The 43689-nt window shown below is 54.7% G+C and carries 36 protein-coding genes, 1 tRNA gene, 1 rRNA gene and 1 pseudogene; 21 read left to right on the forward strand and 18 right to left on the reverse strand.

Features of this window, described 5'->3' with window-relative positions; translation table 11 throughout:
* From BUA49_RS17120 to BUA49_RS17140, 5 genes are all read right to left on the reverse strand, one after another.
* Nucleotides 1-179 (reverse strand): 16S ribosomal RNA (locus BUA49_RS17120); the annotation flags it as partial.
* A 462-nt stretch (nucleotides 180-641) separates the two neighbouring features.
* Nucleotides 642-1838: a formate-dependent phosphoribosylglycinamide formyltransferase gene (purT, locus tag BUA49_RS17125; RefSeq protein ID WP_072799796.1), complete on the reverse strand. Its 1197-nt coding sequence runs from the start codon at nucleotides 1836-1838 to the stop codon at nucleotides 642-644.
* A gap of 51 nt (nucleotides 1839-1889) precedes the next feature.
* Nucleotides 1890-2072, reverse strand: coding sequence for a DUF1289 domain-containing protein (locus BUA49_RS17130; protein WP_072799798.1), 183 nt, complete (start codon nucleotides 2070-2072; stop codon nucleotides 1890-1892).
* A 12-nt stretch (nucleotides 2073-2084) separates the two neighbouring features.
* A complete protein-coding gene (locus BUA49_RS17135; RefSeq protein ID WP_072799799.1) occupies nucleotides 2085-2612 on the reverse strand; it encodes a gamma carbonic anhydrase family protein in 528 nt (175 codons plus the stop codon).
* Nucleotides 2613-2625: 13 nt separating this feature from the next.
* Nucleotides 2626-3207 carry an NUDIX hydrolase gene (locus BUA49_RS17140; protein ID WP_072799801.1) on the reverse strand — a complete coding sequence of 194 codons (582 nt, stop codon included), beginning with the start codon at nucleotides 3205-3207 and terminating at the stop codon, nucleotides 2626-2628.
* Between the two features lie 95 nt (nucleotides 3208-3302).
* On the opposite strand from BUA49_RS17140, the gene BUA49_RS17145 reads away from it, so the two are divergent.
* Nucleotides 3303-3866 (forward strand): NUDIX hydrolase, encoded by a 564-nt coding sequence (locus BUA49_RS17145; protein WP_072799803.1) that lies wholly within the window; start codon nucleotides 3303-3305, stop codon nucleotides 3864-3866.
* On the opposite strand, the gene BUA49_RS17150 is transcribed toward BUA49_RS17145, so the two are convergent.
* Nucleotides 3861-4172, reverse strand: a complete 312-nt coding sequence (locus BUA49_RS17150) for a Nif3-like dinuclear metal center hexameric protein (RefSeq protein ID WP_072799805.1) — start codon at nucleotides 4170-4172, stop codon at nucleotides 3861-3863. The two genes, BUA49_RS17145 and BUA49_RS17150, sit on opposite strands and share 6 nt — an antisense overlap.
* 415 nt (nucleotides 4173-4587) lie before the next feature.
* Nucleotides 4588-8493 (reverse strand): phosphoribosylformylglycinamidine synthase, encoded by a 3906-nt coding sequence (gene purL / locus BUA49_RS17155; protein ID WP_072799807.1) that lies wholly within the window; start codon nucleotides 8491-8493, stop codon nucleotides 4588-4590.
* Between the two features lie 194 nt (nucleotides 8494-8687).
* On the opposite strand from purL, the gene mltF reads away from it, so the two are divergent.
* Complete coding sequence (gene mltF / locus BUA49_RS17160; RefSeq protein WP_084063620.1) at nucleotides 8688-10298, forward strand: membrane-bound lytic murein transglycosylase MltF; 1611 nt, start codon at nucleotides 8688-8690, stop codon at nucleotides 10296-10298.
* A gap of 3 nt (nucleotides 10299-10301) precedes the next feature.
* Here mltF and BUA49_RS17165 read toward each other — a convergent pair whose 3' ends face one another.
* The gene (locus BUA49_RS17165) at nucleotides 10302-10787 is read right to left on the reverse strand and encodes a regulatory protein RecX (RefSeq protein WP_072799808.1); all 486 of its coding nucleotides are present in this window, start codon (nucleotides 10785-10787) and stop codon (nucleotides 10302-10304) included.
* 212 nt (nucleotides 10788-10999) lie between these two features.
* Between BUA49_RS17165 and BUA49_RS17170 the strand changes: the two genes are divergently transcribed.
* A complete protein-coding gene (locus BUA49_RS17170) occupies nucleotides 11000-13465 on the forward strand; it encodes a DUF349 domain-containing protein (RefSeq protein WP_072799810.1) in 2466 nt (821 codons plus the stop codon).
* 12 nt (nucleotides 13466-13477) lie between these two features.
* On the opposite strand, the gene BUA49_RS17175 is transcribed toward BUA49_RS17170, so the two are convergent.
* Nucleotides 13478-13741: a late competence development ComFB family protein gene (locus tag BUA49_RS17175; RefSeq protein WP_072799812.1), complete on the reverse strand. Its 264-nt coding sequence runs from the start codon at nucleotides 13739-13741 to the stop codon at nucleotides 13478-13480.
* Between the two features lie 211 nt (nucleotides 13742-13952).
* Here BUA49_RS17175 and BUA49_RS17180 point away from each other — a divergent pair, with 211 nt between their 5' ends.
* The 4 genes from BUA49_RS17180 (at nucleotide 13953) to BUA49_RS17195 (ending at nucleotide 20571) form a co-directional block, all read left to right on the forward strand.
* Entirely contained in the window at nucleotides 13953-15161 is a 1209-nt protein-coding gene (locus BUA49_RS17180; protein ID WP_072799814.1) for an acetyl-CoA C-acetyltransferase, read from the forward strand.
* 34 nt (nucleotides 15162-15195) lie between these two features.
* Nucleotides 15196-17346 carry a 3-hydroxyacyl-CoA dehydrogenase NAD-binding domain-containing protein gene (locus BUA49_RS17185; protein ID WP_072799816.1) on the forward strand — a complete coding sequence of 717 codons (2151 nt, stop codon included), beginning with the start codon at nucleotides 15196-15198 and terminating at the stop codon, nucleotides 17344-17346.
* 265 nt (nucleotides 17347-17611) lie between these two features.
* Nucleotides 17612-19783, forward strand: coding sequence for a carboxy terminal-processing peptidase (locus BUA49_RS17190; RefSeq protein WP_072799818.1), 2172 nt, complete (start codon nucleotides 17612-17614; stop codon nucleotides 19781-19783).
* Nucleotides 19783-20571, forward strand: coding sequence for a helix-turn-helix domain-containing protein (locus BUA49_RS17195; protein WP_072799819.1), 789 nt, complete (start codon nucleotides 19783-19785; stop codon nucleotides 20569-20571). The genes BUA49_RS17190 and BUA49_RS17195 overlap by 1 nt, the downstream gene beginning before the upstream one ends.
* On the opposite strand, the gene mtnA is transcribed toward BUA49_RS17195, so the two are convergent.
* Nucleotides 20560-21657 carry an S-methyl-5-thioribose-1-phosphate isomerase gene (gene mtnA, locus BUA49_RS17200; RefSeq protein WP_072799821.1) on the reverse strand — a complete coding sequence of 366 codons (1098 nt, stop codon included), beginning with the start codon at nucleotides 21655-21657 and terminating at the stop codon, nucleotides 20560-20562. The genes BUA49_RS17195 and mtnA overlap by 12 nt on opposite strands.
* 138 nt (nucleotides 21658-21795) lie before the next feature.
* Between mtnA and BUA49_RS17205 the strand changes: the two genes are divergently transcribed.
* The 8 genes from BUA49_RS17205 to rdgC are packed head-to-tail and all read left to right on the forward strand — an operon-like array spanning nucleotide 21796 to nucleotide 27555.
* Nucleotides 21796-23136, forward strand: coding sequence for a TRZ/ATZ family hydrolase (locus BUA49_RS17205; RefSeq protein WP_072799823.1), 1341 nt, complete (start codon nucleotides 21796-21798; stop codon nucleotides 23134-23136).
* 35 nt (nucleotides 23137-23171) lie between these two features.
* The gene (gene ubiG / locus BUA49_RS17210; RefSeq protein ID WP_072799824.1) at nucleotides 23172-23888 is read left to right on the forward strand and encodes a bifunctional 2-polyprenyl-6-hydroxyphenol methylase/3-demethylubiquinol 3-O-methyltransferase UbiG; all 717 of its coding nucleotides are present in this window, start codon (nucleotides 23172-23174) and stop codon (nucleotides 23886-23888) included.
* Nucleotides 23878-24540 carry an HAD family hydrolase gene (locus BUA49_RS17215; RefSeq protein WP_072799826.1) on the forward strand — a complete coding sequence of 221 codons (663 nt, stop codon included), beginning with the start codon at nucleotides 23878-23880 and terminating at the stop codon, nucleotides 24538-24540. The genes ubiG and BUA49_RS17215 overlap by 11 nt, the downstream gene beginning before the upstream one ends.
* A gap of 57 nt (nucleotides 24541-24597) precedes the next feature.
* Nucleotides 24598-25347: a YciK family oxidoreductase gene (locus tag BUA49_RS17220; protein WP_072799828.1), complete on the forward strand. Its 750-nt coding sequence runs from the start codon at nucleotides 24598-24600 to the stop codon at nucleotides 25345-25347.
* Nucleotides 25347-25580: a glutaredoxin family protein gene (locus tag BUA49_RS17225; RefSeq protein WP_072799830.1), complete on the forward strand. Its 234-nt coding sequence runs from the start codon at nucleotides 25347-25349 to the stop codon at nucleotides 25578-25580. The genes BUA49_RS17220 and BUA49_RS17225 overlap by 1 nt, the downstream gene beginning before the upstream one ends.
* Nucleotides 25581-25593: 13 nt before the next feature.
* Nucleotides 25594-26364 carry a peroxide stress protein YaaA gene (yaaA, locus tag BUA49_RS17230; RefSeq protein WP_072799832.1) on the forward strand — a complete coding sequence of 257 codons (771 nt, stop codon included), beginning with the start codon at nucleotides 25594-25596 and terminating at the stop codon, nucleotides 26362-26364.
* A gap of 24 nt (nucleotides 26365-26388) precedes the next feature.
* Nucleotides 26389-26592, forward strand: a complete 204-nt coding sequence (locus BUA49_RS17235; protein ID WP_072799834.1) for a DUF2788 domain-containing protein — start codon at nucleotides 26389-26391, stop codon at nucleotides 26590-26592.
* A gap of 36 nt (nucleotides 26593-26628) precedes the next feature.
* Nucleotides 26629-27555, forward strand: coding sequence for a recombination-associated protein RdgC (gene rdgC / locus BUA49_RS17240; RefSeq protein ID WP_072799836.1), 927 nt, complete (start codon nucleotides 26629-26631; stop codon nucleotides 27553-27555).
* A 45-nt stretch (nucleotides 27556-27600) separates the two neighbouring features.
* Here rdgC and BUA49_RS17245 read toward each other — a convergent pair whose 3' ends face one another.
* Entirely contained in the window at nucleotides 27601-30345 is a 2745-nt protein-coding gene (locus tag BUA49_RS17245) for a bifunctional acetate--CoA ligase family protein/GNAT family N-acetyltransferase (RefSeq protein WP_072799838.1), read from the reverse strand.
* A 155-nt stretch (nucleotides 30346-30500) separates the two neighbouring features.
* Here BUA49_RS17245 and BUA49_RS17250 point away from each other — a divergent pair, with 155 nt between their 5' ends.
* On the forward strand, nucleotides 30501-31427 hold the full coding sequence (locus BUA49_RS17250) for a histone deacetylase family protein (protein WP_072799840.1): 927 nt from the start codon (nucleotides 30501-30503) through the stop codon (nucleotides 31425-31427).
* A 27-nt stretch (nucleotides 31428-31454) separates the two neighbouring features.
* On the opposite strand, the gene BUA49_RS17255 is transcribed toward BUA49_RS17250, so the two are convergent.
* Nucleotides 31455-32372 (reverse strand): flagellar protein MotY, encoded by a 918-nt coding sequence (locus tag BUA49_RS17255; RefSeq protein WP_072799842.1) that lies wholly within the window; start codon nucleotides 32370-32372, stop codon nucleotides 31455-31457.
* Nucleotides 32373-32615: 243 nt separating this feature from the next.
* On the opposite strand from BUA49_RS17255, the gene pyrC reads away from it, so the two are divergent.
* Together pyrC and rnt are read left to right on the forward strand one after the other, a co-directional pair.
* The gene (gene pyrC, locus BUA49_RS17260) at nucleotides 32616-33647 is read left to right on the forward strand and encodes a dihydroorotase (RefSeq protein ID WP_072799844.1); all 1032 of its coding nucleotides are present in this window, start codon (nucleotides 32616-32618) and stop codon (nucleotides 33645-33647) included.
* Between the two features lie 43 nt (nucleotides 33648-33690).
* The gene (rnt, locus tag BUA49_RS17265) at nucleotides 33691-34347 is read left to right on the forward strand and encodes a ribonuclease T (protein ID WP_072799846.1); all 657 of its coding nucleotides are present in this window, start codon (nucleotides 33691-33693) and stop codon (nucleotides 34345-34347) included.
* Between the two features lie 83 nt (nucleotides 34348-34430).
* On the opposite strand, the gene BUA49_RS17270 is transcribed toward rnt, so the two are convergent.
* Entirely contained in the window at nucleotides 34431-36416 is a 1986-nt protein-coding gene (locus BUA49_RS17270) for an SDR family oxidoreductase (protein ID WP_072799847.1), read from the reverse strand.
* 372 nt (nucleotides 36417-36788) lie between these two features.
* On the opposite strand from BUA49_RS17270, the gene BUA49_RS17275 reads away from it, so the two are divergent.
* Together BUA49_RS17275 and BUA49_RS17280 are read left to right on the forward strand one after the other, a co-directional pair.
* Nucleotides 36789-37088, forward strand: a complete 300-nt coding sequence (locus tag BUA49_RS17275) for a hypothetical protein (RefSeq protein ID WP_072799849.1) — start codon at nucleotides 36789-36791, stop codon at nucleotides 37086-37088.
* 80 nt (nucleotides 37089-37168) lie between these two features.
* Complete coding sequence (locus BUA49_RS17280; RefSeq protein ID WP_072799851.1) at nucleotides 37169-40021, forward strand: insulinase family protein; 2853 nt, start codon at nucleotides 37169-37171, stop codon at nucleotides 40019-40021.
* Nucleotides 40022-40030: 9 nt separating this feature from the next.
* Here BUA49_RS17280 and BUA49_RS17285 read toward each other — a convergent pair whose 3' ends face one another.
* Both BUA49_RS17285 and BUA49_RS17290 read right to left on the reverse strand, forming a co-directional pair.
* Nucleotides 40031-40672, reverse strand: a complete 642-nt coding sequence (locus BUA49_RS17285; RefSeq protein ID WP_072799852.1) for a TIGR04282 family arsenosugar biosynthesis glycosyltransferase — start codon at nucleotides 40670-40672, stop codon at nucleotides 40031-40033.
* Nucleotides 40659-41366, reverse strand: coding sequence for a TIGR04283 family arsenosugar biosynthesis glycosyltransferase (locus tag BUA49_RS17290; protein ID WP_072799854.1), 708 nt, complete (start codon nucleotides 41364-41366; stop codon nucleotides 40659-40661). Before BUA49_RS17290 ends, BUA49_RS17285 begins: the two co-directional genes overlap by 14 nt.
* 86 nt (nucleotides 41367-41452) lie before the next feature.
* Between BUA49_RS17290 and BUA49_RS17295 the strand changes: the two genes are divergently transcribed.
* A tRNA-Arg gene (locus BUA49_RS17295) sits at nucleotides 41453-41529 on the forward strand.
* Nucleotides 41530-41730: 201 nt separating this feature from the next.
* Here the strand turns inward: BUA49_RS17295 and BUA49_RS17300 are convergent.
* The 3 genes and pseudogenes from BUA49_RS17300 to BUA49_RS17835 form a co-directional block, all read right to left on the reverse strand.
* Nucleotides 41731-41964, reverse strand: a complete 234-nt coding sequence (locus BUA49_RS17300) for a hypothetical protein (protein WP_139248813.1) — start codon at nucleotides 41962-41964, stop codon at nucleotides 41731-41733.
* A 35-nt stretch (nucleotides 41965-41999) separates the two neighbouring features.
* Complete coding sequence (locus BUA49_RS17305) at nucleotides 42000-42701, reverse strand: hypothetical protein (protein WP_072799857.1); 702 nt, start codon at nucleotides 42699-42701, stop codon at nucleotides 42000-42002.
* Nucleotides 42702-42711: 10 nt separating this feature from the next.
* A pseudogene (locus tag BUA49_RS17835) lies at nucleotides 42712-43689 on the reverse strand (hypothetical protein); the annotation flags it as partial.

Below are 43689 nucleotides of genomic sequence, written 5' to 3' on the forward strand. Positions count from 1 at the left end.
TATGCGGTATTAATCCGAGTTTCCCCGGGCTATCCCCCACTACTGGGCAGATTCCTAAGCATTACTCACCCGTCCGCCGCTCGACGCCTGGTAGCAAGCTACCATCGTTTCCGCTCGACTTGCATGTGTTAAGCCTGCCGCCAGCGTTCAATCTGAGCCATGATCAAACTCTTCAGTTTAAATCATACAAGATCCGAAGATCTCAATTCTTGCTCAAGACAAAACTCAATGTTCGACGAGTCGCTTGCCTTGGTATTTCTTGTCGAAATACTCCAGCCAGCGCCCACACGAATTACTTGGTTAATTTGTTAAAGAGCGTTTGAGCCGTGGCTCAATCAAGGAGACGAATTATACATCTTTTCGCCATCCCGTCAACCGTTTTTTTCGAGTTGCTTCAGAAGCTTCGCTTCTAAAACCACCGATACTGACCGGCTGACGCTTGCTTGTTTCGAGGTGTGCATTCTACATCGAATCTAAACCCTGTCAACTGTTATCTCGAAGAAAGATTAAAACGTTTTCTTCAGTACTTTCAAACAGTTAACCCTTTCAAAACACCTCGCTATTCCGATATGTCCCTCAAGCGAGAGGCGCATTCTACAGAGCTGAGCGAAGGTGTCAACGGGGGTCTTGGAACTTTTTACCTATAGATGAACATTAATCGCTGCAACCGCTGCTACAGCCTTGCTTTTAGCTTGTTCGATTGTAACGCCCTTAGCCAGTGCAACCCCCATCCGGCGGCGACCCGAAAGCTCCGGCTTACCAAACAGCCTTAGCTGCACATCCTGCTCGGAAAGCGCCACTTCCAGTCCGGAAAAGGCTACTTCCGAGGAATCACCTTCAGGCAGGATAACAGCAGAAGCCGACGGCCCCAGCTGCCGGATTGCCGGAATCGGTAAACCCAAAATTGCACGCGCGTGCAAAGCAAACTCCGACAGATCCTGAGACACGAGCGTTACAAGTCCGGTGTCATGCGGCCTTGGGGACACTTCCGAGAAGTAGACATCATCACCATGGATGAACAGCTCTACTCCATATACCCCATAACCACCGAGGTTTTCTGTGATTTTCAAAGCAACTTCGCGAGACCTCTCCAGCGCTTTGGCGCTCATGGGTTGCGGCTGCCAGGATTCGCGATAGTCACCGCCTTCCTGACGATGACCGATAGGTTCGCAAAAACTGACTCCGCCAGAGTGCCTTACGGTCAGTAAGGTTATTTCATAATCAAATGTCACAAAACCTTCAACGATGACCCGGCCTTTGCCCGCACGACCACCCGTCTGAGCATACTCCCAGGCTGCATCAATCTGACCCTCATCGGTAACCGTGCTCTGTCCTTTACCGGAAGAGCTCATCACCGGTTTAACAACAACAGGTAATCCAATGGTAGTGACCGCATCAACGAACAGTTCTTTTGTATCAACAAACCGGTAAGGTGAGGCGCTAAGCCCCAGCTCCTCTGCGGCAAGGCGCCGTATCCCTTCTCTGTTCATTGTAAGGTCAACTGCCCTGGCTGAAGGAATAACCCTGTAACCCTCTTGCTCAAGCTTGACCAGTTCGGCAGTCGCGATTGCTTCTATTTCCGGGACAATGAGATCCGGTTCTTCCAGTTCAATAATGTTACGCAGTGCCTTTGCATCCAGCATATCAATCACGTGACTGCGGTGGGCAACCTGCATGGCAGGCGCATTGGCATATCGATCTGCGGCGATTACTTCAACCCCAAATCTCTGCAGCTCAATGGCAACCTCTTTGCCGAGCTCCCCCGAACCACACAACAGCACTTTATAGGCATTCGCTTTAAGCGGTGTACCCAGCGTTACCTTGCCAACATTATTCAAACTATATCCTCCGGCGGACGTCTGATCCTCATCAGAGATCTTCGCGTCTGGTTAAAGTGCAATCTCCTGCTCCCGCTCAGCAACTTTTACAAGCACTGCTTTACGTTCACAGTTGTTCATTGAGCTCCAATGCAAAATTTCATCACTGGTGCGCTGGCATCCTATGCAGACATCACGCTCATCGAGAGCACATATACTCACGCAGGGCGAGCGGACTTTATCCTCTATAGCCATAACGAATCTTTCTCAGTCTTTTACGGGCTTCAGGCTTTTCACATAGCGGCTTGCGTTGTGCACGTAATGTGCTGCACTCAGTTCAAGCATCTTCTGCTGCTGCTCCGTCAGCTCCCGCTTAACTTTACCCGGCGCCCCCATTACCAGTGAACCATCAGGAACAATCATTCCTTCGGGAATAAGGGTGTTCGCTCCGATCAGGCAGTGCTTTCCGATTTTCGCACCATTCAGGACAACTGCATTAATACCAATCAGTGAATAGTCTCCCACTTCACAGCCATGCAGCATGGCTTTATGACCAACAGTGACACCTTTGCCTAACGTCAGTGGCATACCCGGATCGGTGTGCAGAACTGAACCGTCCTGAATGTTTGTCTCAGGCCCAATAGTAATAAGGTCATTGTCTCCACGGATCACAACGTTGAACCAGACACTGCTTTTGTCGTGAAGCGCAACGTTACCGATCACAGTTGCGTTGTCTGCGACAAACTGGCTGTCGCCATGTAGCTCGGGAGCACAGCCTTCAAGATCATAAAGCATTGAGTTTTCCTTGTTATGTTCGGGGTTCAAGCAAATCTATGCCGGTATCGTACACAGCATTTAAAAAATCGACCAGAACCACCGCCGACAACCCCCATATCTGATAGCGCTCCCAACGGTAGCAAGGCACATGAATGGTGTGGTTCTGAAAGTGCAACGCATCTGTGCGCTCACGACGGTCTTCAAGAAAGAACGAAAGCGGAACACGGAACACGCTTTCGATCTCATCCGGGTTTGGATCCAGCGGATGACCCTCAGGCACAACACCAACGTATGGAGATACAAGAATCCCGTAACGTGACATCACTTGGCTCAGCGGCGCGATGATCTCAACCTGATCGGGTGGCAGGCCGATTTCCTCGTGAGTCTCCCTCAGCGCGGTCGCAGCCAGTGATGCATCTCCAGGATCGCGCCTCCCGCCCGGGTAGGCAACCTGCCCACGATGGGTGCTCAGATTTGCCGAGCGCAACGTAAATATCATTTCCGGATTGCCAGGGTCATCCGTAACCGGCACGAGAATACCCGCCTCGGGATAGTCCAGATCAAGCTTCCGGGGTGCATAGCCTGTTAAGCGCTGAACAAGTAAATCACGCAAATCGGAACTCCTGGCAAATCCGGTGTTGAATGAGACAGCGACAGCTAGGATCATTAAACTGAACGCTCTACCAATTCAAGTATACGGGGAAAACCATGAAGTACTGCAGCACATGCGGCCATCCGGTTAAACAACGCATCCCCGAAGGGGACAACCGTCACCGCTATGTGTGCGTTAACTGCAGCACAATACACTATCAGAACCCGCGCATCGTTGCGGGCACGGTGCCCGTATGGGACGGGCGGATTCTGCTTTGCCGCCGTGCAATTGAGCCACGCTATGGGTACTGGACTCTTCCTGCAGGGTATATGGAGAACTCCGAAACCACCGTTGAAGCCGCTGAGCGTGAAACCCTGGAAGAGGCCCTGGCCGAAGTTAATATTGAGGGGCTATATTCCATTATTGATGTTCCCCACATAAACCAGGTGCACATGTTCTTCCGGGCAACTCTCAAAGACGGACGCTTTGGTGCGGGCGAAGAGTCCCTTGAAAGCCGCCTGTTTGCTCTGGACGAGATTCCCTGGGAGGACATCTCCTTCCCTACAGTGCGAAAAACTCTGGAACTATTTCTGGAGGATCTGAAAAAGGACTCCTTCGGCGTTCACATAAGTGACATCCGGCACCCTATGGCTGCCACCCGAAGCAAGGACGACCTATAATATCTCCATCCGATAAATCTCGTAAGCAGGCTCCTCATAAGGATGAGCCTGCTTGAGTGAAGCAACTGCCTGCTTGATCAGATCACCCCTGCACACAAGTTCAACCTTGAACTCCTCCACAACTTCCAGTGCACCAGCTTCCCCCAGAAAAGGGTTGCTACCCTCAAGCGGCCTGAACTGTCCCTGCCCACGACATTGCCACGCGCAAGAATCATAATCACCCATACCACCAGCACCAACATCGAAGAGCGCCTGCTTGGTTTTCTCGAGATGCGTTTCGGGGACGAAATAGCATATTTTGTACATGAGACTCTTCTCCAAAGAGGATATTTTTTGTACAGATTAATAGCTTAGGTACTTACCCACAGATTCTGTGGATAACTCTGGGGAAAGTTTTGGGGAACCCCTCTCTAAACCCCGTATTTACTGCCTTCACGTTAAATTGGCGACAAATTCACCTGATAAATTAAATCGTTATATATTAATGAGTTACAGGACACTTGAAAAAAATGAACCCCGCCGCGCTGTATTGTTCACAGAATACACAGAGGACTGCTAAAAATGTGCATAAAAATACTGAGTCAAGGAGTATTTTTCCAATGTGATGACTTTTTTCGCTTGTAAAACTCTAAAAACCCCGAACGGCAGACACAAAAAAACCGACTCCAGAAAGCTACCCTGCCGGGGCTCGCCAAAGCCGGTTTTTAAGCTCCGGGCTCTATCAGCCGAACCAGCCCCTGGCATTCCGGAACATGCGAATCCAGGAGCCATCTTCCTGCCAGTCGTTCGGACGCCACGAGTGCTGGACAGCGCGGAATACGCGCTCAGGATGAGGCATCATTATTGTAATGCGACCATCCCGGGTAGTAGCACCTGCAATGCCATCTTGCGAGCCGTTAGGGTTGTAAGGATAACGAACCGTTGCCTGGCCCCTGTTATCCACGAAGCGCAGAGCTACTCGCTCGCCCTCTGCCAGATCAGCAGCAGACGCGCTACCTGAGAACTCTACCCTACCCTCGCCATGAGCAACGGCTATTGGCATGCGCGAACCTGCCATGCCTTCCAGGAAAGCAGACGGTGACGGCATTACTTCAACCATCGCCAACCGCGCCTCGAACTGCTCTGACTGGTTGCGGACAAAGCGTGGCCACCCTTCACTACCCGGAATCAGCTCGTGCAAATTGGAGAGCATCTGGCAACCATTGCACACACCGAGCGCAAGAGTGTCCTGACGGTTAAAAAAGGCTGCAAACTGGTCACGAACACGGTCGTTGAACAGAATGGATTTCGCCCAACCTTCACCGGCGCCCAGCACATCCCCGTAAGAGAATCCGCCACAGGCCACTAGGCTGTTGAAAGCCTCCAGACTCACCCGCCCTGAAAGCAGGTCGCTCATATGCACGTCGACAGATGCAAAACCGGCCCGGTCAAATGCCGCTGCCATCTCAACCTGTCCGTTAACACCCTGCTCACGCAGAACCGCAACCTTCGGACGCGCACCTTTATTGATGTACGGCGCTGCAATGTCTTCATTCACATCGTAAGAGAGCTTTGCGTGAAGCCCCGGATCGTCTGTATCCAGCAAGTTGTCAAACTCTTCGAGAGCACAGTCAGCATTGTCCCTGAGAGACTGGACACGATAGCTGGTCTCAGACCACAGGCGCTGCAGTTCCGTTCGCGAGTCATCTACAACCGTTGCACCCTCAAACATCAACCGCAGTCGATCCAAATCATTCAATGTACCAATGACACTGATATGATCGCCCAGACCGGCCCCTGAAAACTGCTGCAGAACAAAGTCAGTATCTTTCCGGCGTACCTGAATGACCGCGCCCAGTTCCTCATTGAACAGCTCTCTGGCAAACTGACTACGCTTATCCGCCAGACCATCCAGCTTGACGTCTACACCGGTACGACCAGCGAAGCACATCTCCGCCAGCGTCACAAACAGGCCGCCATCCGAGCGGTCGTGATAGGCAAGAAGCTTGTCGTCGGCGTTCAGGCCCTGGATGACAGCGAAAAATGCTTTTAGATCCTCTGGATCATCGAGATCCGGTGCCACAGCGCCAACCTGACGATAGACCTGGGCCAGAGCCGACCCACCCAGGCGATTCTGCCCTGCGGCCAGATCAATAAGGATCAGATCGGTTTCGCCCGAATCCTTTATCAGCTGTGGTGTCAGGGTGCGCGAAACGTCGGTAACCGGAGCAAAACCACTGATAATCAACGACAGCGGTGCAGTAACGCTCTTCTGTTCACCGTTATCCTCTTCCCACATCGTCTTCATGGACATGGAATCCTTGCCCACGGGAATGGTAATCCCGAGCGCCGGGCACAGCTCCATACCAACGGCACGCACTGTTTCGTATAGTTTTTCGTCCTCACCCGGATGGCCGGCAGCGGACATCCAGTTAGCCGACAGGCGAATATCGGAAAGTTTACCAATGGCGGCAGCCGCCAGGTTGGTAATCGCCTCACCCACTGCCATCCGGCCAGATGCAGGCGCATCAATGGTTGCGATCGGCGTACGCTCCCCCATAGCCATCGCTTCACCGGCCAGCACATCAAAGGAACTTGAAGTAACCGCAACATCACTGACCGGCACCTGCCATGGGCCAACCATCTGATCACGGACAACAAGCCCGGTAATTGTGCGGTCACCAATGGTTATCAGGAAGCTCTTGGAACCGACCGAAGGAAGCCTGAGCACTCTGCGGATCGCGTCGTTCAGATCAACCTTTGTAGAGTCAAATACCGGCTTGGTAAAGGATGTTTTGCTGATACTCCGGTGCATGCGTGGCGGCTTGCCAAAGAGCACATCCATCGGCAGGTCAACGGGCTTGTCGTTAAAATAGGAATCGCTCAGCTCAAGGTGATGAGCTTCAGTTGCCTCACCGATCACAGCATAGGGGCAACGTTCCCGACGGCAAAGCGCATCAAAAAGCTCCAGGTTTTTGGGAGCAACCGCTATAACGTAGCGTTCCTGGGACTCATTGCACCAAATTTCCAATGGGGACATGCCTGGTTCATCGCTGGGAATATCCCGCAACTCGAACTTTCCGCCACGGCCACCATCCTTGACCAGTTCCGGCATGGCGTTAGAAAGTCCGCCAGCGCCAACATCGTGGATGAAACACATGGGGTTTTTTTCACCCATCTGCCAGCAGCGGTCAATCACTTCCTGACACCGGCGCTCCATCTCCGGGTTTTCCCGCTGCACGGATGCAAAATCGAGATTCTCGTTGCTGGCGCCGGAATCCATGGAAGAAGCCGCCCCACCTCCAAGGCCGATAAGCATGGAGGGCCCACCCAGCACGATAAGTTTGGCGCCTACCGGTATATTGCCCTTTTCCACGTGCTCTTCACGGATATTTCCGAGGCCGCCAGCAATCATGATGGGTTTGTGATAGCCACGGACTTCGTCACCAACCGGGCCGGCAACCTTCTCTTCAAATGTCCGGAAATAGCCAGTGAGATTGGGTCGGCCGAACTCGTTATTAAATGCCGCGCCACCAATCGGCCCTTCAATCATGATATCCAGAGCGGAAGCGATCCGATCGGGCTTGCCGTAGTTGATTTCCCAGGGCTGAGGGTCTTCTGGCAGGTTGAGGTTGGAGACCGTAAAGCCTGAAAGCCCTGCCTTCGGCTTGGAACCGCGACCGGTTGCGCCTTCATCGCGAATCTCACCGCCAGACCCGGTTGCCGCGCCTTCTGCTGGTGCAATCGCAGTCGGGTGGTTGTGCGTCTCCACCTTCATAAGAATGTGGATGTCTTCCTGATTGTAACCGTATACGCCGGTTACCGGATCCGGGAAGAAACGGCCGCCGCGGCTGCCCCGGATAACCGAGGCGTTATCCTTGTATGCAGACAACACGCCTTCACTGTTCATCTCGAAGGTGTTCCGGATCATCGCAAACAGGGACTTTTCCTGTCCCTCACCATCAATGTCCCAGGAGGCGTTGAATATCTTGTGACGACAGTGCTCGGAGTTTGCCTGGGCAAACATCATCAGCTCAACGTCGGTCGGATCCCGCTCAAGACCGATAAACGATTTCACCAGATAATCGATCTCATCATCTGCCAGCGCAAGGCCCAGGCGCCTGTTTGCATCAACCAGCGCCTTCTGGCCACCAGCCAGCACTGAAACCCGCTCAAGGAGACGCGGCTCGTCATGACTGAACAGCAACTGAGCACCGCCCATTTCGTGGAAGACTTTCTGAGTCATGCGATCGTGCAGCAGCGCGGCAACCCTCTCGCGCTGATCCAGGCCAAGCTTCTTACTCGACTTTATAAAAAAAGCTGTGCCGCGCTCAATGCGCTGAATCTGGCGCAAACCGCAATTACGGGCAATATCGGTTGCCTTGCTAGACCAGGGAGACAGGGTTCCCGGGCGAGGCACAACGAGGAACAGCACGCCATCTGGCTCTTCACCCGGCACGCTGGGGCCGTATGTCAGGAGTCGGTCAAGGATGGCCTGTTCGGAATCAGAAAGTGTGCCCTCCAGATCCACAAAGTGCATGAATTCGGCATAAACATGCTCAACCTCAGGCACGATGGCGTGAATTCTGGCGTACAGCTTATGGGAGCGGAATGGCGAAAGCGCGGGAGCGCCGCGAAGTTCAAGCATGATATCAACCTGTATCGCGCGAAACGGGGAAGTCCGGGTGCATTCTGAGAAGGCGCACATCATACTTGAAAGCGGTGCCGGGATACAGCGCCGGAAACGTTATTCCCCACGTGTACAATTGACATTGTTTTGCATAGTTATTGATCAACTTTATTGACCCCCCCTCCAGCAGCAGGGATCATTAGGGAGTGGACATGGAGATCACGCCCGAAAAGACACCGGATGCCGCCAGCCAGTTCCGCGCGCATCCCGATGATCCAGCGGTAACGGAGAACAGGGACTTGCCCAGAATTCTGACTGCACACAATGCAGCGACGGCCTATACATCACTCCTCGTCTGCACCTTGGCCCTGCTGATCCTCTCCGGGTGCAGCCAGCCAAGTACGTTGCAAGAAATCCGTAACGAGGGTGTGCTACACGTTATTACCCGTGTTGCGCCCTCTATTTACTATGAGGGGCGCGAGGGGCCAACCGGTTATGACTACGAGTTGGCCAAGCGCTTCGCCGCAGAGCTCGGCGTTGAATTACGGCTCCGGGTTGGCGAAGACAACACGGAAGTACTGTCCGTGCTTTCCCGAGACTTTGCACACATCGGGCTGGCTGGCCTTTCTGAGCAACCGCTGTTCGAAAACCATTACAAGACACTGACTACCGGAATCGAGGCCCAGTCGATCGTTGTTTACAATCGTGATGTAGAACGCCCCGAGTCACTTACGGACCTCGTCGGCCAAACCCTGCACCTGGTGTCCGACAGCAATCATGAGTATCAACTGCAGGCTCTTACAGGCAAAACCCCGGATATCTTCTGGCAGGTGCATCCAGGCCTGGATGCCGCCGGCATTCTTGCCCGCGTGGAAACTGGCGAACTCTCTTACGCTGTTGTCTCTTCCAATGAACTTGAACTCAACCACGTATTTTTCCCTCAGGTAAAGCAGGGGTTCGCTCTTGGCGACGCCAAAGAGTTGGCATGGCTATTCCCGGCAAGCCAGGACGACTCGCTGGTCAGCGCCGCAAAAGCATTTTTTGAAAAAATGCGCGAAGACGGCACCATAGCGCAACTTTCAGAACGCTTTTACGGCCACTTGGATCATTTGAACTATGTGGGCGCACGCACTTTCATGCACCACGTCGAAAATCGGCTACCCAGTTACAAAACTCTGTTCCAGGACAACGCCTCTATTTTCAATATGGACTGGCGACTGCTCGCCGCCATTGGCTATCAAGAGTCACACTGGCGCCCCAATGCGGTCTCGCCAACCGGCGTTCGTGGGCTGATGATGCTGACGCGCAACACAGCGAACTACATCGGCATCAACAACCGACTGGACGCGGAAGAGAGCATTCAGGGAGGGGCCAAGTATTTCCGTATGGTTCACGAGAAAATTCCAGAGCGCATCGCCGAGCCCGATCGCACCTGGTTTGCTCTGGCCTCATATAATGTGGGATATGGACATCTGGAAGATGCCCGCAGGCTTACCGAAAGTGCCGGCAAAGATCCTGACCGCTGGATGGATGTGAAGGAGTTTCTGCCATTGCTGGCGCAGAAAGAATGGTACAAAAAGACTCGCTTCGGTTATGCCCGGGGCCACGAACCCGTTCTCTACGTGCAGAATATTCGCCGTTACTATGACGTGCTCGCACGGATGATGAAGCCCACAGAAGACATAGCTGCCACCACAGAATCATCGTTTGTCGGTTTGGAACAGGGTCGTAAAGGAAGCTCCCCCGGAGGACTATCCGAAGACGGGGCTGACATGCGGGCCAGCCTGCCCCCGGAACTTGGAACGATACCGCCAACGCTCTGACACTCAGATGTCAGGATCGGCTGGTTTACTGACCTCAAGCGCCCGCTCCACCTGGCTTGCAGTGAACCCCCTGCGAGTAAGGAAGCGGGCCTGACGCACCTTTTCGTCCCAGTCATCACTCAGGTCAGACAGACCGAAACGTTTTTTTCTCAGCACAAGCGCATTGCGGATCCAGTCTGCATCAGCAAGCTCATCAAGGCAGTCCGGAGTCTGATGAATACCGCGCTGCTGCAGCTCTGCCAGCACTCTCAGGGGGCCATAACCCAAATCAATACGCTGGCGTGAGTAGACATCCGCAAAGCGGTTGTCATCCAGCCAGCCCGCGCTCTCATAATCATCCAGAACCATCGAGATAACCGAGCTATCAAGCTTGCGCTGCCGTAATTTCAGCGTCAGCTCCTGACGGCTGTGTTCCCGGCGGGCAAGCAGCCTCAACGCCACCGAGCGTGCCTTGTACTCCTGATCGTCACTATTTTCCTGTTTTGCCATTCAGCCCTTCCCGCAAACGCTCACAAAAAGCTAGACTAGCCCCGATTTAATGCCGCCGGCGCTGATTCCTGAATCCCCCGACGGCAGTGTCCGGCTTTCTGATGACGGTGACGACGAGACCGCTACGTCAACCGGTTACAGAACGCCGATGGCCGGTGCCGGCTTACTTTGCCCGACACCGTAGACTGGTTTCAATCCCAAAGGACATCTTCATGGCTGCATTCCTCCAGAAACTGTTTAAATCCCGCAAACCCACAGCACCAGACCGCAAAACAGCTTCCCGGGCGCAACCGGATGCTGTGCCGGCGGAGGATAAGCGTGCAGACCTAAGGGATGAGCAACTTCAGGCACTGCAAGCGGCCCCGACTCAGGAAGTTGCTGCGAGCCTGGCGATTGATGGTTTAACAGCGGATATTCGGCTCAGAGCCGCCGAACAGCTTCAGGGCGCCGAACTTCTTCAGCGCGTTCAAAAACAGGCAAAAGGCCGTGACAAAGGTGTATACCAATTGGTGCGGCAGAAGCTGCAGGTCATTCGGGAGGAGCTGACTCGCCAGGAAGCTGTTTCCGGAACCATTGCTACACTGATCAGCAATGCCCGCGACCAGGCAAAAAGCGACGACACTAAGCTCTATGGGGCTCGTCTGGACACGCTTCTGAACCAATGGGCGGCGGTAGAGTCCAGTGCAACGCCGGATCAGCTCAGTGAGTTCCTGCAGTCGGTGCACCGCTGCCGGGAACGGGTAGTTGACATGCAGGCAGCCCGGGTAGAAGAAAAGCGGCAGCGTGAACAACAGCTCCAGCGGGATGAAACTCTGGCTCTTATGGCCCAGACCCTTGAAGATCTCCGCCATCAGCCTGCTGAAGAACTCGCCTCCCTCGCCTCGCTGGACGCTCTTCAGAAAACTCAGGAAAATCGATGGCTGGAAGCAACCCGCGATACTCAAGTTGAAAAACAGCAGCAAAAAGCCTACGAGGCTTCAATGATGGCATTGCGTAACTATATTTCCGCAATCCGCCATATCACCCAGGCAAAAGAGTCACTGTTAGCCCTTTCTGCCGCCCTTGAGCTGGAAGAAGCTAACCCTGAAGACCGGGAGCGTGCTTTGATCCTGCTGAAAGAGATCAACTGGCCTCAAGGCTTCCCTGCGCCGGCTTTACTGGAACCTGCGCGCAAGCTGGCCGGAAAACCCAAGGCTCCGATTAAAGCGAATGATGACCTGAAACAGCAGCAGGCCTCGGCAGATAGCCTGAAAATAACGCTGGATCAACTGGAAGACGCTCTTGAGGCTAAACAGCTAAAAGAGTCCAGGCAACTTCTGAAAACCGCACAGCAGTATTTCAAAGCGCTCGATCATCGCCACAGCAAGAGCTTTCAGGCACGCATGCAGCTGCTTACCGCGCAACTCAGAGAGCTGACTGACTGGCAGGGATTTGCGACCGAACCCAAGCAGATAGCGCTTTGTGAACAGATGGAGCATCTGGCAGAGCAACCCATTGAGCCAGAAGCGAAGTCCGAGCGCATAAAAGAGCTGCAGCAGGAGTGGCGGGACCTGGGTGGATCTTCAGACCGCACTCTGTGGTCGCGCTTCAAACAGGCATCTGACAAAGCCTATGAACCCTGCAAGACCTATTTTAAGGCCAAGTCTGGCCTGAAGAAGGCGAACCTGGCTCAGCGCAAAGCAATTTGCGCTGAGTTGGAGCATTTCGTTAACAGCGCAGACTGGAACACAATCGACTGGAAAGCTGTCGACCACATTTTGCAAACCGCCCGCCAGGAATGGAAATCTGCCTGGCCCATAGAATTCCGGGACAACCGCCAGGTACAGAAGCAATTTGACGAACTCCTAAAAAAGCTCGAAGCACCCATTGATCAGGAGCATCAGAAAAACGAAGCCTTGAAGCGGGCAATCGTCGAACAAGCACAGGCTTTGACTGAACACCAACCTCTTCAAGAGGCCATGAACAAGGCCAAAGCGCTGCAGTCAGACTGGAAAGCCGTCGGAATCACCCGCCACAGGGAAGACCGCAAGCTTTGGCAGGCATTCCGCAAAGCCTGTGATGAAATTTTTGCGCGCAGGGACACTGAACGATCAGAGCAGCAGCAGGCTACAAAAGAAGCTGACACGGCAGCGGAGGCATTACTGCAACAGGTTGCCAGTGTGAATTTCGATCAGAACGCGCAGGCGCTGGAGCAGACGGCTACCGCACTTCGCAGCCTCGATGCTGCCCAAGTATCTGCGGTGGTAAAAGAACGGATCCAGAGAGAAAAACAAAGACTAAGCCAAGCTGTTTCGGCACAAAAGCTCAAAGCGGGCATCTCTGAATGGCAAACACTTGTGCTTGTCCGCACGGAGGGCGAAGCGCCTGCGGGAGGTACTTTCCCAGACAAATGGACCGCACTCGCAGAAAGCGTAGGCGAACTGAGCGATCAAGAACTGGTCATTCGCGCAGAGATCCTGGCCGGCGTGCCGTCACCGGAAGCAGACCAGCAAAAACGCATGGTGATTCAGGTTCAGCGCCTGGCAGAAGGAATGGGCTCGGCCGAAAAATCTGACGACGCCCTCCAGAGCATTGAAGCTCTGGTCGCCAGCTGGTGTATTCAGTCGGCTGGTCAGCCTGCCGATCCGTCTCTGGCAAGCCGTTTGAATAGCGCTTTGGACAACCTGATCACAAACTGAGCATTCGGAGCCTCACTCCCTCTTATGCTCTCTGACAAACTCCCTGGCACCTTGAACGGCAGCCAGGGATTTGTCTTTCATACCCCTGAGCTCTTCATCCGCCAGATAAAACATCATATCAATGGTGTGCCTGTAATATCTGGAAGGTAGCCGGTTCAGAGCGACGCACATTACGTCGGTCAGGAAGTCTGCGGTATCCCCCGGCTCTCTCGTCGCATCAATAGCATCCACGACCAGCCGTTCGTAAAAGTTATCGATCGCATCTCTGAAAGACATGATTTTGTGCCTCCGCAATCCGCTTGAGAACGTCTGGGAAATCCTTGCTGCTATTTATAAACATAGAAGCCGCGACCTCGTCTGTCATGGTCTCTGAGCAATTTCGCCAATCCGATTGGCAGGCCGAGTCATTACCCACAGTGCTATCAAAGGGCTATGGTGATGCTTCTGGTAAGTAAACCACAAAGCAACAATCATCAAAGGAAAAGCAATGACCACCGAGGCGTATATCTTCGACGCGGTCCGCACTCCCAGAGGGCGTGGAAAAAAAGACGGCTCACTGCACAGTGTCAAACCCATTACACTGCTAACCACTGTGCTCAATGCGCTGCAGCAGAGAAACAATCTGGATACCGCTCAGGTAGACGATATAGTACTTGGTTGCGTCACCGCCGTTGGCGACCAGGGCGCCGACATTGCCAAAACTGCCGCCCTCGCTGCCGACTGGGACGAGAAAGTATCAGGCGTCACTCTTAACCGGTTCTGCGCTTCAGGTCTGGAGGCCGTTAACCTGGCCGCTATGAAAGTGCGCTCAGGCTGGGAAGATATGGTCGTTGCCGGCGGCGTGGAGTCCATGTCCCGAATACCTATGGGTTCTGATGGCGGTGCCTGGGCCATGGATCCGCAAACCAACCTGCATACTGGCTTCATGCCTCAGGGTATTGGCGCCGACCTTATTGCTACCTTGGAAGGCTTCAGCCGTGAGGACGTCGACGGCTTCGCAGTAAAATCCCAGCAGAAAGCGGCCAATGCCTGGAAGCAGGGTTACTTCGCCAAGTCGATCATTCCGGTCACCGACCAGAACGGCGTCGTTATCTTGGATCACGACGAACATATAAGAGGCGACACTACCGTTGAGTCCCTTTCAGGCCTCAAACCTTCCTTCCAGATGATGGGGGACATGGGCTTTGACGGTGTGGCCCGTGAAAAATACCACTATGTGGAGACAATCAATCATGTTCACCACGCCGGCAACTCTTCCGGGATGGTGGACGGCGCTACCGGCATCCTGATCGGCAGCGAGGCGAAAGGTAAGGCCATGGGCCTCAAACCACGCGCCCGTATTGTTGCCACTGCAGTCACCAGTACCGATCCGACCATTATGCTTACCGGCCCTGCTCCCGCGACCCTCAAGGCGCTGGAAAAGGCGGGCATGACTGTTGATCAGATTGATCTGTTTGAGGTAAACGAAGCCTTTGCCTCCGTGGTAATGCGCTTCCAGAAGGAGCTCTCGGTTCCAGATGAAAAAGTGAACGTAAACGGCGGTGCAATCGCCATGGGCCACCCCCTCGGTGCTACCGGCGCGATGATTCTGGGCACCCTGCTGGATGAACTGGAGCGTCGTGAACTGCGCTTCGGACTGGCGACGCTGTGCGTTGGCGGCGGCATGGGCATTGCCACCATCATTGAGCGGGTCTGAACCCCCCACACTTTTTCTGTAAGGAGAACCGATTATGAGTGCCATCCGTTACGAACTGGGTTCAGATCAGATTCTGACCCTCACCATCGACATGCCGGGGCAGTCTGCAAACACCATGAACTCGGCGTTCCGTGAAGCCCTCGATGAAACCGTCAGCAAAGTCCAGGGCGACCTGGAAAACATTCTTGGCATTGTCATTGCCTCTGCCAAGAAAACCTTCTTTGCCGGTGGCGACCTGAAAGAGATTCACAAAGTAACGTGCGACGACGCCCAGGCCTTTGAAAACATGGTCAACGGCATGAAGGCTCAGATGCGCGCGCTGGAAACCTGCGGCAAACCTGTGGTAGCAGCGATCAACGGTGCGGCGCTGGGCGGTGGCCTCGAAATTGCCCTGGCTTGCCACCACCGCATAGTGCTGAACGACAACAGCATTCAACTGGGGCTTCCTGAAGTAACACTTGGCCTGCTTCCCGGTGGCGGCGGTACTCAGCGCCTGCCCAGAATGATTGGCCTGGAAGCTGCTTTCCCATTCCTGATGGAAGGCAAAAAAGTGCGCCCATCCGCTGCCCTGAAAGCCGGTATCGTTGATGAACTGGCCGACTCTGTAGAAGACATGATGGCGAAGGCTCGAGCATTTATTGAGGCCAACCCCAAGTGCCAGCAGCCCTGGGATAAAAAAGGTTTCAAGCTGCCAGGTGGTGCGCCTCACCATCCGGCCATGGCACAGAAGCTGGCCATTGCCCCTGCCATGCTGAAGCAGAAAACCAAAGGCTGCTACCCGGCCCCGGAACGCATTCTGTCTGCCGCTGTTGAAGGCGCACAGGTTGATTTCGACAACGGCAGTCTGATCGAAACCCGCTATTTCGCCGAACTGGTAATTGGTCAAGTCGCCAAGAATATGACTGGCACCTTCTGGTTTCAGCTCAATGATATTAATGCCGGTGGCAGCCGCCCTAAAGGTGTAGAGAAAGAGAACTTCACAAAGGTGGGTGTGCTTGGCGCCGGCATGATGGGCGCAGGCATTGCCTATTCCACGGCCAGTCGTGGTATCGAAGTGGTACTTAAAGACATTTCTCTCGAGGGCGCCGAGAAAGGCAAGAGCTACTCTGAAAACCTGCTGGCGAAAAAAGTCAGCCGGGGCCGCATGACCGAAGAGAAAAAAACCGAAATACTGAGTCGCATTAAAACCACGGACTCTGCCGCCGATCTGGAAGGTTGCGATCTCGTGATTGAGGCTGTGTTTGAGGATAGTGATCTGAAAGCCAAAGTTACCGTAGAGGCCGAGCCGAAGCTGGTTAACAACGGTATTTTTGCTTCCAACACCTCCACCATTCCCATTACCCAATTAGCACAAGCCTCTGCCAAGCCGGAAAACTTCATTGGCCTGCACTTTTTCTCACCCGTAGACAAAATGCAGCTTGTGGAAATTATTGTCGGCGAAAAAACCTCCGACGAAACCCTGGCGAGATCCTTCGATTACGTCCAGCAGATCGGCAAGATTCCCGTGGTTGTGAACGATAGCCGCGGTTTCTTCACCTCCCGGGTTTTCGGCACCTTCGTTAACGAAGGCATCTGTATGCTGGGCGAAGGTATCCATCCATCCAGCATCGAGAACGCCGGTTTGCTGGCCGGTATGCCTGTTGGCCCTCTGACCATCTCCGACGAGGTCAGCATGACGCTGATGCAGCACATCCGCACTCAGAGCAAGAAAGACACGGAAGCTGCAGGCGGCACATGGAATGCACACCCGGCGGAAGCCATCATCGATCAGATGGTTAACGGCCATAACCGCAAAGGCAAGGCTGCCGGCGCTGGCTTCTATGAGTATCCCGCCAAGGGCAAGAAGTACCTATGGCCAGAGCTTGAAACGCTCTACGTGGATAACGACAAAGCTTGTCAGGTGAAACTGCAGGATCTGAAAGACCGCATTTTGTTCATTCAGGCGATTGAAACCGTTCGTTGCCTGGAAGAAAGCGTGTTACGCACCGTAGAAGATGCCAATATCGGCAGCATCTTCGGTATTGGATACGCGCCCTGGACGGGCGGTGCCATACAGTTTATTAATCAGTATGGTGTAAGAGCCTTTGCTGAGCGGGCCAGAGAACTGGCTGCAGCCCACGGTGAGCGTTTTGCGCCACCGGCTCTGCTGCTTGAGCATGCGGAACAGGAAAAACCCTTCACCTGAGTTGTCTGAAAGGCGGAGGGCGAATCCCTCCGCCGCAAGTACCGCATGCCACCATTCCGACTTTGTGCGCGAACCATTCTCAAAGCACTGATATTAAAAATACTTTCGACGAAAACCTACCGGGTTCATGGACAGATTGTCACGAATCGATACGCCGTGCCTATAGCAACGGGTGTAGCCCTTGCCTACAATAAATCAATCAGCCCACGGGTTAACCGGTTCCAGATACGTCTGGCAGGTACCCAGCATCGTCAGGTATGCCTATATGACCATCGCGGAAAAAACATTTGTCCGTCGCGCGCCGCTTAAAGCCGGCCGTATGGGTGTGTGCAAAGCGCTCACCGTTGCCCTGCTTCTGTCAGCACCTTTCGGCATTCAGGCAAAAACGACCGCACCAGAGGCGTATACACCTGTTGCCCCAACGATCGACCAGGCACGAGCCAACATTCTCATTGCCAGGCAACTGCAGTTCACCCATTTCCGCGACCTCGGTATCAGCGACAAGCTTTCCGGCGACGTATTTGATGCTTATCTGAACTATCTCGATGGCCAGCGAGTCTATCTGACGGGCAGCGATGTCCAGGCACTTGACAGAGTGAGAAGCCGGTTAGGATCAGCCCTTAAAACCGGCCAGCTAAAGCCCGGGTTTGATATCTACAACCTGGTTCAGCAACGCATTATCGAGCGCCTTCAGTTTGCGCTCGATACCATTGACGATGGCATCGAGAACCTGAACTTCACCTCCAATGAAAGTATTCTGCTTGACCGTTCAGAAGCAGAATGGGAGCCGGACGAAAAGGCGCTTGATGAGCTTTGGGTGAAACGCATCAAAAATGCCGTGCTCGCGCAACGGCTCAATGGCACCGACGACGAAGCCATCACCGACAGCCTGAAGCGTCGCTATGAAGGCCAGCTCAAGCGAGCTTATCAGGCCCGAAGCGAGGACGCTTTTCAGGCCTACATGAATGCATTTACTGGCATGTGGGACCCGCACACCTCGTACTTTTCGCCGCGCACATCAGAGAACTTCAACATTAATATGAGTCTCTCGCTTGAAGGTATTGGCGCAGTTCTGCAGGCAGACAACGAGTACACCAAAGTCGTCCGGCTGGTTCCGGGCGGCCCGGCCTCCAAACAAGGCCAGCTCCAGCCTGCCGACAGAATTGTATCGGTTGCGCAGGAGAGCGAAAAACCGGTCAACGTGATCGGCTGGCGCCTTGATGAAGTGGTCGATCTTATCCGCGGCCCGAGGAACTCTGTGGTCACGCTCGAAGTGGTTCCTGCCAGCGCGACCGACGAAACCCTGACCAAATCCATTTCCATCAGCCGTGACGAGGTCAAACTTGAGGAGCAAAGCGCCAGCAAAGACACCATTGAGTTTGAGCGCAATGGCGAAAAATACACTGTCGGGGTGATTACCATTCCAACGTTTTACGCCGATTTCCGCGCCATGCAGGCAGGAGACCCCCTATACAAGAGCACTACCCGTGATGTCCGCAAACTGATTACGGAACTGCAGCAGGACGGAGTAGATGGTCTGGTGATGGATCTGCGTAACAATGGCGGCGGTGCATTGCAAGAAGCTAATGACCTGGTCGGCCTGTTTATTGATACCGGCCCCACGGTTCAGATCCGCAACTCGAGCAACGAGGTTCAGGTTCTCAATGACGACGACGCATCGGTTGCCTATGACGGGCCTTTGGTGGTTCTCACCAACCGCATGAGCGCATCGGCGTCGGAGATTTTTGCAGGTGCAATTCAGGATTACGGCCGCGGCCTGGTAGTCGGTTCACAAACGTTTGGTAAAGGCACGGTTCAGGCTGTTCGCCCACTGAACCACGGCCAACTAAAAATCACCCAGTCGAAGTTCTACCGCGTATCCGGGGGCTCAACCCAGCACAAAGGTGTGATTCCGGATATCGAGATTCCTTCACGTATCGATAAAACCCGTATCGGTGAGGATGCGCTGGATCATGCCCTGCCCTGGGATCAGATCGAAGCCGTCCCGCATACCCGGTATTTTGACTTCAGCGGCATCATTGACGAACTCCGTAAACGCCATGACGATCGCTTTGCCAGCAGCCCTGAGTTCAGCCTTCTTCAGCAGGAGATCGATTTCCTCAAAGAGCAACGCCAAAGAGATACCGTGAGCCTTAACCTGGGCGAGCGCACTACCCAGCAGGAACAGATCGAGCGCACTCGACTGACTATCGCCAATGCGCGCCGGGAACTGCGGGACGAGAAGCCTTTCGAGTCTCTTGATGAGCTTGAAGACTGGCAGGACCAGCAGGCTGCGGATCTTAGCACTACCGACGAAGAGCTGGATTTTGTGATTCGCGAAGGCGGCAACATCATGGCTGATATGCTGGAACTGGATAACAGGATGGCCTCTATTCTTTCCCCACAACAGTTTGCGGCTCAGGCTGAAGCGCAGTAATGAGCCAGAAAGCTGACAAGCAGGCCCCCAGCGAACAGGAAAACCAGAGCAGGGCTCGTGCCCTGCAGGACATGCTGCTGGATGCACTCCATGCCATGCGGTCGCTGGAAGAAGTTGACAACCTGAGCAAACCGGCCGCATCGGAAAAAGCGCCAGAAGGCATCATTGATCGGCTGACCAGCCTGACCGGATCGGCATTCCGCTTTGGCGCACGCGCCACGGACACTTCATTGCGAGTAGGCCGAGCGCTGATCAACTCCCAAGATCAGCTCAGGGCCATGCTGGCTGCGGGCCAATCCCTGAAGGACATCCGGGAGGTCGCCGGGCTGACGCTGTCGGAGATGAGCGAAGCTCTTAATCTCCGCGACAAGTCCGTTCTTGAAGCCATCGAGAACGGCACTACCACGCTTTCTTTTGAGCTGATTCTTCGTCTGACAGCCCTTATCGCACGAAATGACCCCATCCCATTTATCATGCGCACCACCCGGAACTACAACCCGGAGGTCTGGCAGATCCTGAACGACTGGGGGGTGGCTAGAGTGCCATTGCAGTTTGAGCGGGAGCGGGAATTTATCAACATCTTCCGCCGCCATGATTCTGCGCGAACCCTCTCAGATGAAGGCTTCCGCAAGGTGCTGGAGTTCACCCGGCAGAGTTTTGAGATGTCACTGCACTTCGTGGAAGACCAGGAAAAACAGGTAGCGGAACTCCGTGCCAGTTTTGAGGAACAACAGAACGGGCTGCCGGACAGCAAAGCTCCTGCCGAAAAAAAAATATCACCCAAATAGCCCGTGCATTCCCGTAATATTCGGGTTCCGCACCACCCCCTTCTCCGTAACGATCAGGTCAATCAGGTTTGCAGGCGTAACATCGAACACCGGGTTGAACACCGGCACACCTTCCGGAGCCAGCGGAATACCACGAATCTCCCGAACCTCCACACCGTCTCGCTCTTCGATGGGAATATCCTCACCTGACGCAAGCGACATATCCACGGTGCTGGACGGCGCCACGACCATAAATCCGACTTTGTGATAACGCGCCAGCACAGCAAGGCTGTAAGTACCAATCTTGTTGGCCACATCCCCGTTCGCAGTGATCCGGTCGGCGCCAACGATGATCCACTGGACCTCACCCGCTGCAAGAATGGCCGCAGCAGCACCATCGGCATTCAGAGTCACCGGAATACCTTCCCGCATAAGCTCCCAGGCAGTAAGGCGGCTCCCCTGCAGCCAGGGCCGGGTTTCGTCGGCATAAACCTGCTTCAGCAACTTTTTCTCATGAAGTCGGCGAATAACACCCAGCGCCGTGCCATAGCCACCCGTTGCGAGTGCACCCGTGTTGCAGTGGGTCAGAACCGAGACAGACATGGGTTTGCCGGTACCCACTGAAAACCCCATTGCCTCGAGGGCGTGATCAGCCATGGCAAGGTTGCCAGCAAGATCTTCCTGATGAATGGCGACTGCTTCATCCGCCAGCCGCTTCTGCGCTTCGCTGAGAGAGTCACAAGCGTGAAACACCCGCTCAATTCGCTGCAAGGCCCAGAACAGATTCACGGCGGTCGGCCGGGAGGCAGCTAATTCACGAATGGCCTGTTCGATTTCAGCTTTCCAGTCTCCGCCTCCGGCGTGCCGGGCGGCCAGAGCGACACCGTAAGCAGCACTGATACCAATCGCTGGTGCACCGCGCACCACCATATCCTGAATACACTGCGCAACACCGGACGCGCCTTCCAGAGTCACCCAGTGTTCCTGAGCCGGCAACAGGCGCTGATCAAGCAGTTCCAGGCTGCTGCCGTGCCATCGGAGGGCAACCGTACCTGTCGCGCCGGGAGAAGAGGCACTTAAAGAGGGAGATCCCTTAGAATAATTCATTGCGTGGCTCCGGTTTCATAACGCTGAAAACGGGCAGTATAACGGTTATACTTTCGGGCTACATTTCATTGTCCGGCGCGCTTGTGCACTTTTTTTGTGCTCAACCTGATTCGTGGCCGGCGCTGCAAGGCAGGGTTAATGACGGCAGATACCATCACCGCAGCCGATATTCGCATCAACGCGCGCTGGCTGATTCCGATTGAACCTTCCGGAGTGGTGCTTGAGCATCAGGCCGTTATCATTCAGGGCACCAAAATTGCCGCAGTGTTACCCATGGCGGAAGCGGATCACGAATTCCGTACCCGCGAGACGATTGAACTTCCCCACCACGTGGTTATGCCTGGGCTGATCAACATGCACGGTCATGCGGCAATGTCGCTGTTTCGTGGCATGGCAGATGACCTTCCTCTGATGACATGGCTGAACGATCATATCTGGCCGGCAGAAGGCCGTTTTATCAGCGAGCAGTTTATTGCCGACGGCACGCAACTGGCCATGGCGGAAATGTTGAGAACCGGCACGACGACCTTCTCGGACATGTATTTTTTCCCGGAGATTGTGGCCCAGATGGCGCACGATACCGGCATGCGCGCGCAGATATGCTTTCCTCTGCTGGACTTTCCCACGGTATGGGGGAGCGGTCCAGATGAATATCTGAGCAAAGGCGAGGCACTGATTGATGCATGGCAAGGCGACGATTACATCATGCCCGCGATTGGCCCACACGCGCCCTACACCGTATCGGACGGGCCGTTAACTGAAGCTGTCGCGCTCTCCAAAAGAACGGGTGCCCGCATTCAGATTCATCTGCATGAAACCGAATTTGAAGTGGCAGATGCCATAGACAAACAGGGTAAACGCCCTATCGAGCGGCTCGCAGAGCTTGGCGTTCTTGGCACCAACACCCAGTGCGTGCACATGACCCAAATCAGCGACTCGGACATTGCCCTGCTCGCAGACACCGGAACACACGTTATCCACTGTCCCGAATCCAACCTCAAGCTCGCTAGCGGCCTGTGCCCTGCCCAGAAGCTTATGGAGCGCGGAATTAACCTCGCAATAGGAACGGACGGTGCGGCCAGCAACAACGACCTGGATCTGTTCGGTGAAATCCGCACTGCGGCCATGGTTGCGAAAGTGGTCGCCAATGATGCGGCCGCGCTCTCTGCCCATCAGGCACTTCAAGTAGCAACGCTCAATGGCGCCAGGGCTCTGGGCCGGGAACACGAACTGGGCTCACTGGTAGCCGGCAAGCTGGCAGACATTATCGCTGTTGATCTCAGCGACCCGTTTATTCAGCCGGTTTACGATCCTGCCTCCCACCTTGTCTACAGCAATCATGGCCGCGCAGTAACCCATAGTTGGATTAACGGCGTACCTCAGGTACAGGATGGAAAACTGACGCGTATTGATGTCCCGGATCTTATGCTTCGCGTTGAGGACTGGGCCAGAAAAATCCGGCAGCAACAGGCTGACTAACCGAATTCCGACAGATTGATCAGGCAGAACGTAACATGACAAACCAGAACGTTGACCGTAACGAAATCGCAAAGTTTGAAGCCCTGGCCAGCCGCTGGTGGGATCCCACCAGCGAGTTCAAGCCGCTGCATGATATTAACCCGTTGCGCCTGAACTACATCGACGAGCGGGTATCGCTTGCTGGTAAGCGGGTTGCGGACATAGGCTGTGGTGGTGGGTTACTGTCAGAAGGCATGGCTCTGCGGGGTGCTCATGTGACCGGCATAGACATGGGCGAGTCGCCCCTTGCCGTTGCACGGCTGCATGGCCTGGAAAGCGGGATCAAGGTGGACTACCGGCAAATCACCGTTGAAGAGTTGGCCCGTGACCCCGAACATGCCGGCCAGTACGACGCTGTTACCTGCCTTGAAATGCTGGAGCATGTGCCAGACCCGGCTTCGGTTATCAAAGCTTGCTCTGCTCTGCTGAAGCCCGGCGGACACCTGTTTGTTTCTACCATCAACCGCAACCCCAAATCCTTTCTGTTTGCCATTGTTGGTGCTGAATACGTTCTGAACATGCTTCCCAAGGGCACCCATGAATGGAAAAAGTTTATCCGCCCATCGGAAATGTCCGATTACCTGCGCCACGCCGGGCTGGACGTACGTGAACTGACCGGTATGACCTACAACCCTGTTACCCGCTCCTACAAGCTGGGCCGGGATGTGGATGTAAATTATCTGATGCACGCCCGGGATATCCGTGAAAATTGAACAACCCTCAACCGTTCTGTTCGATCTGGATGGCACACTGATCGACACAGCGCCTGATTTTATCCGCTGCCTTAACGAGCTGCGCCAGCAACACGGGCTCCCGGCACTCCCGGCGGAGCACATACGCCGATCCGTCTCCAACGGCGCTCGGGCCATGGTGCGGGTAGGCTTCGGGCTGGAACCAGAGCACCCGGATTATCTCGATAAACATACAGCCTTTCTGGATCTTTATGAGTCCGGTGTCGCCGTTGAAACCCGTCTTTTTGATGGGATGGACACTCTGCTTCAGTCGCTGGAGCACCGGGGAATTCCCTGGGGCATCGTGACCAACAAACCGGTACGCTTTGCTGCTCCGCTTGTTCAGGCTCTTGGCCTCGGGGCACGCTGCGCGTCGCTGGTGTGCCCGGATCACGTCACCCATCGAAAGCCCGCACCAGAAGCCCTTTTTCTGGCCTGCAAGCAGATCGGGGCAGATCCTGCCCGAGCGGTGTATGTAGGCGATCATGAGCGGGATATTGAAGCCGGTCGCAATGCCCGCATGAAAACAATCGCCGTGCGCTATGGCTATATCGAAGAGCCTGAAACGGTTGACCTATGGCAAGCAGACATCATCGCCGACACAGTCAACGATCTCGCAAAGCTGTTACAATAGCGCGCTTCTGAAACTGACCGGCTCTAACACACCCCCAGCCTGATACGGAGACAGGTTATGCAAGATTACCAGGCACCCGCTGATCTTCTGAAAGACCGCATCATACTGGTGACCGGTGCGGGCAGCGGAATCGGCCGCACAGCCGCCAAAACCTTCGCCGCCCATGGAGCCACTGTGATTCTTGTGGGGCGCACCGTGAGCAGGCTGGAGTCGGTCTACGATGAAATCGAAGCCGATGGACACCCGAAACCGGCCATAGTGCCGATGAATTTTGAAGGTGCTGCCGTAAAAGACTACGAAGAACTGGCCATGACCCTGGAAGATAACTTCGGGAAGCTTGATGGCCTGTTGCATAACGCCGCCATTCTTGGTGATCGTAGCCCAGTGGAAATGTACGATCCGGAAACCTGGAATAAGGTCATGCACGTAAATGCTACGGCTCCGTTTCTGCTGAGCCGCGCGATGATCCCCCTGCTGCGCAAGTCGGATGCTGCTTCGGTTATCTTCACGTCTTCCGGTGTTGGCCGCCAAGCCAAGGCTTACTGGGGTGCTTACGCGGTATCCAAGTTTGCAGTCGAAGGCCTGAGCCAGCTTCTGGCCGATGAGCTGGATGACAAACACCACAATGTGCGGGTAAACAGCCTGAACCCCGGCGCTACCAGAACCAATATGCGAGCCCATGCCTACCCGGCAGAAAACCCGCAGCAAAACCCGGCGCCGGAAGAGCTGATGCCGGTCTACCTATACCTGATGGGCAGTGACAGCGCAGGGGTAAACGGCCAGCAAGTAAACGCCCAACCGAAATAATGGAACTGTTTTTTTATACTACGTCCCAATGCCACCTGTGTGAGCTGGCCGAAGCCCTGCTGGTGAGTACGCCCATGCCGGCTCCGATTCCGGTGGACGTGGTGGATATCGCGCAATCAGAGGAGCTGGTACAGCGTTACGGCACGAGAATTCCCGTGCTCCGGCGGACTGATACCGGGCATGAACTCGACTGGCCATTTACCCGGGATCAGTTACTCACGTTTCTGCAATGAGGAATTATCTGACATGTTGATGGTTATCTCACCCGCTAAAACCCTCGACTATGAGAGCCCGCTGGCAACGGAAACCTTTACCAAGCCGGACTTTCTGGACGACGCCTGCGAACTGATTGATCAGCTCAAAGAGCTGGAGCCTCATCAGGTCAGCAACCTGATGAGTATCAGCGACAAACTGGGCCAGTTGAACACCGAACGTTTTCAGAGCTGGCACACGCCCTTCTCTCCCCAAAACGCCCGCCAGGCGATTCTGGCGTTCAAAGGCGATGTGTATACGGGGCTGGATGCCGAAAGCTTCAGCGAGCAGGACTTCAGCTTCGCCCAAGAGCATCTGCGCATGCTGTCCGGGCTGTACGGAATTCTCAAACCTCTCGACCTGATGCAGCCGTACCGGCTGGAAATGGGAACAAAGTTCGAGAACAAACGCGGCAAGGATCTATACACGTTCTGGGGTGATAGCATCACCCGGGAAATAAACCGCCTGCTGAAGAGCGACGACGAAGTGCTGGTAAACCTGGCCTCGAACGAATATTTCAAAAGCCTGAAGAAGAAAGATCTTGAAGGACGGCTGATTACCCCCCAATTCAAGGATTGGAAGAACGGTCAGTACAAAATGATCAGTTTCTACGCCAAAAAAGCCCGCGGCCTGATGTGCCGCTATGCCATTCTGAATCGTATTACCGATGCAAACGACCTCAAGGGTTTTGACCTTGATGGTTACTATTTCAGCGAAGACCAGTCCGACAAGAACAACTGGGTTTTCCTGCGGGATGAACAGTAATCCAGATTGAGTTCGGAGCAAGTCATGAATGAAGCAGTATTTTCGCAGATCGCCATGCTGGTGTTTCTAACGGTACTTATTGGCTGGATGGGGTTTATCGTCTGGGATCTGGCCAAAAAATCACAAGCCGGAAAGTTTGGCACCATCGCCCTGTTTATTGTGCTGGGGGCCGGTGTAATCGGTTTTATCATCAAAACAGTGCTCGTAGAGATCATGCAACTATGGTAGAGGCCATGCAATTATGAAAGACAAGGATCAAGCCTGATGTGGTTTCGCAATGCCCGCGTTTTCCGTTTTACCAAGCCGTTTGATATCTCTGCTGAAGAGCTGGAAGAAAAGCTCAGCGGCGATGCATTCAAGCCCTGTGGACCACAGGAAACCACTCGCCAGGGCTGGGTTCCGCCTCTTGGCAAGCACGGTGAACAGCTTGTTCACAGTGCCAATGGTTATCACCTGATTGCCTTGCGCAAGGAAGAAAAAATCCTGCCGGGGCCAGTGATCAAGGATGCAGTTGAAGACAAAGCCGAAGCCATCGAGATCGAACAGGGTCGCAAGGTTCGTCGCAAGGAAAAAGACGAGATTAAAGAGCAGGTCATGCTGGAAATGCTGCCCCAGGCATTTTCACGGAACCGCCGCTCCTTTGCTTATATTGCTCCGAAGGACGGCGTTCTGGTAGTGGATGCCGGCTCCGCAAAACAGGCGGAAGACCTGGCTTCAACCCTGCGCAAAAGCCTGGGCTCTCTGCCCGTGCGACCGCCAGTAGTAAAGCAGGCACCGGCCTTCACCTTCACGGGCTGGCTGAATGAATCCATCGACCTGCCCGGCAAGGTGGTGTTAGGCGATGAATGTGAGCTGAAAGATCCTTCAGAAGACGGCGGCGTGGTTCGCTGCAAAGGGCTGAATCTGAAGGCGGACGAAATCCGCAACCATCTGGAAGCGGGAATGGAAGTTACCAAGCTGGCTCTGACCTGGGACGACAACGTGTCCTTCATTCTGGACGAAGAACTGGGTATCCGCCGGCTGAAATTTGGCGAAACGCTTCAGGATCAGCTCGACGACGTGGATGTGGATGATGCTGTCGCAAAATTTGATGCAGCTTTCACCCTCATGACCCTGGAACTGTCGAAACTGATTCCGGGATTGCTGGAAGCCATGGGCGGTGAAGACCGTTCGGCAATCATCGAAGAGTAATCACTCAGGCGCTTGAGCGCCGCTGGAGCCTTTCGCAGAAAGGCCTCAGTGGGCGCTCTTCCCCAGCCGCTCCTTCTGCCAGTCTTTTTCCGGCTCATTCAACACCAGCCGCAAATCCATCACTTCTTCCTCAACGTTGTACTTCACCTCAAAGCCCATGTGCTCAGCAAGCTGCAGCATCGGCCGGTTGTCTGCCAGCACATTGCCCACCATTTCCACGGTGCCACGAGCGCGGCAGTAATCGATCATTTTCTGCATCAAGGCAACGCCAAGACCTTCACCCTTCATTTTGTCGTGAACCATCACCGCGAACTCGCACTGCAGGTTGTCCGCGTCTGTCCAGGTTCTCACGGTGCCGAGTGTTTCTTGCCCTTTACCGTCCTCTTTCGGCGCATTGGCAATAAAAACCATTTCCCGGTCGTAGTCGATCTGCACCATCTGAGCGACGTCTTCCCGGGAAAAATGCTTACGATACTGGAAGAACCGGTAGCGAATGGATTCCGGCGACTGAAGCTCATGGAATACCCGGTGCGATGGTTCGTCCTCGGCGAGCGCCGGGCGGATAGTCACCCGGCGACCGGACTTGGGAAGCACCAGCCACTCCTCAAGCTCTCTCGGGTAAGGCTGAATAATCGGCCGGCCTGGCGTTTCAGAAAGGTTGATCGCCACATTCACGGCAACGGCACCTTGCTCGTTGAACAACAGGGGAGAAATTTCCAGCCCACGGATCTCGGGAATATCGATCACTATCTGGGAGAGGGTAACCAGCGTTTCTGACACTGCCCGGATATCCGATTCAGGCTTCAGGCTGTGCTCTTTAAGCAGCTTGTACATATAGGTTCGCCGCAACAGCTCCCGGGCGAGAACCATATTCAGCGGCGGCAGCGCAATCTGCCTGTCCGTCATCACGTTAATATGGGCCCCTGAGGCGCCGCAAACAACCAAAGGCCCGAACTGGGCGTCTCTGGTGATTCCTACGCTGAATTCGATGCCACCAACGTGCTGATAGGAGCGCTGCATGGCGAAGCCAAGAAATCCGCTGTCCGGGAAGTGCTTCTGATATTCCTCCATCAGGAAACGGCAGGCATCAATAATCGCTGCCTCATTGTTCAGCTTCTGCACCGTACCCTTATAACGGCGCTGGGTAACACTCAAGGTCATAAACGGGTGGCAGGCCTGCTCGTGGACAATGGTGACGTCCACAGGTCGGCGCTCTATGGAAAAAGCCTCAAGAACTTCTTCTACGTCATCACAATAAACCGTCTCAATGGTGTTAATGCCGTAATCATGAACCACGTCTCGGGCTTCCCGACTCGACAGATGCTTGCGGTCGGAGCGAAGCGCATTCATGACCACCCGCCGGGTTTTGGTATGGTCTGAGAAATGATCGGTAAAGGATTCCGGAGTTTCCGTCAGCAGGCGCTGGACTCGCTGGTGCCGTACATGCTGCATGAAGGCGACGACCGCCTTCTCCGGATTAAAGAATGAAGGTAGTCCGGCACGATAGAACTCCTCGCGGGATTCCATAACCGTGCTCTGGCCTAGCCAGCAAGTGAAGATATTGAGCCGCGTGCCTTTTGCCGCCTGCACAACGGCATCGGCAATCTGCAGACTGTCTTCCGTCAGGCTGGGTGCATACATCACAAGCACGTTGGCTACTTCGGGGTCCTTGGCCAGAATTTTGATTGCCTTTCCGTAAAGCTCCGGGGACGCATCGTAGTTAAGATCGATGGGGTTCTTGCGCGTCCAGTAAGGCGGCAAGAGCTCTGCCAGAGCGCTAACACTGGTTTCGGACAGGCTCGCCAGCTCACCCCCCAGATCTGCCAACCGGTCAACCGCCAGAACCCCGGGGCCTACCCCATTGGCCATAATCGCAAGGGATTCCCGGCGCAGCGGTCGCATCCTGGTGAGCGTTTCCAGCGCATCAAACATCTGCCCAAGCCCGTCAACCCGCAGAACACCAGCACGCTGCAGCATGGCATCGTATATGGGATCACTGCGCGTGATGCCATCAGGCAACTTATGGGGAAGCCATTCAGATTCTGGTACGCGCCCGGATTTAACCACAATTACAGGTTTGGTTCTGGACGCCACCCGCACGGCCGACATGAAGCGCCGGGCGTTGGGAATATGCTCAATGTGCATCAGAATAGCGCGGGTCTGGGTGTCTTGGGCAAGGTAGTCAATCAAATCATCGTGATCGATGTCCATACCATCGCCGAGAGTGAGGAAGTAAGAAAAGCCAACTCCTCGGGCAAACGCCCAGTCAATCACCGAGCTGGCGATAGTGCCCGACTGGCCCACAAACGCCACGCGGCCAGGAAGGACACCCATGTGCGCATAAGTGGCGTTAAGGCTTCTGGCCGGCACCATAAGGCCAATCGTGTTCGGGCCCAGAACCCGGATACCGGTTTCCTTAGCCGCCTCACGAACCGAGTACATCAGAGGCTGCCCGGTCTTACTGTGAGTCCGGGACATACCGCCGGTCATCACAATCGCCGTTCGCACGCCCGCTTCGCCAAGGCGCCTTATGGTCTTGGCTACCGTATCCGGTGGCGTACAGACAATGGCGAGATCCGGCGAAAACTCCATTCTGGACACTTTTTTGACACAGGGCACACCATGCACATTGTCATAATCATTCTGGTTAACCACCAGAAGCTTGCCCGGATAGCTGCCGCTCATCAGGTTTCGTAACACCATACCGCCAAGATTGTCTGACCGCTCCGACGCCCCTATGACTGCTATGGAAGCAGGATTGAACAGGCTTTCCAGGTACCGGGTGCTCAAGCTGACTCTCCTTCATGTGTTTGTTCTATCTTAGGCATAGACGAACCGATGTGAAATGCCTATCGCCCCTATAAGACCAAAGAAACGCGGCGCCATCGGATTATCCCTGATAGGATTAAAGAAAACACAAGTAAAGTCGGGGCGTTTCGAGATTTATGACCACCGCATTTTTTTCCCACGATGACTGCATGAAACATGACATGGGGCCGGAGCATCCCGAAAGCCCTGGCCGTCTGGCCGCCATCATCAGTTACATCGCCGACACCGGAATCGCTGAGAAGCTCGACTGGGTGCGCCCAGAGGAAATTACCCGCGATCAGCTTTTAAGCGTGCACCCGGAACGCTACCTGCAACAGCTCGACATGATGCAACCTACTCGTGGCCGGGTGTTCACCGACCCGGATACCGCCATGATGCCTGACACGTTGCGCGCCGCAAAGTTGGCTGCAGGTGCCAATATTCAGGCAGTGGATATGGTTATGAGCAGTCAGGTTACCAACGCGTTCATTTGTGTGCGGCCTCCTGGCCACCACGCCGAACGCAGCAAGTCCATGGGTTTCTGCTTTTACAATAACGTCGCACTGGCCGCTATGCGCGCGCTCAATTTCCATCATCTTGAGCGAGTAGCCATCATTGATTTTGATGTGCATCAGGGTAATGGCACGGTGGACATTGTGAGCGGAGATGAACGCATACTGATGTGTTCCAGTTTTCAGCATCCCTTCTATCCTCACTCGCACGTGCACCGGCAGGCCGATAACATCGTGAACATCCCCATCGAAGCGGGCTGTTCCGCTGCGGAATTCCGCAAACAAGTGGAAGCTGGATGGATCAAGCGCCTGAACGCATTTAAACCCCAGGTTGTTCTGATATCAGCAGGGTTTGACGCTCACCGCCTCGACCCAATGGGGGAACTCAATCTGGACACCGAGGATTACCGCTGGCTGACCGAAATGCTGGCCGGCGTGGCAAGCGAGCACAGTAACGACCGGATTATTTCGACGCTGGAAGGTGGTTACCACTTGAAGGCGCTCGCAGAAAGCGTGAACGCCCATCTGGAAGTATTGAGTTCTATTTACTGAGGGAGTCGGGCATCCAAGCCCACGGCATCAACCAGCGGAGGACCCGCCGTAGCCATTGGCCTGCTGGAAGCCGGGGCGCTCGCCCTCGCGCTGTAAACGAATGGTCGTGCGGCGATTATCGGCGGCTCGCCTGGATACCGGGTACTGATCTCCATGTGCTCGCACCGTAATCAGGTCCGGATCCACTCCGCGGCTTTTCAGGTAATCCGCCACCACATTGGCACGATCCTCAGACAATGCCCGATTATCAATACGACTTCCAATGCTGTCGCTATGGCCATCGACAAACACCCGCTCAACAGTGATATCGGCCCCAAGATAGGCCACGATATCGTCCAGCAGATTCATGTCGGTTTCAGATAACGTCTTGCTGCCACTAGCGAACACTATTCTTGAGCGCCCTATCTGATCGATATTTACCGGCAGCAGATTCGCAGCGCAAGAACGATAACGCTGATACTGACCGTTAAAATTGATGTTGGAAACCTGCACACGAACCGGGCTCCCATCGTACCAGGACGCACGAGTAACGGTTGGACGCATACCGTCCAGAAGGCTTTGCGCAAGAATTACCGCCTGACGCGTCTCAAGAGATACCTGGCGGCGCCCCTCGGATACGTTTACCGCGCCCACAGGCCTCGGCGCCACTCCCGGCCGCCAGGCAGGTGCCTCAACAACCAGCGAGCCTCGCCCTGGGCGCATGAGACGGGATTCTGATTCCAGAAAAAATGACAGGTCTTCTCCGGCCCTGCGCCGGAAAATTGCCCGACCGTAGCCCGGAACCTCGTGCACCAGAGAACATTCGAAAACAGATTCGGCAAGATACCACTGGCTGTTTGAAATTCCGGCACCATAGCTTCCAGCCTGACCAGACCCGGGCAAAAACAATCCCAGCACCAGTGTTGCCAGCATATTCAGCGATTTTCTGGGGAGGCCGAGTGCCATAAAAGCGCCATAAGAGCGCCGTAAGAGCGCCGTAACAGTTATACCGTTGGTTCACGGATGTTTCGTGGTTTCACTGTTTAACGGCAACAGATCGGCGTTCTTTAGTCGGCGAGAGGAAAAACAATCACCGGCGCGTTCTGCTATAATTTGCAAAATTTCTCAGGGCCAAAGCGCCGTCCAAAACGAACGCGCCTTTCACGTCTCTTTTTTTCAGCACTTTGAAGGTATTGCGGAAACGAGCTCATGACCGAACAGCTTACACTTGTACGCCCCGACGACTGGCACCTCCACGTTCGCGACGGCGATGTTCTAAAAGACGTCGTGCCGGCAACTGCGGCCTGCTTCGGGCGAGCGATCATTATGCCCAACCTTGTACCGCCGGTCACAAACGCCGCTGAAGCGTCAGCGTACCGGGATCGCGTACTGGCAGCGGCCAAAGGCACGAATTTCCGGCCATTGATGACGCTTTATCTTACAGAGTCCACGAACCGCGAAGACATCCTTGAAGCAAGCGCCGAAGGCGTTGTCGCAGCGAAACTATACCCGGCTGGAGCCACCACAAACTCCGCTTCCGGCGTACAGGACATCCGCAATATCTACCCGGTATTGGAAGCCATGGCAGAGTGCGGCATGCTGTTGCTTGTTCATGGCGAAGTCACCGATGCGGACATTGATATTTTTGATCGGGAGAAGGTGTTCCTTGAACGCGTTCTGGCACCCACACTGGAAGCCTTCCCCAACCTCAAGGTTGTGCTTGAACACATCACCACCGCCGATTCTGCGGAGTTTGTAAGGCATTACCAAGGCGACAATCTTGGCGCAACGGTTACACCTCAGCATCTGATGTATAACCGCAATCACATGCTGGTGGGGGGGATTCGCCCTCACCTCTACTGCCTTCCGATTCTGAAGCGCAACCGGCACCAGCAAGCCCTGAGGGATGCCATTGCAAGCGGTGACAAGCGGTTCTTTCTGGGAACCGACTCTGCCCCGCATTCAAAGGATAAAAAAGAAGCTGCCTGTGGCTGCGCGGGCTGCTATTCAGCCTACGGCGCGATAGGGCTGTACGCGGAGGTTTTTGAAGAACTTGGCATTCTTGACCAGCTGGAAGCATTTGCCAGCCTCAACGGTGCGGATTTCTATGGTCTGCCGCGAAATACCGATACTATTACCCTGGTGAAGAAACCTTGGACAATGCCGGATGATTTACCCTTGGCGGGTGGCACCATCATTCCGCTGAAAGCCGGCGAAACAGTTAACTGGCGCTTGGCGTAAACTTCCCCCGACTTCCTGATAAACGGCCACGACCGGAGCTTTAGTGACTGACGAAAACAGACAATCGCACCCCATGTCCCGCAGATTCCGCGGTTTTTTGCCCATTGTTGTCGATGTCGAGACCGGCGGGTTCAATCCGGAACGTGATGCTCTGCTGGAAATAGCTGCCGTGATACTGACCATGGACGACGACGGTCGGTTGCGGCGTGCTGAAACCCATGTGCAGCAGATTGACCCGTTTGAAGGAGCCAATCTGGAGCAATCTGCGCTGGACTTCACGGGGATCGATCCCTGGAACCCGGAGCGGGAAGCTGTGCCTGAGCGTGAGGGCCTGAGCGAAATCTTCGGCCCCATACGCAAGGCGGTCAAGGCACACGATTGCAAGCGCGCAGTTCTGGTGGGACACAACGCAACCTTCGATCACAACTTCGTATTTGCTGCGGCACACCGGGCGGAAATCAACAGGAATCCGTTCCATCCCTTCTCCACATTCGACACGGCCACCCTTGCGGGCCTCGCCTATGGCCACACTGTTCTCGCCCAAGCCTGCAAACTGGCGGGCATTCCGTTCAACAATAAAGAAGCTCATTCCGCTGCCTACGATGCGGAAAAGACAGCCGATCTGTTTTGCGGGATCGTCAATCGCTGGCAAGAGCTGGGCGGGTTTCCGCCGCCTGTGATTTCGGATGAAGCCGAATAGTACGGGCTAGATTTCGATAAACAGCATCTACAAAAAAACCCGCAATGCGGGTTTTTTTGATTCAAGGATGCGAACAACACTGCTTACCAGTGAATGCCTCGCATAACAGCTGCGAATGCCACCTGTTCCGTGGACACCTTAGGCCTTTCAATGGACTTACCGCCTACTCCCGGAGATGAATCCGGAAACATGCGATACCCTGTATTCATTACGATTTCGCCCATCTTCGGCGCCAATGCATGCAGCACCTGAGCAAAAGTGCCAAGGCGCGTAGCAACACGCTTGGGGCGCTCAATAATTGCATTCGTCACCAGGTCCGCCGCCTCTTCCGGCGAGAGAGTCGGTACCGAGTCGTAGATCTTGGTGGGAGCAATCATTGGCGTTTTCACCAACGGCATATTGATGGTGGTAAACTTCACGTTTCGATCTGACCATTCAGACGCCGCGCATCGACTAAATGCATCCAGCGCCGATTTGGACGCCACATAGGCCGAGAAGCGAGGTGCGTTTGTAAGAACACCGATGGAAGAAATGTTAACCACATGCCCGCTATGGCGCTCCAGCATGGAAGGTGCAAACCCCATGATCAGACGAACGGAACCGAAGTAGTTCAGCTGCATGGTGCGCTCAAAATCATGGAAGCGATCAAACGACAGCGCCAGCGAACGGCGGATTGAGCGCCCGGCATTGTTTACCAGCACATCAACATGGCCGTGGTTATCCAGAACAGTTTTCACAAACCGGTCGCACTCCTCCATATCGGAGAAGTCACACTGGTAGGCATGTACATTGCCACCCTTGGCTTCCAGGGATGCGGTCACCTCGTCCAGTGTTTTCTTGGTGCGAGCGCCAATCACCAGAATAGCGCCAGCGTCCGCCAGCTTCTCGGCAGTCGCCAAGCCGATGCCTGAAGTTGCACCGGTTATCACACACACCTTGCCTTCAACCGTACCCTTGAGAGTGCGGTCCTTGAACAGGTCAGGGTCGAGATGACGCTCCCAGAAGTCCCAGATCACGGGTGCGTAACCTTCCAGGCGTGGCACCTCTATACCCGTTCCTTTCAGTGCACGCTCGGTTTCACGGGCATCAAAGCGAGTGGGGTAATCTATAAAGGACAGCACTGAGCGTGGAATGCCCAAATCGTCCAGCACGGCGCTGGTGAGCCGCTTAACCGGCGGCAGGTTTTTCAGGCTCTGACGGATAAAGGGCGGAACAAAACCGAACATGCGAGAGTCAATGCGCATCGCCATTTTAGGCGCGTGGCCGGCATCACAGAATATGTTGAGGATTTCGCCCACTTTGTAAGGGTCAGAATCGACGAGGTGGAAGCACTTGCCGTCTTCGCCTTCCAGATGTGCTATGTGATCCAGTGCATTAACTACAAAGTCCACTGGGACAATGTTCAGGCGACCGCCTTCAACTCCAATCGTCGGCACCCACTGCGGCAGCGTGCGACGGATTTTCTGAATCATTTTGAAGAAATAGTATGGACCATCGACCTTGTCCATTTCCCCAGTTTTCGAGTTGCCAATCACCATGCCTGGGCGATAGATACGGAATGGCACCTTGCACTCTTCACGGACCACCTTTTCGGATTCGTGCTTGGTCTTCAGGTACGGATGATCCAGATTCTCCGCTTCTTCAAACATGTCTTCGCGGAAAATGCCCTTGAACATACCCGCTGCTGCAATAGAGGAAATATGATGGAAGTGTTTTGCCTTCATTGCTTCAGCGGCATTTACTGCGGCCCGGGTGCCATCAATATTCGTGGCCTGTTGGGCTTCCTCATCGGCACCCATATCGTAAACAGCAGCCAAGTGGAAAAAGTGGTCGATCTTTCCTGTCAGGGCCTTAAGGGTTTTGGCATCAATGCCCAGGTTTTTGCTGGTAAGGTCGCCGACCACGGCCTTGACACGTGACTCATCCACGCCCCAACGCTCCCTGAGTTCGTCAAGCTTGCCCAGGGACTGCTCACGCACCAGCAAATGCACGGTGCCACCGCGTGCCAGAAGTTTTTCCACCAGGAAACGGCCAATAAACCCGGTACCACCGGTCAGGAAATAATCCATTGATAATCCACCCTGCTTGTTGCTCTGTTGTTGTCTATCCATGCCGGCCTTATTAGACTAAAGTCTAACAAGGCCCTGTACCGCCGGCATTGTACTTAAATGTAACTTACATGTATCGGTCTTTTTTAGAGCATTTACTCTGTAACCCGTTGTTTTTAATAGAGCCATTACTCTAAAAAACGATAGCAGCGCCTGCTTTTTTTGCCAACACAATGCACTTTAGACTAGCACAGTAATTGGCGCCCGCCCTCCCAAGCGATGAATTACCGCAAAGCAATGAAACAGCCTGCCAGCAATGCGATAATCTGGAACTTGTTGCCTCTTCAGGCGTCACATCTTTCCACAGACCAAGCAATATCCGGAAACCAGAAAATGCAGAATGACAACCCGAATACCGAACGCTACATCACCATTGCACGAGCCTGTCTGAAAGCTATCAACGACACGACAAAAAACTCCGGAGACCGGGAACAGAAAATCCAGGCGGTTTACCAGGCAATCGACAGTGCGTTCCAGGCAGAGTTTGCCGATTACCGCGAGTCCGTCGCTATCATGGCAACCGTGCTGGAACGGATTGCTTCCGGCCAGCTTGATGGTGAAAAAGCGGCAGATCTGGCCCGCAAAACTCTGGATCAACAGCCGGAGAACACCCGCAAGTCAATGATGCACTGAAACAGAGTGCACCGTTTCTGTGCCAGACCGTACATCCAGAAGAACTTTTCAGAAGATCCATAACGGATAACAGAGGCCCTATGCGAATTGGTACCCACTTGAACGCAAGAATACAGGTGCTAACGGCAAATGCGTTTGCGCTGCTTTTGCTGTTATTTGTCAGTTCGTTTGCCACAGCGGCACAAACGCCGGAGAAGAGCCCGAACGATAACAACGAATACCGCCTCATTGAAATGGATAACGGCTTGCGGGCCATTCTGGTCTCCGACAAGAATGCAGACAAAGCGGCTGCCTCCATGAACGTAGCCGTTGGCAGCGGGGATGATCCAAAAGAGCGGGAGGGCATCGCACACTTCCTGGAGCACATGCTGTTTCTGGGTACTGAAAAATATCCCGAGCCTGGCGAGTATCAACAATTCATCAAGAGCCACGGCGGCAGCCATAACGCCTTTACCGCTTTCAGCAATACCAATTATTTCTTTGATATCCAGGCTGATTACCTGGAATCTGCGCTGGATCGCTTCGCCCAGCAGTTCGCCGCGCCCCTGTTTACCGCCGAGCTTGTTGACCGCGAGCGCAACGCCGTTCATTCAGAGTTCAGTGCCAAACAGAAAGAAGACGGCCGCCGCTTCTATTCCGTCAAGAAAGCCGTCAGCAACCCTGAGCATGCCTTCCACCAGTTCGCTGTCGGCAACCTGACCACGCTGGAAAATACTGACACCAACCCTCTGCGGCCCGATCTGATCGAGTTCTGGAAAACCCGTTACTCAGCGAACCTGATGACCCTCGCAGTTTATGGCCCGCAGCCGCTGGACAATCTTGAGACTATGGTGCGGGCGCGCTTTGACGCCATCGAAAATCGCGACCTGAAACCTAAGGCTCACACCGCAGCATTGCTGGAAACAGGGGGCTTACCCGCAAAAGTGACTGCGAAGGCGATCAAGGATGTGCGCAGCCTGTCGCTGTCGTTCCCGATTCCGTCTCAGCGGGAAAACTACCGCACAAAGCCAGCCAGCTACATTGCCAGCCTGTTGGGCCATGAAGGGCCAGGAAGCCTTTTTGATGTGCTCAAGAAGAGCGGCCTGGCAGATAGCCTGTCAGCAGGCATTGGTATGGACACGGGCGAAAACGCCACGCTGGACATCAGCATTGCGCTTACACCCGAGGGCCTGAGCCGGCATGAAGAAATCCCGCCACTGGTTTTCCGGTACATCGACATCATTCGTGAAAAAGGCATCAGCCAGCAGCGATTTGAAGAAATGCAGCGGCTGGCACGAATCGATTTTCGCTTTCGCGAACAGGGTGAGCCCATACATGAAGCCATGCGCCTGTCGAGCCAACTCCAGGATTACCCCGCAGGTGACATTCTCAGCGCGCCCTGGCTGATGGAGCGTTACGCGCCAGATCAGTACCGGGATATTCTTGCCAGGCTGACACCGGATAACATGATGGCCTATTTACTGTCGCCGCAGCCTGACCTGAAGAATCCGAACCTCACCCAATGGTATGAGACACCCTGGAAAATCGAACCCCTGAATGCGGAAACTCTCCGGACCAATGCTCCAGACGCACTAGCCAAGGCGCTTCAGCTTCCATTACCCAACCCGTTTGTACCGGAAAACCTGGCCATGGTGCCGGGCAAAACCATGAGCAAGCCCGAACTGCTTGGTAACAAAGACGGTATGGCTATCTGGTTTGCCCGGGACACCCGCTTTAATACGCCAAAAGCCAACGTATTTTTCAGCCTGCGCACTCCGGCTGCCAGCGTATCAGCGCGTAGCCACGTGCTGACGCGGCTACTGGTAGACAGCATCAACAACAACCTGAACGCCTGGGCCTATTCCGCTCGCCTTGCAGGGCTTGATTACAGCATTTACCCGCACCTCCGCGGCATCACCTTGCGCGTAGGCGGCTACAGCGACAAACTGCACACCCTGATGAACCGCATCCTCATGCAGGTTGCTGCGCCGGAGATCACCCGACAACGGTTTGATATCGCCCGGCAAAACCTGATAGACAGCCTGCAAAACAAAGCTAAAGACCGCCCCGTGGAACAGACATCAGAGTTCATCCAGACAGCCCTGCTTGAGGGAACCTGGAGCACCGAAGAAAAGCTGCAGGCTGCCAGAGAGGTGACCCTCGACGAGCTTATGTCTTTCGCCGAGGCTCTGCTTTCAGAAGTCGACCCAGTACTGCTGGTTCATGGCAATATTACGGAGTCCTACGCACTTAACGTGGCTCAGCAGATTGATGCCATTGTTCTTGGCAAGAGTGACTTTATGCCGGTAGAGCGCAGCCATGTTCGCAAACTGCCGGCGGAGGAAATGCTGGTTTCCCTGAACGTAGACCATCCGGATACCGGATACACACTCTACACTCAGGGCAAGAACACCAGCTTTGAACAGCGCGCCCGGTTCCGCCTGCTGGCGCAGATTATAAGCAGCCCGTTTTATGAGGAAATCCGCACCACCCGCCAGCTCGGCTACATTGTTTACGCAACGCCGTTTGAAATGCTTGAAACTCCGGCCCTCGGCTTCGTGGTTCAATCCCCTACCGCCAGCCAGGAGGGCATAGACCAGGCGGTGCGCGAGTTCACTGCGGACTTTGAGACGACTCTCAGCAATCTGAGTGAGGAGCGCCTGGAGCGCGAAAAGCAGGCGGTGATCAGCAGCATTCTCGAGCAGGACCGTCAGCTGGGAGAGATTTCTGGACGCTACTGGCGCGAAATTGATCGGGACTCAGATGGCTTTGACTCCCGTGAGAAGCTCGCGAAAGCTGTCGAAACAGTCAGCCTTGAGCAGCTGAACACCACCTTCAGGGATTCGGTATTAAACAGGGACCGGGCGCTGCGCGTCGTTACAGGGGGAGAGGGGTTGAGCGCTAATGACGCCCGCGACCTTATCTTGCTGCAACCGCCAGTTACAGCCAGGTAAAAACGGACGCTACTCAGCGACAGACAGGCGCTGAAAACGCGCCCAGTCCTCCGGTTCATCCACATCCCAGCGGGGCTCCAGCAAACCAACGCTGAGCCCCAGCTCCTTCAGCCGCTGGCAGGTTTGCTCTAGAACACCTTCCGTGCCCCACTCAATACCATCGAGCATGTGCGGAATCACCCTGCGGGCGCCAATCAGCACATAGCCACCATCATCGGACGGCCCCAAAACCACATCGTGTTCCTGCAGACTGGCCACTGCCTGATGCACGTAATCCGGTTCAACCGAAGGGCAATCGCTGCCCACGATCAGAGCCAAACCGTGGGACACAAGACCCGTTTCAAGCGCACCGAACATGCGATCGCCCAGATTAGCGCCCTGTTGTACTTTCTGTGCCAGGCCCCGTTGCTCAATAGTGCGAACAATGTCCTGCGCATCCGCCGGCACAGACTCTACCTCTCGATCCCACCAGAACTGCACAGGAACGCCGGAGCCACACAGGTTATCCAGCACAGCAAGCGTGAGCGCCAAGTGCGCATCCAGCGCCCCGGAAACACCCAGCGCAGGAATCAGGCGTGTTTTTACCCGACCGGCGTCCGGCCACTTGGCGAATTGCATCAACAGTGCATCGGGAGATTCAGTCTGTGCCATTACGAACGTCCGAACGGTAGGAATGAGCAAGCGTTTCTGGCGATTCGCCGCGCCAGTAGCGCCAACGTAAACGCCACATAAGAAAAATAGTGCGCCAGACGCCCCCCTGCTCCCAGCGCCGGCTGTCAGTGATAACCGGTTCCTGAATGCAGAAGAGGCGGGAAACCAGGCGGAGCCGGCTGGAAAATTCAATATCTTCCATGATCGGCAGGCTATCAAATCCATGCAGGGCCTCAAAAACTTCCCTGCGCACAAACAACGCCTGATCACCGGTGCAAATACCCGTTAACCGCGAGCGCTGGTTCATGAACCAGGCAATCACCCGGAGCACCACACCCTGACCGCTCAGGCGCACATCAAAACGGCCCCAGGCTTTGCCACTGTAAAAAAACTCACTCAGGCAATTCAGTGCATTTGCAGGAAGGCGGGTATCAGCATGCAGAAATAGCAGAACACCGCCTTTAGCAACGGAGGCGCCCGCATTCATCTGCACGGCCCTGCCCTTTACTGACTGAACCACCCGATCCGCAAGCGGGCTTGCCAGCCTGGCCGTGCCATCGGTGCTGCTGGCATCCACAACGATCACCTCATGCCCCGCTGAACGCAGCGGCTGCAGAGCTTCAAGCGTGTCCACAACGCCCCCCGCCTCCATCCAGACCGGCACTACGATACTTAACGAGAAAGGGTCAGACAAAACGCACTCCCGCACCAATAGAAAACAAGGTAACACCTTGAGCCATAAGCTTCAGGCCGCTATCATACCGACCTTCTGAAAGAAGCGCCTTCGTAGCTCATCTGGATAGAGCGTCCCCCTCCTAAGGGGAAGGTAGCAGGTTCGAGTCCTGCCGAGGGCACCATTTTTTACTTATAGATCATGTAGTTGCAGCGATTAAGAAAGATAGTTTAAAGTTTTTTCTTGTTACTGCAATCTCGTGTTACCAATATGTTACTAGGCGACTGCCCAGAACATAAAAATAAACCGCTCGCATGGATTTGCCTAGCGGTCGCGCCACCTGCCTAGTGGTGGTACAGCCAAGAGGGTACTGGCACCTTCCCCCCTAGCCGTTCTGCTCACACCACTTTATAAAACCCTCACTTAGCCAGTCTGGTTCAAGATCCAGAAAGCTACAGCAATGCCGCAACATCGGCCCGCACCTCACCAGGTCGTCGAACGCCTGCTCAAGATGGTAGCTTTCAGCGTCGAAATCTCGCGTGCGCTCACCCTGCCAATAGCTGCAAGCATCCGCCACCAGCAACCGCAAGACGTCAGCCCATAGCCTAGATTCAGGCAAACCGGCATCCCTGCCGTAATCTGCCGCCTCCAAGATCAATCAGCATCAGCCGGCACCGGATTATAAGAACTTTCCAAAGCGCGATAGGCTTCGGCGCTCTGAGCTTCGGATTCCTCAATTTCTCGCAATTGGACGGGGTCATAACCGCTGTCGATGGATTTTCTAACAATACCAAGCGCCACTAGGCCAGCATCGAACGCCTCAAACAAGTCAGCCTTTGCCGCTGTCTCTTCCGGTGCCATCGCCTCCTGGAGGCCTTCACGGTATCGGGTCTGCATATCGGAAGTGACGCCAGAAAGCAAAGCCGGTGCTTCGCTTATCGCGGCTATGGTTGCACCGTCGCCAGCCTTTAATGCCGCGTTCAAGGCTTCCCCACGCTCTTTAAATGACATCCCCCGGAAGGCTGCCCGGATTTCAGCGCCGTGCAAAGTTTCGCGCAGTCCTGCTTTTTCGGTGATAGCCATGTCGAGTTCATTAATGCCACGGCGAGCATTATCGTTTAGAGACTTTTCCCAACGTTGCGTTTCAGTTTGCAGGCGCTTGGCCTGGGCTGCAATTTTTAGGGTGTGGCCCGCGTCTGTGTCTTTGGGGCTTTTGTTGGCGCTGAAATTCTCGAGCCCTTCAACGCTCCTGACCATCTGATTTACGTGAATCTGAAGACTTCGGGCGTGACTGCTTTTTTCGGCTGCCTTAGCCATGCGTGAGCCGATTTCTTTTAGCGGTGCAGAGTATTTCATGGGTAATTCCTCAAGTTGGGAAAGCTACAGGGATTGGTTTCCAGAATCCGCCATGCTTTAAGCCATAACGGCAAGCATCAGCGGCATGATCGGGTGCGGACGAATCAACATCTTCAGGGTTGCGGGGATCACGTGGCAGGCTTGGTACTGTCTCCCACCAGATCCGGCAATTACGGGACACGTACAGGCCAGGAACGTCTGGGCTGCCGGCATCAGCTAGTAACCGGCGCATCTTCTGCCAGCCCGCTAAACGGCTGCCTTTCTGCGCTCGCTCAAAGTGAACGCCAGCCCGCTTGAACTCGTCGGCAATGCTGCCCTCCTGGGAGCCGGTGCGGTTGAATATCGCGTCATCAGCAACGCCTGCCGGCGCAACGCCCCAACGCAGACACATGGATTTTATGCGGTCTGCCTGATCGGGTACGGTTAGGCCAAGGCCAGTATTTAAGTCGTCTGGGTGTGTGGTGGTTTCCTCATCCATCAGCACGAAAGAGTCACGCGGGTAGAAATAACCGTCTGGGCCTTCAGCGCCTGGGCTTTGAGCTACAAGGTAGGTGACGGAAGGAGCCGCCACACCGAAATCGTGGGCCAGGTGAAAACGCCACCTATCGTTTACGGTGCCTGCCGTGCCTCTATAGCCCTTGGTGTCCGATGGGAGCTTTGCGCCCTCGTAAACATCAGGACGGTTTGCCCACGGCTCAATCATCACCCGTTTTTCGTCAATGACGTTGCTGAAGTACGCGCCACGCAATACTGACCAATCACCATTTAGCCATGCTCTGCCTAGCTCTGGGTCAGTGGCACACGAGGCCATAAGGTTCTTTGCATAACGCTCGCGGTCGATAAACTGGTTATCGCGGTAGGTGCTGTTAATGCTCACGAAATCAAAGCCGGTTGCTGCATCGGTGTACGGCTTCCACGGCTCATTGAGAGCATACCGGCGAACTAGCCAGGCATGGCCCACACCGCCAGGGTTAGCCAGGACAATGAA

Origin of the sequence: Marinobacter antarcticus, from assembly GCF_900142385.1 — a bacterium.
In the GTDB taxonomy this organism is placed as follows: Bacteria; Pseudomonadota; Gammaproteobacteria; order Pseudomonadales; family Oleiphilaceae; genus Marinobacter; species Marinobacter antarcticus.

Bases quoted from the DNA above. Each gene is read 5' to 3' on its own strand.
- BUA49_RS17130 (WP_072799798.1), bottom strand. From the start codon at position 2,072: ATGGCTATAGAGGATAAAGTCCGCTCGCCCTGCGTGAGTATATGTGCT.
- BUA49_RS17135 (WP_072799799.1), bottom strand. From the start codon at position 2,612: ATGCTTTATGATCTTGAAGGCTGTGCTCCCGAGCTACATGGCGACAGC.
- BUA49_RS17145 (WP_072799803.1), top strand. From the start codon at position 3,303: ATGAAGTACTGCAGCACATGCGGCCATCCGGTTAAACAACGCATCCCC.
- BUA49_RS17150 (WP_072799805.1), bottom strand. From the start codon at position 4,172: ATGTACAAAATATGCTATTTCGTCCCCGAAACGCATCTCGAGAAAACC.
- purL (WP_072799807.1), bottom strand. From the start codon at position 8,493: ATGCTTGAACTTCGCGGCGCTCCCGCGCTTTCGCCATTCCGCTCCCAT.
- mltF (WP_084063620.1), top strand. From the start codon at position 8,688: ATGGAGATCACGCCCGAAAAGACACCGGATGCCGCCAGCCAGTTCCGC.
- BUA49_RS17165 (WP_072799808.1), bottom strand. From the start codon at position 10,787: ATGGCAAAACAGGAAAATAGTGACGATCAGGAGTACAAGGCACGCTCG.
- BUA49_RS17170 (WP_072799810.1), top strand. From the start codon at position 11,000: ATGGCTGCATTCCTCCAGAAACTGTTTAAATCCCGCAAACCCACAGCA.
- BUA49_RS17175 (WP_072799812.1), bottom strand. From the start codon at position 13,741: ATGTCTTTCAGAGATGCGATCGATAACTTTTACGAACGGCTGGTCGTG.
- BUA49_RS17180 (WP_072799814.1), top strand. From the start codon at position 13,953: ATGACCACCGAGGCGTATATCTTCGACGCGGTCCGCACTCCCAGAGGG.
- BUA49_RS17185 (WP_072799816.1), top strand. From the start codon at position 15,196: ATGAGTGCCATCCGTTACGAACTGGGTTCAGATCAGATTCTGACCCTC.
- BUA49_RS17190 (WP_072799818.1), top strand. From the start codon at position 17,612: ATGACCATCGCGGAAAAAACATTTGTCCGTCGCGCGCCGCTTAAAGCC.
- BUA49_RS17195 (WP_072799819.1), top strand. From the start codon at position 19,783: ATGAGCCAGAAAGCTGACAAGCAGGCCCCCAGCGAACAGGAAAACCAG.
- mtnA (WP_072799821.1), bottom strand. From the start codon at position 21,657: ATGAATTATTCTAAGGGATCTCCCTCTTTAAGTGCCTCTTCTCCCGGC.
- BUA49_RS17205 (WP_072799823.1), top strand. From the start codon at position 21,796: ATGACGGCAGATACCATCACCGCAGCCGATATTCGCATCAACGCGCGC.
- ubiG (WP_072799824.1), top strand. From the start codon at position 23,172: ATGACAAACCAGAACGTTGACCGTAACGAAATCGCAAAGTTTGAAGCC.
- BUA49_RS17220 (WP_072799828.1), top strand. From the start codon at position 24,598: ATGCAAGATTACCAGGCACCCGCTGATCTTCTGAAAGACCGCATCATA.
- BUA49_RS17225 (WP_072799830.1), top strand. From the start codon at position 25,347: ATGGAACTGTTTTTTTATACTACGTCCCAATGCCACCTGTGTGAGCTG.
- yaaA (WP_072799832.1), top strand. From the start codon at position 25,594: ATGTTGATGGTTATCTCACCCGCTAAAACCCTCGACTATGAGAGCCCG.
- BUA49_RS17235 (WP_072799834.1), top strand. From the start codon at position 26,389: ATGAATGAAGCAGTATTTTCGCAGATCGCCATGCTGGTGTTTCTAACG.
- rdgC (WP_072799836.1), top strand. From the start codon at position 26,629: ATGTGGTTTCGCAATGCCCGCGTTTTCCGTTTTACCAAGCCGTTTGAT.
- BUA49_RS17250 (WP_072799840.1), top strand. From the start codon at position 30,501: ATGACCACCGCATTTTTTTCCCACGATGACTGCATGAAACATGACATG.
- BUA49_RS17255 (WP_072799842.1), bottom strand. From the start codon at position 32,372: ATGGCACTCGGCCTCCCCAGAAAATCGCTGAATATGCTGGCAACACTG.
- pyrC (WP_072799844.1), top strand. From the start codon at position 32,616: ATGACCGAACAGCTTACACTTGTACGCCCCGACGACTGGCACCTCCAC.
- BUA49_RS17270 (WP_072799847.1), bottom strand. From the start codon at position 36,416: ATGGATTATTTCCTGACCGGTGGTACCGGGTTTATTGGCCGTTTCCTG.
- BUA49_RS17275 (WP_072799849.1), top strand. From the start codon at position 36,789: ATGCAGAATGACAACCCGAATACCGAACGCTACATCACCATTGCACGA.
- BUA49_RS17280 (WP_072799851.1), top strand. From the start codon at position 37,169: ATGCGAATTGGTACCCACTTGAACGCAAGAATACAGGTGCTAACGGCA.
- BUA49_RS17285 (WP_072799852.1), bottom strand. From the start codon at position 40,672: ATGGCACAGACTGAATCTCCCGATGCACTGTTGATGCAATTCGCCAAG.
- BUA49_RS17305 (WP_072799857.1), bottom strand. From the start codon at position 42,701: ATGAAATACTCTGCACCGCTAAAAGAAATCGGCTCACGCATGGCTAAG.